Annotated in this window: 46 protein-coding genes; 11 read left to right on the forward strand and 35 right to left on the reverse strand. The window is 41.8% G+C overall.

Translation table 11 applies throughout. From position 1 onward, the window contains the following. Nucleotides 1-957, forward strand: a 957-nt coding sequence (locus I4V44_RS13440) for a transposase (RefSeq protein WP_196002842.1), incomplete at its 5' end; no start/stop codon positions are given. A gap of 146 nt (nt 958-1,103) precedes the next feature. Here I4V44_RS13440 and I4V44_RS13445 read toward each other — a convergent pair. From I4V44_RS13445 to I4V44_RS13460, 5 genes are read right to left on the reverse strand one after another with little or no spacing between them, the layout of a single operon-like run. Next, on the reverse strand, nt 1,104-1,277 hold the full coding sequence (locus I4V44_RS13445) for a hypothetical protein (protein ID WP_196002843.1): 174 nt from the start codon (nt 1,275-1,277) through the stop codon (nt 1,104-1,106). A 32-nt stretch (nt 1,278-1,309) separates the two neighbouring features. Next, nucleotides 1,310-1,438 carry a hypothetical protein gene (locus I4V44_RS17790; RefSeq protein WP_255601783.1) on the reverse strand — a complete coding sequence of 43 codons (129 nt, stop codon included), beginning with the start codon at nt 1,436-1,438 and terminating at the stop codon, nt 1,310-1,312. A gap of 16 nt (nt 1,439-1,454) precedes the next feature. Continuing rightward, nucleotides 1,455-2,936 (reverse strand): ATP-binding protein, encoded by a 1,482-nt coding sequence (locus I4V44_RS13450; protein WP_118136660.1) that lies wholly within the window; start codon nt 2,934-2,936, stop codon nt 1,455-1,457. A gap of 3 nt (nt 2,937-2,939) precedes the next feature. Continuing rightward, nucleotides 2,940-3,647, reverse strand: coding sequence for a LytR/AlgR family response regulator transcription factor (locus I4V44_RS13455; RefSeq protein WP_025579789.1), 708 nt, complete (start codon nt 3,645-3,647; stop codon nt 2,940-2,942). A 5-nt stretch (nt 3,648-3,652) separates the two neighbouring features. Further along, entirely contained in the window at nt 3,653-4,207 is a 555-nt protein-coding gene (locus I4V44_RS13460; RefSeq protein WP_118566231.1) for a hypothetical protein, read from the reverse strand. 118 nt (nt 4,208-4,325) lie between these two features. Between I4V44_RS13460 and I4V44_RS13465 the strand changes: the two genes are divergently transcribed. Next, nucleotides 4,326-4,661, forward strand: a complete 336-nt coding sequence (locus tag I4V44_RS13465) for a helix-turn-helix domain-containing protein (protein WP_196002844.1) — start codon at nt 4,326-4,328, stop codon at nt 4,659-4,661. Nucleotides 4,662-4,848: 187 nt separating this feature from the next. Further along, nucleotides 4,849-5,736, forward strand: a complete 888-nt coding sequence (locus I4V44_RS13470; protein WP_196002845.1) for a C40 family peptidase — start codon at nt 4,849-4,851, stop codon at nt 5,734-5,736. Nucleotides 5,737-5,878: 142 nt separating this feature from the next. Here I4V44_RS13470 and I4V44_RS13475 read toward each other — a convergent pair whose 3' ends face one another. Further along, on the reverse strand, nt 5,879-6,625 hold the full coding sequence (locus tag I4V44_RS13475) for a hypothetical protein (protein ID WP_117844019.1): 747 nt from the start codon (nt 6,623-6,625) through the stop codon (nt 5,879-5,881). A 296-nt stretch (nt 6,626-6,921) separates the two neighbouring features. Between I4V44_RS13475 and I4V44_RS13480 the strand changes: the two genes are divergently transcribed. Further along, complete coding sequence (locus tag I4V44_RS13480) at nt 6,922-7,446, forward strand: C-GCAxxG-C-C family protein (protein WP_196002846.1); 525 nt, start codon at nt 6,922-6,924, stop codon at nt 7,444-7,446. 93 nt (nt 7,447-7,539) lie between these two features. Next, nucleotides 7,540-8,463 carry a TDT family transporter gene (locus I4V44_RS13485; protein ID WP_196002847.1) on the forward strand — a complete coding sequence of 308 codons (924 nt, stop codon included), beginning with the start codon at nt 7,540-7,542 and terminating at the stop codon, nt 8,461-8,463. Between the two features lie 114 nt (nt 8,464-8,577). On the opposite strand, the gene I4V44_RS13490 is transcribed toward I4V44_RS13485, so the two are convergent. The 7 genes from I4V44_RS13490 to I4V44_RS13520 all read right to left on the reverse strand — a co-directional run bounded on the left by I4V44_RS13490 (nt 8,578) and on the right by I4V44_RS13520 (nt 13,423). Then, nucleotides 8,578-9,729 carry a double-cubane-cluster-containing anaerobic reductase gene (locus I4V44_RS13490; protein ID WP_118569090.1) on the reverse strand — a complete coding sequence of 384 codons (1,152 nt, stop codon included), beginning with the start codon at nt 9,727-9,729 and terminating at the stop codon, nt 8,578-8,580. A 99-nt stretch (nt 9,730-9,828) separates the two neighbouring features. Further along, entirely contained in the window at nt 9,829-10,590 is a 762-nt protein-coding gene (locus tag I4V44_RS13495) for an acyl-CoA dehydratase activase (protein WP_118409031.1), read from the reverse strand. Between the two features lie 140 nt (nt 10,591-10,730). Next, the gene (locus I4V44_RS13500; RefSeq protein WP_196002848.1) at nt 10,731-10,928 is read right to left on the reverse strand and encodes a small, acid-soluble spore protein, alpha/beta type; all 198 of its coding nucleotides are present in this window, start codon (nt 10,926-10,928) and stop codon (nt 10,731-10,733) included. Nucleotides 10,929-11,031: 103 nt separating this feature from the next. Beyond that, entirely contained in the window at nt 11,032-11,217 is a 186-nt protein-coding gene (locus I4V44_RS13505) for a PspC domain-containing protein (protein WP_019162538.1), read from the reverse strand. A 216-nt stretch (nt 11,218-11,433) separates the two neighbouring features. Further along, entirely contained in the window at nt 11,434-12,402 is a 969-nt protein-coding gene (locus tag I4V44_RS13510; RefSeq protein WP_243280279.1) for a DUF4097 family beta strand repeat-containing protein, read from the reverse strand. After that, on the reverse strand, nt 12,399-13,106 hold the full coding sequence (locus tag I4V44_RS13515; RefSeq protein ID WP_055199626.1) for a DUF1700 domain-containing protein: 708 nt from the start codon (nt 13,104-13,106) through the stop codon (nt 12,399-12,401). The genes I4V44_RS13510 and I4V44_RS13515 overlap by 4 nt, the downstream gene beginning before the upstream one ends. After that, nucleotides 13,103-13,423 carry a PadR family transcriptional regulator gene (locus I4V44_RS13520; protein ID WP_020993548.1) on the reverse strand — a complete coding sequence of 107 codons (321 nt, stop codon included), beginning with the start codon at nt 13,421-13,423 and terminating at the stop codon, nt 13,103-13,105. The genes I4V44_RS13515 and I4V44_RS13520 overlap by 4 nt, the downstream gene beginning before the upstream one ends. A 764-nt stretch (nt 13,424-14,187) precedes the next feature. On the opposite strand from I4V44_RS13520, the gene I4V44_RS13525 reads away from it, so the two are divergent. Then, entirely contained in the window at nt 14,188-15,591 is a 1,404-nt protein-coding gene (locus tag I4V44_RS13525) for an RsmF rRNA methyltransferase first C-terminal domain-containing protein (RefSeq protein WP_196002849.1), read from the forward strand. A 54-nt stretch (nt 15,592-15,645) separates the two neighbouring features. On the opposite strand, the gene addA is transcribed toward I4V44_RS13525, so the two are convergent. Further along, complete coding sequence (gene addA, locus I4V44_RS13530) at nt 15,646-19,455, reverse strand: helicase-exonuclease AddAB subunit AddA (protein ID WP_196002850.1); 3,810 nt, start codon at nt 19,453-19,455, stop codon at nt 15,646-15,648. Nucleotide 19,456: 1 nt separating this feature from the next. Further along, a complete protein-coding gene (gene addB / locus I4V44_RS13535) occupies nt 19,457-22,831 on the reverse strand; it encodes a helicase-exonuclease AddAB subunit AddB (RefSeq protein ID WP_196002851.1) in 3,375 nt (1,124 codons plus the stop codon). Between the two features lie 103 nt (nt 22,832-22,934). On the opposite strand from addB, the gene I4V44_RS13540 reads away from it, so the two are divergent. Then, nucleotides 22,935-23,372, forward strand: a complete 438-nt coding sequence (locus I4V44_RS13540) for an FMN-binding protein (protein WP_055057270.1) — start codon at nt 22,935-22,937, stop codon at nt 23,370-23,372. A 61-nt stretch (nt 23,373-23,433) separates the two neighbouring features. Here I4V44_RS13540 and I4V44_RS13545 read toward each other — a convergent pair whose 3' ends face one another. The 9 genes from I4V44_RS13545 to I4V44_RS13585 all read right to left on the reverse strand — a co-directional run bounded on the left by I4V44_RS13545 (nt 23,434) and on the right by I4V44_RS13585 (nt 37,175). Further along, nucleotides 23,434-25,350 (reverse strand): NAD(+) synthase, encoded by a 1,917-nt coding sequence (locus tag I4V44_RS13545; RefSeq protein ID WP_196002852.1) that lies wholly within the window; start codon nt 25,348-25,350, stop codon nt 23,434-23,436. Nucleotides 25,351-25,408: 58 nt separating this feature from the next. Continuing rightward, nucleotides 25,409-26,287 carry an Hsp33 family molecular chaperone HslO gene (gene hslO / locus I4V44_RS13550; protein ID WP_173697409.1) on the reverse strand — a complete coding sequence of 293 codons (879 nt, stop codon included), beginning with the start codon at nt 26,285-26,287 and terminating at the stop codon, nt 25,409-25,411. A gap of 117 nt (nt 26,288-26,404) precedes the next feature. Beyond that, entirely contained in the window at nt 26,405-27,217 is an 813-nt protein-coding gene (locus tag I4V44_RS13555) for a class I SAM-dependent DNA methyltransferase (RefSeq protein WP_062807956.1), read from the reverse strand. A 162-nt stretch (nt 27,218-27,379) separates the two neighbouring features. After that, nucleotides 27,380-28,528 carry a hypothetical protein gene (locus I4V44_RS13560; protein ID WP_196002853.1) on the reverse strand — a complete coding sequence of 383 codons (1,149 nt, stop codon included), beginning with the start codon at nt 28,526-28,528 and terminating at the stop codon, nt 27,380-27,382. 402 nt (nt 28,529-28,930) lie between these two features. Further along, nucleotides 28,931-30,988: a HelD family protein gene (locus I4V44_RS13565; protein WP_196002854.1), complete on the reverse strand. Its 2,058-nt coding sequence runs from the start codon at nt 30,986-30,988 to the stop codon at nt 28,931-28,933. Nucleotides 30,989-31,435: 447 nt separating this feature from the next. Then, on the reverse strand, nt 31,436-33,274 hold the full coding sequence (locus I4V44_RS13570) for an ABC transporter ATP-binding protein (protein WP_026648721.1): 1,839 nt from the start codon (nt 33,272-33,274) through the stop codon (nt 31,436-31,438). Beyond that, nucleotides 33,271-35,433: an ABC transporter ATP-binding protein gene (locus I4V44_RS13575; protein ID WP_118759558.1), complete on the reverse strand. Its 2,163-nt coding sequence runs from the start codon at nt 35,431-35,433 to the stop codon at nt 33,271-33,273. The genes I4V44_RS13570 and I4V44_RS13575 overlap by 4 nt, the downstream gene beginning before the upstream one ends. Before the next feature lie 141 nt (nt 35,434-35,574). Further along, nucleotides 35,575-36,039, reverse strand: coding sequence for a MarR family winged helix-turn-helix transcriptional regulator (locus I4V44_RS13580; protein ID WP_118588061.1), 465 nt, complete (start codon nt 36,037-36,039; stop codon nt 35,575-35,577). Nucleotides 36,040-36,272: 233 nt separating this feature from the next. Next, nucleotides 36,273-37,175, reverse strand: coding sequence for a LysR family transcriptional regulator (locus I4V44_RS13585; RefSeq protein WP_243280280.1), 903 nt, complete (start codon nt 37,173-37,175; stop codon nt 36,273-36,275). A 155-nt stretch (nt 37,176-37,330) separates the two neighbouring features. On the opposite strand from I4V44_RS13585, the gene I4V44_RS13590 reads away from it, so the two are divergent. Continuing rightward, entirely contained in the window at nt 37,331-38,665 is a 1,335-nt protein-coding gene (locus tag I4V44_RS13590; RefSeq protein ID WP_118588052.1) for a sodium-dependent transporter, read from the forward strand. Nucleotides 38,666-38,732: 67 nt separating this feature from the next. Here the strand turns inward: I4V44_RS13590 and I4V44_RS13595 are convergent, their stop codons facing one another. The 11 genes from I4V44_RS13595 to I4V44_RS13650 all read right to left on the reverse strand — a co-directional run bounded on the left by I4V44_RS13595 (nt 38,733) and on the right by I4V44_RS13650 (nt 47,550). Next, nucleotides 38,733-39,734, reverse strand: coding sequence for a cytidylate kinase-like family protein (locus tag I4V44_RS13595; protein WP_055199616.1), 1,002 nt, complete (start codon nt 39,732-39,734; stop codon nt 38,733-38,735). A gap of 15 nt (nt 39,735-39,749) precedes the next feature. After that, the gene (locus I4V44_RS13600; protein WP_196002855.1) at nt 39,750-41,189 is read right to left on the reverse strand and encodes a sodium:proton antiporter; all 1,440 of its coding nucleotides are present in this window, start codon (nt 41,187-41,189) and stop codon (nt 39,750-39,752) included. A gap of 426 nt (nt 41,190-41,615) precedes the next feature. Then, nucleotides 41,616-41,789, reverse strand: coding sequence for a DUF4250 domain-containing protein (locus I4V44_RS13605; protein ID WP_008706656.1), 174 nt, complete (start codon nt 41,787-41,789; stop codon nt 41,616-41,618). Further along, nucleotides 41,790-44,381 carry an ATP-dependent chaperone ClpB gene (clpB, locus tag I4V44_RS13610; protein WP_118572450.1) on the reverse strand — a complete coding sequence of 864 codons (2,592 nt, stop codon included), beginning with the start codon at nt 44,379-44,381 and terminating at the stop codon, nt 41,790-41,792. Nucleotides 44,382-44,479: 98 nt separating this feature from the next. Then, complete coding sequence (locus tag I4V44_RS17635; RefSeq protein ID WP_243100870.1) at nt 44,480-44,776, reverse strand: alpha/beta fold hydrolase; 297 nt, start codon at nt 44,774-44,776, stop codon at nt 44,480-44,482. Nucleotides 44,777-44,844: 68 nt separating this feature from the next. Further along, complete coding sequence (locus tag I4V44_RS13625) at nt 44,845-45,087, reverse strand: DUF3791 domain-containing protein (protein WP_008706659.1); 243 nt, start codon at nt 45,085-45,087, stop codon at nt 44,845-44,847. Continuing rightward, a complete protein-coding gene (locus I4V44_RS13630) occupies nt 45,084-45,317 on the reverse strand; it encodes a DUF3990 domain-containing protein (RefSeq protein ID WP_271724933.1) in 234 nt (77 codons plus the stop codon). Before I4V44_RS13630 ends, I4V44_RS13625 begins: the two co-directional genes overlap by 4 nt. Before the next feature lie 53 nt (nt 45,318-45,370). After that, entirely contained in the window at nt 45,371-45,610 is a 240-nt protein-coding gene (locus I4V44_RS13635; protein WP_044951932.1) for a DUF3791 domain-containing protein, read from the reverse strand. A gap of 368 nt (nt 45,611-45,978) precedes the next feature. Continuing rightward, on the reverse strand, nt 45,979-46,812 hold the full coding sequence (locus I4V44_RS13640) for an alpha/beta fold hydrolase (protein WP_118588048.1): 834 nt from the start codon (nt 46,810-46,812) through the stop codon (nt 45,979-45,981). Between the two features lie 77 nt (nt 46,813-46,889). Beyond that, nucleotides 46,890-47,348 (reverse strand): DUF6773 family protein, encoded by a 459-nt coding sequence (locus tag I4V44_RS13645; protein WP_330600964.1) that lies wholly within the window; start codon nt 47,346-47,348, stop codon nt 46,890-46,892. Continuing rightward, nucleotides 47,338-47,550 carry a helix-turn-helix transcriptional regulator gene (locus tag I4V44_RS13650; RefSeq protein ID WP_117992074.1) on the reverse strand — a complete coding sequence of 71 codons (213 nt, stop codon included), beginning with the start codon at nt 47,548-47,550 and terminating at the stop codon, nt 47,338-47,340. The genes I4V44_RS13645 and I4V44_RS13650 overlap by 11 nt, the downstream gene beginning before the upstream one ends. Nucleotides 47,551-47,955: 405 nt before the next feature. Here I4V44_RS13650 and I4V44_RS18335 point away from each other — a divergent pair, with 405 nt between their 5' ends. Genes I4V44_RS18335 through I4V44_RS17645 form a run of 3 tightly spaced genes read left to right on the forward strand, consistent with a single transcriptional unit; the run spans nt 47,956 to nt 48,718 of the window. After that, nucleotides 47,956-48,126 carry a substrate-binding domain-containing protein gene (locus I4V44_RS18335; RefSeq protein WP_243100868.1) on the forward strand — a complete coding sequence of 57 codons (171 nt, stop codon included), beginning with the start codon at nt 47,956-47,958 and terminating at the stop codon, nt 48,124-48,126. Further along, a complete protein-coding gene (locus I4V44_RS17640) occupies nt 48,126-48,296 on the forward strand; it encodes an MATE family efflux transporter (RefSeq protein WP_243100867.1) in 171 nt (56 codons plus the stop codon). The genes I4V44_RS18335 and I4V44_RS17640 overlap by 1 nt, the downstream gene beginning before the upstream one ends. Nucleotides 48,297-48,331: 35 nt before the next feature. Continuing rightward, complete coding sequence (locus I4V44_RS17645) at nt 48,332-48,718, forward strand: hypothetical protein (protein ID WP_243100866.1); 387 nt, start codon at nt 48,332-48,334, stop codon at nt 48,716-48,718. Nucleotides 48,719-49,105 lie beyond the last annotated feature (387 nt).

Below are 49,105 nucleotides of genomic sequence, written 5' to 3' on the forward strand. Positions count from 1 at the left end.
AAAGATTTTAATAACGATTCTCTTCGCAAAATCAAGTCCGACAAAGCTGATTCTGTCAAGATTGCCCGCTACGCTCTTGACAAATGGCAAAGTCTTGAACCGTATAGTATTACAGATGAATTACGCGCTCAGCTAAAGGTCATGAATCGTCAGTTCCATTTCTATGTGAAACAAAAAACGGCTATGAAAAATAATCTTATTGGCCTCATTGACCAGACCTATCCAAATGCAAATACTTATTTCAATAGTCCCACCCGCAGTGATGGTTCCCAGAAATGGGTTGATTTTGTCTCTACATACTGGCATGTAGATTGCATTCGTAAAATGTCTCTAAACGCTTTTGTTGAACATTATCAGAACTGGTGCAAGCGCAAAAAATATGCCTTCAATAAATCAAAAGCGGAAGAAATTTACACCAAAACAAAGGAACTTGTTCCAGTATTTCCTAAGAATGAAATAACCAAACATATCATCAGACAAGCTATCGATCAGCTCAACAGTACTTCCGTTACTGTCGAAACAATACGCACTCTCATGAACGAGACTGCCTCAAAGCTTCCTGAATACTCAATTGTCATGCAGTTTAAAGGGATTGGTCCATCTCTCGGTCCACAGCTTATGGCTGAGATCGGTGATGTAACCAGATTCACGCATAAAGGAGCCCTTACTGCATTCGCCGGAGTTGATCCTGGGGTAAACGAATCTGGTTCCTATGCACAAAAAAGCGTCCCAACATCCAAACGTGGATCTTCAAATTTAAGAAAGACTCTTTTTCAAGTAATGGATGTTCTTATCAAAACCATGCCTCAGGATGATCCTGTATATCAATTCATGGACAGAAAACGCACCCAGGGTAAGCCTTACTATGTTTATATGACTGCAGGTGCTAATAAATTTCTCAGAATATACTATGGACGAGTGAAAGAATATCTTTCTGTTCTTCCTGATCCAAGCTAATTCAAAACTTTTACTTTCAGACCAGCACTGGTTGTGGTGGCCTTATTTTAATGCCTAATTTTTAACCTGTAAAGTTTTTTAACCTTCTTCAATTTTAGTATTGACTTTTTATTTGCAGGCTAAAGTAACGAGAATGCGACGCGCAATTATTCAAGCAGACGTTTTAACTCGGGATATTCCTGCAGTAAAGATTTTATATATGTTGCATTGTTAAGATATTTTTTTTCATAATAATCATATTGTTCTTTTGGCGTACTTCCTTTTAGATTTCCAAAATTTTTCTGCCGATGTACATCTAAGATTAATATTTTAAGAAACATAGTTCGATTTTTCCTGCATAAATAATCCAATTTCAGCAACACACTATAGTTCCATATACAATAAAAGACAATTTCTCTTCTATACTTTCCGTATCTATTATCTCTATTTCATCTAATTCTTTTTCCACATTTCCTATTATTTTATCATTCATTTCGTTCATAACCGTCACTCTCCCATTATGTATTATCGCTAATTATTATTTCTACTTCAAAAAAATCTTTATCATATTTAAAATCTATTTCACCATTATACTTTCTTACAATTTGTTTGACACTTTCAATCCCCCATCCGTGCTCATCTTTCTCTTTTTTACTTGTATAAAATTTAGTGTTTTTTTCATAAGGTTTATATATGCTTGTATTCTTTACTTTAAAAATAAACATATCATTAATATTTCGAAAAATACACGTAATTTTACCTTTTCCCTCTTCACACTTTTCAGCAGCTTCTATTGCATTATCCAAAAGATTTCCTAGGAGTACAACGAAATCTATGTCTTTCATCGGAATTTTTTCTATTTTTGAATCTACTTTAAAAAAAATATTCTTTTCTTCCATTTTTCGCACTTTTATATTCAACATAAAATTTATTTCTGGAATTCCTGTCCACGCTACTCCACTATATCTAATGCTTTCTCTCTTGTAATGATTCAAAAAAGTGATACATGAATCCAGTTCTCCATTTTCCAGGCATTCTTTTATATATAAAAGCAAATGTTTTTCATCGTGCACCAAACACCGATACCGGTCATATGACATTCTCAATTCTTCATATTCTTCTTCCATTAATTTGCATCTCATATCTAAAATCTGATTTCTCATTTCTAGGGTCTTTTTTTGAAACTTAACATATACACCAATCAATGCTATATTACTAACTACTAATAAACATGCGGTCATTACAAAATTTTCCTTTTTAATCGTACCAAATTTGTATATGATGCTAACTATTAATAAAACATACTCTAACAATCCAATAATAAAAAGTTCCTTCAGACGTGTACGCAATATTCCTTTTATACTGTTTACTGACAAAATAAATTTAATTATCCAAAATATGAATAAACAGCCTAAAATCCAAAATATAACTTCCTGATATGTATGTCCTCTCGGATATGAATAAAAATCATCCCACTGTTTATGGTTAAACACCCCTGCATATACAACATAAGCCTCTTTTATCAATCCTATATTAACTGCATAGAAAAAATTCCAAACATATGCCTGTTTAAATGTGCAATCAAAGTAGCAAAAAACATATAATACAATTATTCCACTCCCAAGAATAATCATTAACAACGATTGATATCCAGCCCAATACTGAGCAGTTAACCAAAATATCATGCCGATATATAATATTCTTCTTAAGACCATCTCCTTTTTCTTTACAAAAAAAATATCATATATAATTCCTGCAATTAATCCAATTATGTATATACAAATAACTTTTATGACATATTTTTCTATTTTTTTATCAATCTGCCATAATGAAACAGAAAAATTATAAATTCCAAAAAAAATCAAAGAATACAACAGCCATTCTAGAACATAATATTTTTTTTCTAATATTCTTCGTTCAGAAAACGTCTGGCTAAATATCCAGACACCTATCCCTGTCTCCATAAACGTTGCCAGTCCATACAATAAAACTTTCAGCATTCTTCATACCCCCCAGTAATTCAGAATTGCTTCTCTGACACCTTTGAATCTTTCTCTGCCAACTGTAATAATATTACCGTCCCGCATATAAAGATCCCTTCCTTTCATCTTCATCACATGTTGGATGTTTGCAAGATATCCTCTGTCAGATATAATAAATTCTTTTGAATTCAGTTCCTTTTCTACTGTTGACAGACTTGCTCTGATCTTTACTTCCCCACGCCTGTGCACAAAAATCACATATTTTCCTTCTTTTTTCATATAGAAAATATCAGAATATGCCAGTTTTTCAACTTCATTTCTTTTATTTATGATATAGTACCGCTCTTCTTTCTCCATAATTCCAGGAAGAAGCGCATCATAAGCCTGCGGAAGTTTTTCCTTCAGACACTCTTTGGGGATATAACGATAGGTGTTTACCTCATATGCTTCTATTGCATAATCCACAAAATTTGTAATAAATATAATAACCGGATCCGGATAAAGTCTGCGAATTTCCCTCGCTGCCTCTATTCCGTTTTCTCCAGGCATCCGGATATCCAGAATATACATATCGAATTTTTCTTCATTCAATCCCAGCAGAAACCATTCCACATTCTGGTATATCGTTACCGTGCAATCTACGTTTTTCTCTGCAAAATACTGTTCTGTGATATCCTTTTCTTTTTTCAGATACATTTCGTCATCATCCAGAATCATTATTCTTATCATAGCAATTATTCCTCCATGAATGTATAAAATCTGAATTTCTTCACATCATAAAAATAACTTTCATCCTTATTGATGACCAGCTCATAAACCTCGATATCCCCTTTGGTTGTCACATCAGTTCTGTGATACTGATAAATGTATCTGCCTTCCTCATGGTTTTTTACCTTTCTGATGATATCATCCACCAGTTCTCCGATTGTCATCGGACTGTCTCTGGAAGGTCTCCATCTTCCAATCATACCACGAACCTGTGACCTGGTCAGTTTAATTCTCTTTCCAAGAAGATATCCTTTCGGGAAAAAGTCTTCTCTGGTCTTTCCTGTCTTTTTTAATATCTCACGTATTGTCTTATTTTCTTCATCTAAAGCAAATCCCATATTAGCATAAGCCTGCATATGAAGCAACGCTAATTCGAGATATTTACTGTTTTCAGATTCTTTATTCCATAACAGTAATTTGTCCAGACTTTTATATACAGTTTCTCTGATTGTAATTCCCTGATTTTGCAAAGTCTGCAAAGAAAACATCATGGTATACAAATCCTTTGTATATTCGTCCATATTCCTATATTCCTCCTGTCATAAAACATATCAAATTTGATTAGTCGCTTGTCATTTATATCCTTATACATATTTAATTCCGTCTGTTAAACTTTATCAAAGGAAAGGATTTTTATTTATGAAAAACAATACTATCGGAAAAAGAATTGCAGAAGCTCGGATCAACAGAAATATTACCCAGGAACACCTGGAAGAATTAAGTGGTTTATCTGTAAGTACGATCAGCCGGATTGAAACAGGTAAGTATATGCCTACTATCGAAAATCTCCTTAAGCGTTCTGAAATTCTTGATGTGGGACTTGACTATTTTCTTTATGATCTGCTTCCTCATAATAAAGATATTCAAAGCCCGGCCATTCAGGATGCGGTTTCAATTATGAATCAAATGGGTGAACGCCAGACTGAATACATTGTAAAAATACTGAAAATATATCAGGCCTCTCATCAGGATTAAATATAATTACAATTCGACATTTTTCGTGTTTTTGTCCTCAAAAGGCATTTTTCTGACCTCGAAACAGCGATCAGGAAATGCTTTTTATTTTTTTCTTTTTTATGTTTACAATTTTCCCTTTTCTCACTCTTTATAAGATGTATCACCGGTGAGCAAATAAATAATCAAATTTCAGGAGGATGAAAAAATGACAAAAACAGAAAAAGCAGTAACATGGGCAATTGAAATTGCAAATGATCCGGCACATGGATATGATCAGGATAACAGATGGGGACCGGACTACGATTGTTCTTCACTGGTAATCTCCGCATGGCAGCAGGCTGGTGTTCCTGTAAAAACAAAAGGAGCTTATAATACCAAAAGTATGAAGTCTGTTTTCCTGTCTTGCGGATTCAAAGACGTTACTTCCAGTGTTAATCTTGACAACGGAAGCGGTATGAAACGCGGTGATGTACTGTTAAACATTGCACGCCATACAGTTATGCATATCGGCAACGGCAAAGTAGTTTCTGCCAGTATAAATGAAAATGGTGGAGCCCACGGTGGTACTCCGGGTGACCAGAATGGCAACGAAATTAAAATCCAGAATTACTACAACTGCCCGTGGGATTGTGTTCTTCGTTATAATGAAGATTCTACATCTACGGATCCAGAACCACAGCCAACTACTGGAAATGCCAAAATCCGCAAAGGTCAGAGTTATGCCAATAAATTTGCCAATACTGGCATCTCCATTACCGGGAAAAGAGATGCTGCCACTAAGAAAGCAGCTATTAAAGTTCTTCAGACAGCTCTGAACAAAGATTATGGTGCCGGTCTGGATGTAGACGGTATCTGGGGAACCAACACAAGCAATGCCCTTGGTAAACATTACGTAAAAAGCGGTGAAACTCAGTATATGGTAACTGCCGCTGAGATTCTCCTTCTTTTACGTGCTTATGATCCAAATGGTGTGGAAATTCCTGGTACCTTTGGCTCTGGTCTTCTTTCAGCTGTAAAAGCATTCCAGAAAGCACAGGGCTTAACATTTTCCGGAACTTGTGACAGAAACACTTTCCTGAAACTGATCAGCTGATCTTTACCAGATAAACATCCGGCAGAATTCTTTTCACTGATTCTGCCGGATATGCCCCTTCACTATTTCTTGTATATAAAAAGAAACAGTTTTGAAACCCATCAAAATGATTTCAAAACTGTTTCTTTTGTTTTCTTATTTTTTACCACGGAACATATTCGCCGCTGTCTTCATCATAATAATACCAGCCGTTTCCTCTGCCTATAGGACTACAGTCAGATTCCGCAGCCTGAAACGGTATATAGGAATTGGTTCCCGGATCCCAGGAATACAGGTCATACGGATCTCTTACTTTTCCTGATGCATCATCAGGTGCAGTCCAGGTCCAGTAGTATTTATTGCCATCCTGATCCGTAACACCATCTTCATCCATAGCACGCCCAATATCCTCCCAGCTTCCATAACAATTTCCGTCACTGTCATACCAGTTTCCATCGTCAGCCTGAGAAATCAGTCTTCCATTTCCCTCACTGTCATATATCATCGCCTGATCTGCTGTCTGATCAATTTGATTGCCACCGTCGCCTGTTGAGCCATTATTTTCAGATGAATTATTGTCCACGTATGTATTCTGTGAATCATCTGTATTATCCGCATCATTCTCTGAATTCTGTACATCGCCCGCATTATTGGATGAGGCAAATACTTTCGTCTTCTTATCCGCAGTCTGATTTGAATTTTCTTTTCCACCGGATGTACTTTTATTTACCTGTTTTTTATCCGGCTGAGATTTTTCTGCTGTTTTTTGTTTTGTCTGTTCGGATTTCCCCTGTGAATTCTGCGTATAATCAACCTGTGTCGCTGTTTTATTCTGTTCCGCACAGCCAGTCATAGCAGCCGCTGCTGCTAAAATCCCTGCCATAATAATTACAATCTTTTTCTGCTTCATTTTGTTGTCCTTTCTACATTTGCTAAAAATGTCACTGCCTTTATCATAATGTGCTTTTCCTGTTCATTATGACATACTTCACAGACTTCGATGCCTCATATGTCCCTTATCTGTCATAAAAAGGACATTATTATTTATAGATAAAACAAATAAAACACTGGTATTTATTTGCACAATGAATTTCAAATCCAGACAAGTTTTGAGTATAATAAGTTTATTGGCAGTACCTTAAATATTTTTAGGAAAATACGGAATATCAGAAAAGTACTGTAAATAAAAAAGGGAGGAAGTTACTTATGAAAATCGGAGTAACAGAAGCAAGTCCAAGAGCAATTCAGCGGGCAGCAGAAAAAAAATTTAAAGGCGGCTATTATTGCTGCGAAGCATTGATCAGTGCGATCAGAGAGGAATTCAAACTTGACGTTCCCGAAGAAGTTATCGCAATGGCATCTGGTATGGCAGTAGGAGCAGGAAAATCAGGATGTATCTGCGGTGCATTTAACGGAGGAATTCTTGCATTGGGAATGTTTTTTGGCAGAACCGGACAAAATGGTCCAACAGATCCAAAGAGTATCAAATGTATGGAATTGACACATGAACTTCACGACTGGTTTAAAAAAGCAAATGGAAAAAATGCAATCTGCTGTCGTATTCTGACAAAAGAATTCAATATGGGACAGGGCGAACACAAAGAACAGTGTATCTATTTTACAGGGTTATGTGCATGGAAAGTAGCCCAGATTGTCTGTCGCGAGCTGGGAATCAAAAATCAGGATGAGATTGATGAACCGGCAGAGAGACGTACCATTGAAGAAATTTAGTCAAATCAGACTGCGGGCAGATATTTGACTATGATCAAGCAGCAAAACTAATCACAAATATCTGCTTATATAACAGGAAAGGATAAGACAATAATGAAAAACACAATTAAAAAAATTCCTATCCCGCTTTGCGGTGTAATGCTTGGTCTGGCGGCACTGGGAAATCTCTTACAGAGTTACTCAGAAGGAATCCGCTATATCTGCGGAATCCTGGCAGCATTTTTGCTCATACTTGTTTTACTGAAATTAATCATGTTTCCACAAATGGTCAGGGAAGACATGAAGAATCCCATCATGGCAAGCGTATCCGGAACATTTCCCATGGCTTTAATGCTTCTCAGTGTTTATGTAAAACCATTTATCGGCAAAGCAGCTTATTTTATCTGGCTTCTGGCAATCTGTCTCCATATAATTCTGATCATATATTTTACAGTAAAATTCTTACTGAAATTACAGATGCCAAAAGTTTTCGCAAGCTATTTTATTGTATATGTAGGAATTGTAGTAGCATCTGTTACAGCCCCTGCTTATGAAAAGGCAGCCTCTATCGGAACAGCAGCATTCTGGTTTGGTTTTGTCACACTGATCCTGCTTCTGATTCTGATAACCTACAGATACGTAAAATTCAAAGAAGTACCAGATCCCGCAAAACCGCTCATCTGCATTTACGCAGCACCGACAAGTCTTTGTATTGCCGGATATGTACAGTCAGTAATGCCGAAGTCATATGGCTTTCTTACAGGAATGCTGGCAGCAGCAACCGCAATTTATATTTTTTCACTGGTAAAGGCAATTACATATCTGAAAATGCCGTTTTACCCAAGCTATGCTGCATTTACATTCCCATTTGTAATCAGTGCAATTGCATCCAAACAGACTATGGCATGCGCTGCAAACATGGGAAAACCTCTTCCGTTTTTAAAATATGTAGTGCTGATTGAAACAGTAATTGCAGTACTTTTAGTAGTATATACGTTTGTGCGCTATATGGGATTCCTGTTTGGACAGAAAAAATAGCAAAGAAAAAACGTAAGTCATAGAAATGTAGTTCTTTTTTAACTTTGAGTATTACAGGAAAAAGCAGGTATGAAAAATACCTGCCTTTTCTATAATCTTATAATATCTTCACAGTTATAACATTTCTATCAGAGCTGCAATACGTGTATTTAGCTGTCCAACATCAGACTGAGAATAATCTGTCTCCACATGCAGATAAGGAATCTTTTTCTCTTCTCTTACAAATCTGCCAACTTTACCGGCTTCCACATTATAAGTATGACAGGCCTGAAGAGTCATTTCCACAACAGCTTCTACCTGGTACTCATCGATCAGTTCATTTAACAGTTCAAAACGGTTCGGATTCGGAGTCATAACAGAACAGCCGATATTCAGATAACGTCTTGCAATTGCTTCGTAAATATCCGGATCATTTTCATCAATCAGTCTGTCTACGCTCTTTGCACCGGAGCAGTTTTCAAAAGCAACTACCACACCGCCATTTTCTTCAATTGCTTTTACTACTTTCATGGTAGCTCCGCCCATTGGACATCCAGTGATCAGAATACGATGTTTCTTTCCTTCGTTTTTGCCTGCTGCATATTCTTCTTTCAGCTTCACTGTCAGTGCATCAATCTCTGCCGGGACTTTGGAACGGTCAAACTTAAAGGTAGTTCCATACAATACATTATAAAGATTCTCACCCTTCATTGGAGCCGGATCCTGTTTCATCAGTTCATAGAAATCTTTCAAAGCACGACGTCCCTCATTGCTGATGCGGACTGCCTCACGAAGCTTCTCCTCTGTGATCTCCACCTCAAATTTCTTCTCCAGATATTCTTTGAAACGGATAATCTCACTCTTCCAGTACTGAAGTGCAGCCTCTGTCTGTTTATGAGGAAGCTCCAGAATAAATACATCCTTAAATTCGGACATAAATTCATACATTTTTTTCTTTCCGTCACAGGTAGTCTCACCAACTACAACATCTGAAAAATAAAAGAATGGACATTTATCTGTCACTGCAAACCCATAACTGGCCTTGATCAGTGGACAGAGATTTTTCGGCAATGTCTGCTCGGCTACCGGGATTGTTTCATCAGACATGGAACATAAACCTACAGAAGCAGCTCCCATGGCCATTGCAATCTCCTGTGGAAAATATGTACAGTAAGAACCAATTACCGGGATATTCTGATCCTTAATCTTCTTGATAGCAAGAAATGAATTCTTCCTCTGCTCCGCAAACTCCTCAAATACTTCTGGTAAATCTTTAATTATTTCCATCTTTGTGCCTCATCTTTCTATCGTTTTTATATTATTTTTTACTTCTTTCATACCATTCGCCAACTGTTGCAGTCCTTATTATCCTCTACAGTTGATTATTTATTTCTTTTTTTCTCCGGCAAGCAATGATGCCCCAAACGCTCCTGCATATCTTCCGTCTTTCATAGCTTCAACAGCACATCCAAGTTTTTCCGAAAGAATTTCTGCAAAATACGGACATTCACTCAATCCTCCCGTAAGGAGCACTGTCCCCGGAAGCTGCTTTCTTCTGGCAAGCTGCGCAACTTTCTCCGCTACAGAATTTACCACTCCCGCAGCTATATCCTCTCTGCTTCGCCCTTCACCAATCATGCTGATTACCTCAGATTCCGCAAATACCGTACACAACGAACTGATCGGTACCACAGTTCCCTGTTCTGCCAGGTCAAACAGTTCCGCAATGGTAACTCCCAGTCGATTCGCCATAATCTCCAGAAACTTCCCGGTTCCGGCAGAACATTTATCATTCATAAGAAAATCCTGGATCATTCCCTGATCTATCAAGATTACTTTCGTATCCTGACCACCTACATCAATAATTGCACATTCATTTCCCGCCAGTTCTCTGCCACCTCTTCCATGACAGGTAATCTCCGTAATCACAAAATCCGCATAATCCACAGCTACACGCCCATATCCTGTAGCTGCTACACGAACCCCTTCACTCATTACATCAATCCCCTGATCCAGAAGCCTTGAAGCAATCTCCGAAGCCGTCTCCTTACTGCTCCATCCCGTAGGTAGCACAAATTTCATTTCCCTGTCACCAGTCACAACTGTTTTCGAAGCAGTCGAACCAATATCAATTCCAACATAATACAACTTTTCTCACCTGCTTTTTTGGGTATTTTTACTCATTCTGTTTACTGTAATTTCTATTATACCCTTTCCCATTAATAATCAAAAATTCAAAAATCCAATAAAAGCAGGAGATTTATTCAAAAAAGCTATAAATGTTGATTTTATTTTTTCAATTTTCCTTTTTTTCGTTTCGTCATCAATCCTCCGATCCGTCCGGTCTCTTTCGCAGACAGACTTTTCCATCCATCACGCAAGACTCTGTCCAACAGTCCCATTTCCTCTGCAATTTCATACTTCATTCTGGTGTCCGGTAACAATTCTCCATCAAGATAAGCTTTTATTTCCTTCTCTTTATCCAAAACAGCCCACACTCCTTTTCTTTGGAGTATGGGCTGTTTTCTTAATTTTTATACTGTATTTCATTGAACTTCTGTTTATTACAGACTGGATTTTGAAATTCTGTTATCTTTTGGGAATAATAATTGCCGCAATGATATATGCCCAGATTCCCGCACCGCCAAAGCAGGTCAGGATCACCCATGCCAGACGCACTAGCGTAGGGTCAATATCAAAATATTCTGCAATTCCTCCACATACACCGCAAAGCATGCTGTTTTCTGATGATTTGTATAAACGTTTGTCACTCATGATTCATTTCCTCCTTAAACCTAGCGGATAAAATCATCCGCTTCGCTACTTGCTCATAACCGAATAACTGCTCCGCAGTTTATCAGAAGGAGCTACACTCCTCCTGATACAAGCAAGTCCCCACCCACTGCTTATTGCTTTCCGCAATTGAAGCAGGGGACTTACTTGATTCGGTTAAATACTCCTTTTATTTCTTCCCGTCAGAATGTATACTCCTCAGGATGTCTGCAAATCTCTGTGTTCTTTCCCGGAGAAATCTACTGATATATTTCCCATACCGCACTCCAGATCCAGTTTCCTGTCTGCGCCTTTATTGGAAATGGTTTTCTCCCGTCCAAGTCCACTGTAGGAATCAGAACCTACATCCAGATTTCCCACTCCACATTCCAGATCATAATTATAATCCTCCTGCGTACCGGTCAGTGTCAGATCCAGTTCACCCAGACCACATTCTCCATCTGTCTTCCTGGCGCTCAGATCTGCAAATGTCATACTTCCGGTTCCGATTTCCAGATCTGCCTCCCTTGCAGTCACCGGATTCTTACTTTCAAATTCCCCGGCTCCCATCTCCACACTCAGCTTCTCTGTCTCAATATCTCTGTTCAGATAAACAGTACCTGCACCCATCTCAATCTCCAGCTCCTGAAGCTTAACATCTTCCGGATAGGAGATACACACCTTTCTGTTTTTAGACAGTTTTTTCGTGCTTCTGACCTTAAGAGTATCCGAACTCTCCTTCACTGTCACATTCTTCCCACTGTCATCATAAACTCTGACACAGAAACTGTCGCCCTCTTCCAGAATCAGCTCATCGTACTTCAGCTCTATATCCAGCTTTGTGGGCTGATACTTCAACTGATATACAGTGCCATCTTCCTCATTCTCATCAACAGCGCGGGCATAATCCTCACTGTCGTCACAGTCGTCGCTGTCGTCATAATCATCGCTGTCATAGTCATCGCTGTCATCATAATCATAATCGTCATAATCATCATCGTCATCATAATCATCGCTGTCATCATAATCATAATCCCCATCTGCCACCAGAAGCACCCTTTTCAGACTTTTCACCCCTGTCAGTTCCGACATACTGGCTCCCATAACACCACCGGCAGCTGTCAGCCCGATTCCCACAGCACCAAAAATCCCCGCTGCGATCAACATTCCTTTTGTAAACTTCTTCATTTAACCTCCTCCTTTCTCTTTCTGTAAAGCACCCTGTTAAAAAAGTCAGTAATCTTCCGAAACCATTTCGGCACAATGCGTACTGCAATGCTGATCAGTCCTAATATCATAAGGATTGCCAGAGCAATCATCAGACATCCAATTCCTATGGTCAGGATCCCGGTTCCGGTCATTACAGCCAAAAGCCCTGCTCCAGCCACAACAGCTGCGATTCCGCCAACCAGTAAAACCACAGCACCTATGCCCAATCCAACGATCAGCCAGAACGGAAGCAGTAAGATTCCAACTGCAAATGTCAGAATCCCACCAACAGCCCCCTTAACAAAAGGAGAAATAAAAACCAGCAGGATCACCGCAAGGATCAGCACCGCCTGATTCCCCTTTCTGAAAAAACGCTTCCCTGTTCCCGACTCTTCTTCATATCTCTCAGGCATCTGGCCTCTCTCTTTAGTCCGGGCATCCTCATAGCCATGCTCCGTATATTCTCCATACTCATAGCCTCCTGCCGAACCTTTCAGATCCGCCTTGATGATCGCTGCAACCTTCTCTGGACTTCCAAGTTCCCTGAGCACCGAAGCTTCATTCTCAGCTCCTGCATCATCGAAATAACTATTATAAAAATCAAGGGCATCCTGCCTCTCTGTCTCGGAAATATCAGCAAGCAGCTTCTCCAGCTCCTGCATAAACTGCGCCCTGTCCATCATCCTATTCCTCCCTCAAACATCCCGCTTATCTTGGATGCATAAATTTTCCATTCAGCTTTATAAAACTCCAGCTGCGCAGCACCTCTGTCCGTCAGCTTATAATAACGCCGGTTACGTCCTGCATACGCCATATCGTAAACCTCCAGACAATCATCCTTCTGCAGCCTCCTGAGCACCGGATACAAAGTAGACTCCGAAACATCCAGAACTCCACGCACATCCTGCGTGATCTTATACCCGTAAGTCCCTTCCTTCTCCTTAGAAACAACCGCCAGAACAACCGCATCCAGAAGCGCAGCACCCGTATTAAAAACCATATGCTCACTCCCTCGTTTCAATTATGTTCTGTACAGACAGCATCATCTCTGCAATCCAGCCTTAGAGCGTGTCTGAAAAATGCTCCAGACTATACCAAAGGTAAACGCCATTTCACATCTGATACATTTATTCCATCCTGTTCACATACTATACAGAACATCAATATTGTTTTGTTAACGATATTATATGATGTATAATATGATTTTGTCAATACTATTTAGCAAAAATCATTTATACTTTATAATCATATTGATACCTTTACCGAAAATACCTCCTTAACGTCTTCCGGTTTACTATAGCAATCTTCATAAATAATGCATTTGAAAGTATTGTTACATATCAATTTCTTATTTCATAAATTACTGCAAACAATCCAGTCCATCATAGCGTGAAGTCCTGCTGAACTGTCTTGATTGCATTATTTTATGGCATTGCTATAGTATTTCATAAACTTAATATTCCATAAACCTCACGTTATACTACAGTTATTTTCAGTAAACAGCGCAGGAAAATATATCTGTCTGAGTGCATTTGCAGGCATCTTAGATCTTCTTAGCCGGTAGAAATCTGCGTTATGGAGAAAAATCGCAACCTGTCTGAGCGAAGCCTGCAGCGAAGCGAGTTTTGCATTTTTCTCCATGCTTTTAGCAGATTTTTACCGACTTAGAAGATCTTAGATGCCGAAACCGCACTCAGACAGATATATTTTCCTGCGCGTCCCCCACCCACCAATCAAAACTACAGCAAAGGAACCCAACCCATTATGAACGAAAATACAACACACCTCCACCCCGCCTTCCTCACCCGAATGAAAGAAATGCTCGGCAACGAATACCCCTCCTTCCTCTCCAGCTTCAATGCCCCCCGAACCTACGGCCTGCGCATAAACACCTCCAAGATCACCTGCGAAGACTTCGAAAACCTGTCTCCATTTCCAACCCGTCAGATCCCATGGATCAAAAACGGCTACTTCTACGATGAAGACATTCGTCCTTCCAGATGCCCATACTACCAGGCCGGCCTCTACTACCTTCAGGAACCCAGCGCCATGACCCCCGCCTCCCGCATCCCCATCGAGCCGGGTGACAGAGTCCTGGACCTCTGCGCAGCCCCGGGCGGCAAGGCAACTGCAGCAGGCGCAGCACTTCAGGGACAGGGACTTCTGGTAGCAAACGATATCAGCACTTCCCGCGCCAGAGCCCTCCTTCGCAACCTGGAACTCTTCGGCATCCCAAATGTCTTCGTAGCAAACGAAACACCTGCAAAGTTAACCAAAGCATTCCCCGAATTCTTCGACAAGATCATCCTGGATGCTCCATGCTCCGGAGAAGGAATGTTCCGTAAGGAAGAAGCACTTGCCAAAGACTGGACTCCCGAAAAATCCATGGAGCTTTCCGAAATCCAGAAAGAGCTTATCCTCCAGGCAGCCGATATGCTCCGTCCCGGCGGACTGATGCTTTACTCTACCTGCACATTCGCGCCTGCAGAAGACGAACAAACTGTTTCCCATCTTCTGGAAAACCGTCCTGACATGGAACTGGCAGAAATGGAAGATTATGAAGGCTTCTCCCATGGAGTTCCTGAATGGGGAAACGGAAATCCTGAGCTTATCAAATGCATCCGGATTTTTCCACACAAAATGAATGGAGAGGGACACTTCCTTGCGCTCTTCCGTAAAAAAGGACAGGCCATCAAGGAAAGCTCCCGTCCTCACACAAAACCGGACAAAAACGCATTTCCACTGATTGAGGAATTTCTGAACGAAATCGGTCTGAAAACCCTCTGCGGCCAGCCATTTGACTGGGAACGTGTGGAAATCCGCGGTGATAAAGCCTACTATCTTCCCCCGGTTGCCCACAACTTCCGCGGCATCACCTTCTTAAGAAACGGTCTCTATCTCGGTGACCTGAAGAAAAACCGCTTCGAGCCGTCTCAGCCACTTGCACTGGCGATCCGCAAAAATGAAGCAGAAGCAGTCATCTCTCTCTCCGCTTCTGACGAAAGGATCACCAGATATTTAAAGGGCGAAACCTTAAATATCGAACCCGAAGAAGCAGCTCACAAAAAAGGCTGGCATCTCCTCTGTGCAGATGGATATCCCATTGGCTTCGGTAAACTGGTCAACCAGATCCTGAAAAACAAATATCCGGCAGGGTGGCGCGTATAACACGCGCTTATCCCTGCCGGATATTTGAATTCACAATAATAATATTTATTCCGCTTACAGCAATATCTCTTTCTGCAATGTAAACGAATAAATGATCTTTTCCTTCACTCTTTTCCCTGTCATCCGCTCCAATGCCCGGGCATAATCCTCAAGCTGCACATGATACAGATCGATCAGCTTCTGTTCCTGTCCTCTCTTCACTCTATCCGTTTTATAGTCCACAAGAACAATCTCTTCCTCTTCCATAAAATAGGCATCGATAATTCCCTGCACCAGCACTGTTTCGTTCTTCCAACCATCATCGAGCATAGAAGCATTTCTCTGGATCACAAAAGGCTGTTCTCTGTAAAGATGTTTTTTCATGGCAGCTTTCTTCATCCTCTGCCCCAGCCCGGACTCCACAAATCTCCTGATATCCCGGCTCCGGATACATTCCGCTTCCTGCTCTGTCATTTTCTGGCTCTCCAGAAGTCTCTTTAACTGAGCCCGAAGCTGTTCCTCTGTATCTGTTTCTGCATAATCCAGACATTCCATTACTCTGTGGTAAGCAGTACCTCTGGCAGCCCCCTTATACTCTTCCTGCTTCTCTGCCATAAATGCGGGAACCGGCGCTTCCTGTTCTTCCTCCTGCTCTTCGGCAGACACACTGATATTCTCTTCCAGTTCACTTTCATCATGCCAGCTTCTCTTTTTCAGATCCGAAACACTGACTTTAACCGGAATATCTTCCAGATATTTATACGGATATACAAAGGAAAATCTCTTCTCTATCTCTTCCTTCACAGCCTCATCATACACTTTATTTTCATCCCAGTTCTTCAGATATTCCTCCTGCATCTGGTTTCCTGCCTGGATGAGAACTGCTTTTTCTGTCATCTGACGGACAGTGATCTTTTTTATCACAAACTCAGAGATATCATCGTAAATCCCCGGCTGTTTCTTCATGAGGATTCCATATTCCCACAGAAGTTCACTCATGGCCCGATGCCGCACCAGTGCAGGCAGTACAAAAGCCCAGTAATTCTTTGCTTTCATTCTGGTTCCCAGTGGGAGCAGTTCTTCTTCCTCATCCAGAAAACGCGACAGCGACAGCATCTGCTTTTCCAGCTTTCCGACTGTTCCTGTAAGGATCAGTTTCTCTTTTGCTCTTGTCATGGCAACGTAAAGTACCCTCAGTTCCTCTCCCAGACTCTCTTTCAGAAGCTGTCTTCTGATCACCTGCTTATTCAGCGAAGATGCGATCACCCGTTTCTCCGGTATGATAGCATCAGCCCCTATTCCCAGTTCCGGATGAAGCAAAAGACCTGCATTCATATCCTGAAAATTAAACTGTTTTCCCATACCGGCCACAAATACTACCGGAAATTCAAGTCCCTTACTCTTGTGGATCGTCATGATCTCCACTGCGGTATTGCCCGCTCCTGTCAGATTGACTTCTCCATAGTCTACCTGATATGCCTGTAGCTGTTCGATATAACGAACAAAGTTAAACAGACCCCTGTAGCTTGTCTTCTCGTAGTCCATAGCTTTCTCCACAAGCATGGTAAGATTTGCAAAACGCTGCTCCCCTCCCGGAAGTGCCCTTGCATAATCTCCATACCCGGTTTCTTTCAGCACATAAAGGATCAATTCGTGGACCGGCGTATATGCAGCCATATTTCTTACCTTTTCAAGGAGACTCAGAAATCCTCTTAATTTAATATTCAGAGAGTTCTTTTCATCTGTTCGCAGATTACTGTTTAACAATTCAGATTTCACCTTATCCGGATCCAGTTCTTTTTCGAGGATTTCATTTTCTCCTGCATATGCCGAAACACTCTCATAGAGCAGACCATCAGGATACTGTATTCTAAGCTCTGCCAGTTCCTGTGAAGTGCATCCGACAATCGGTGAACGAAGCACTCCCATAAGCGGAATATCCTGCAGCGGATTGTCACACACCTTCAGATAATTCAATACAGTCACAATCTCGGTTGCAGAGAAATATCCGGTTCTTGATGTACAATATACGGGAATCCCCTGAGATGCCAGCACTTCCCTGAATGTTTCTGCCCATCCATAGGCAGTGCGCAGCAGGATTACAATATCCCCGTATTCCACAGACCGGTATTCCTTCTTCTCCTTATCTACGATCTGTTCTTTTCCCACAATTTCTTTAATTCTCTGTGCAATGGCCAGCGCCTCCAGTTCCTGCCCGGTCTGATTTTCCATTTCCCTGCGGTTTCCCGATGCACCTGCGTCTTCATAGTCATGTACATCAGACAGTTCTTCTCCGTCTCTCTCGACCAGAAGAACCTCTGTCTTTACAAATTCCTCTGACTCTCCTTCCGGAAAAGAAGCTCCGGGATAAAGGGCTGCATCTTTGTCATAGGTAATCCCTCCCAGGTCTTCCCCCATGATCTGTCGGAAAATAAAGTTTACACTCTCCAGAACCTGTTCCCTGCTCCGGAAATTTTTGTGCAGGTCAATTCTCTGCTCCTGTGCTTCTTCTGTGGAATAACTTTTATATTTTTCCATGAAAAGCTCCGGCCTTGCCAGACGGAAACGATAGATACTCTGCTTTACATCTCCTACCATGAAGATATTTTTCTTCTGGTTGATCCACCCGGATACTGCTGTTGTCAGAAGCTCCTGCACTAAGTTACTGTCCTGATATTCATCCACCAAGACTTCATCATACTTTGCGGAGAGCTCTCTCGCAGCCTGAGACATATGGATTTCTTCCCCTTCTTTCGTCATCAGTATCTGCAGGGCAAAATGTTCCATATCCGTAAAATCCAGAATATTCTTTTCTCTCTTCGCCTCTCCGAACTGTTTTTTAAATCGTGCCGTCAACTCAACTAACATCTCTATTGGGCCTCTGATATATCTGATCACTTCCAGAAGTTCTTTCTCTGCACTCTGGAAATATCGCTGCCCCAGTTCCTTCAGAATCCCCTTTTCCTCATCCCGAAGATCTTTCACTCTCTGCTTCTTCTGTTCATCTACATCCGCAGCCTTCTTTGTGCTCAGCCGGGCAAATGAGGGTTTCATAAGTATTTCTGCAGTTCCATTATAATCTCTTTTCTCTGCCAGTTCCTGCAGACTTCTTATAAGAAGCAGATCACTGCTCAGTGCCTCATCATACAGATACGGACCATCCGGCTCTGAGCAGATTCTTCGAGCCTCCTGCACCAGAAGCTTCGCTTCCTGCAGTTCATCCTTCACTGCATCCCAGAGCATCCTCATCCACTCAGTCTCTCTTAACTCTTCCAGGGAATCAATCCTGTAATCATCCATACACCCGGACAGCCATTCCTGCGGAAAAGGATTGCTCATAGCCATTTCATATAATTTCTGTATCAGGTTTCCCAGATTTTCATCTGACTTTCCTGTTGCAAAGCATTCCACGAATTTCTGAAACTTTTCATCTTTTTTGGCATAATATTCTTCAAGCAGTGCTTTCACAACATCTCCTCGCAGAAGCTTCAGTTCCCCCTCATCTGCCGTCCGATATCCCGGATCCAGTCCGATCAGATGAAAGTAATTCCGGATAATATAGGCACAGAAACCATCAATAGTTGTAATCTGTGCAGTATGAAGCAGGGTTGTCTGTCTCTGCAGATGCTCATTATCGGGATCCTCACAGAGTGCTTTTTCAATAGCTGCCGAGATCCTCTCTTTCATTTCACCTGCTGCCGCTCTTGTAAATGTCATGATCAGCAGTCTATCAATATCCACAGGGTGTTCTTTATCTGTTATCTTACTCAGGATACGTTCTACCAGTACTGCCGTTTTTCCGGACCCGGCTGCCGCACTGACCAGAATATTTCTGTCCCGCAGCCGTATAACCTCCTGCTGCTCCTTTGTCCACTGTACGCCCATCTTATTCTGCCTCCCTGTCAAATGCTTTCCATAATTCCTCATCAGAGAAGTTTTTCAGTCTGCGGAATTCATATCCTGACAGCCTGCGGTCAAATCCGCATACCGTCATATACGGACAATAAGTACACGCATTCTTTTTTCCGAGCTCATAGGGAGAAACCTCTGCATCTCCCTCCAGAATAGAACTTCTTATCTTCTCAATCTTCGTCCTTACATACCGTCCAAGCACTGCGAACTGTGTTCTGTCTGCCACAGAAGAATTTTTGCGAAAGCTTCCGTCCTTATTAAATGCGACAGGAATGGAGCCAAGACTGCTGTCCATCCTGTACACAAGCTCCGGATCTGCCTGAACCAGCCCATTCATCTTCAGTTCTTTCATAAGACCTGCACTGACTGCTTCCACATCCGCATCTATCTTCTCCTGGATCATAGGATCCTTGATATTGTAATAGAAAACTCCCGCAGGAATAATCTCCTTATCCGGATATTTCTTCTGCTCTACACGCAGAGCACCATCCAGATAGATCATCAGCTGTAACTGCAGGCCATGATACAGATAAACCAGGTCAAAGGATGTATTTCCGGTTTTATAATCAATCACCTTCACATACACCTTATTCTGATCTTCCATAATATCTACTCTGTCAATCCGTCCTCCCCCGAAGGTTACCTCAAAGCCTTCCGGCTGAAATTCTCCCTGTTCCAACTGTTTCTGAAGTGCCCATACCGTCCTTCTGAGAATTCTCCTTGTTCTCTCGATCATATATTCATTTCTGGCACTGCTTTTGAGCACCGTGTTTCCATAATCTGCCACAATATTATCCAGACACCGGTCCGCAATCTCATTCCGTTCCTGTTCTGTCAGCTCTGTCCATTTCATGCCTCTTTTTCGCACTTCTTCTGCAAAGCTTTCCAGTGCTTCATGCATAACATTTCCCATATCCATAGGTTTAAACTCATATTCCACACGCTCGGTAAGCTTCATTCCATACTGAAGGAAATGTGCAAATGCACAGGCTGCAAAACGTTCCAGTCTGGTAGCACTGTAAGGTGAAACCTCTCCGTATAATGCTTTCGCCACACTCTGGCTGATAATGTCCTCTGGTTTTCCGGCAAAAGCCGACTGTACCAGCTTCTGTACTCTGCTTCTGTATTCCGGATTCCGCAGATACCAGCTATAAAGCTCTCCAAACATTGCATCCGTCTCATCTGCCTGCTCCAGAATATCCTCATGTTCTTTCTCTGTCTCCTGTACCAGCTTCTCCAGAAACAGATCAATCCCAGCTTCCGGATTTTCCGGATAACAATAATTGTTTATAGAATTTTTATGGGGTCTGACCCCGGCTCCGCCCTCAATTTCCAGCTTCGGATACAGACTGCGTATACTCCCGATCAGATATGCCGGACTTATGCCTTCTCCTTTTGCATTTGTATCACTATAGGAGAGGATCAGCTTTTCTCCCGGTTTCGTCATATTCAGATACAGATAAAACCTCTGCATATTCATCAGTTCTTTAGGCCCCGGTGCCAGTTCCACTCCCTGCTCCTGGAAGAAATCCCTGTCAAGCTCTGATAAGATTCCGCCTGTCTGTGTGCTCTTTGGGATATTTCCCTCATTCACGCCAACAAAGAACAACGCCTTAATCTCCTTTAAGCGGGATCGTTCCATATCACCCACCATTACCTGATCTATGCTCGGCGGAATCAGCGCTACTTTTGCCTGAGAAAGTCCTGATTCCAGAAGCTGTCGGAACTCCTGTCTGTTTACCGTTTCTTCGCCAAGAATCTCAACCATCTTATCCAGCAGGTCCATCACAATTCCATAAATCTGGTTATATTCTTTTTCCATTGCTTTATCGCCTGACTCTTTAAACTTTCGCTCCTGTCGTTTCAGTTTCTGCCAGACATTGCTTTTTTGGATAAACTCATAGAGAATCCGGCAGTACTCTTCCACTGTCTTCTTCCCGGAACCAAACCCCTGCGCAAGTTCCCTTACTTCTTCCGCAAAGATTTCTCTGATCTCATTCAGTTCCTGTATCTTCTCCGCTTCCATTCCTCTGTATACACGAACCCATTTTTCAGACCATTTCTTATATCCCCGGATTCCCAGCGCCAGCACGTAATTCTCCAGCTTATCAGCCTGTTCTCTGGTAACTTCTGACATCCCGCATCTGAGATAACGGAAAACACTCTCATAAGGAAATCCCTGTACCGCCATCTCCATGGCAGCGCGCAGATACTCCACAAAAGGATTCATCATTACCGAATGCTTCTCATCAATAAAATATGGAATATCTGCCTCCTCAAATACCTGTGCTGCAAGTCTTGCATATTCTTCCAGATTTCCTGTGATCACTGCAATTTCACCATAGCGGTATCCGCAGGTACGCACAAGTTCTGACATCCTTCTGGCAGCCTCCCGCATTTCTTCCAGGGGGGATGGCGCAGTAAATATTTTTATCTCCTGCTGTTCTTCGGCATACACGCCCTTTCTGTAGCGGAAGATATTTTTCTCCAGAAACTGTAAGGCAGGTGCCTGTGCAAACCGGGACTGTCCGGATGGTTTCAGATACACTGGATCCTCCAGATCTCTGGTCAGCCCTGCAAGTGTCCGTATCATCTGCTTGCTCATAAAGAAAAGCTGATAAGGTTTTCCCGGAGAAAAAGCATCCTCCCGTTCGTCCATAGTCACAGTAACACTTATGCGGTCAGCAATGACCAGAAGTTCCCTGAGCACATTGACCTGAATTGGCGTGAATCCGGTAAATCCATCAAAGAGAAATTCCGCTCCCTTAAGTTTTTCGGAAAAAGGAAGCTGTTTAAGCAGGACATCCATCACCTCTTCCCCTGTCATATAATGCCCCTTCAGGAATTCCCTGAATGACTGATAAAGGATTCCCACATCCTTAAGCTTCATTTCAAGTAATGGCTGATCTTTGGCCTTCTCTTTCATTTCTGCCAGATTCTCTTCTCTGATATCATACTGCATAAATTCTGAAACCAGAGACTTCACCTCATCCAGATATCCCGGCTTATTCATCTGACTTCCCAGATAGGCAAGTTCCTTTCTGTGCTGCTGCACCATTTTCTGCAGCACCATGCTTTTTCCCGTATCTTCCAGAACCTTTCTGTTATCTCCGCCGGTTTCTTCAAATACACGGTACGCAAGACGTTCAAAGCTCAGGATGTCAATATTCAGGATTCCTTTTCCCGGATGCATTTCCACCAGCGTCTTCTGTGTCTGCATGGTAAACTGCTCCGGAACAATAATATAGTAATTTCTCTCCGGGTGTTCCATGGACTCCCGGATTACTCTCTCATATGCAAAATAAGACTTTCCGGCACCGGAACTGCCGATAATAAACTGTAATGACATTCTTCTCTCCTTACTGTCGGTTACTCACATTCGTTGTTTCAGTATATCATAATTTAAGCACTTCTGTAATAGAATATACAAAACCATCCAGGAGGCGTGTACCATGAGTGCAAAAACAAAAATCATAGTCCTACATATGAAGGAAGTTATATACACCGGCATTTTCCTTCTTCTTGCTGTCATCCTGGCTATTGTACTTTTTTTCATGTTTGGATCCGGTCAGAAAAAAAGTGCCTCAGCCGATGCCAAAAGCCTGTACAAACCGGGAATTTATACTTCCTCCATCGACCTGAATGAAAACACCTTTGACCTGGAAGTAACCGTTGACTCTGACAGGGTAACTTCCATCCGTCTGGTAAATTTAAGTGAAAGCACCGCAGCCATGTTTCCTCTCATGGAACCGGCTCTGGAATCACTGGCCAGCCAGATCTATACCTCCCAGTCGCTGGAAAACATCCAATATTCTGAAGATCAGAAGTATACTTCCATGATTCTTTTGAATGCAATTGAAACAGCACTGAAAAAAGCGGAGAACAACTGATCGTTCTCCGCTTCACCATGCAAAATCATGCGGATAAAATCCTCCACTCCGCTATGCGATTCTAAATATCCATATTTTCAAGCTGCTCCAGCCATACTCCTGCACTTGCATCACTTGGCATTCTCAGATCACCTCTCGGTGAAACCGCAACGCTTCCCACCTTCGGGCCATCCGGAAGGCAGGAACGTTTAAACTGCTGTGCAAAAAATCTCCAATAGAAGGTTTTCAGCCATTTGAAGATTGTCTCCTTATCATACATTCCTTCAAAAGTCTCACATGCCAGCCTGTAAATTTTCTCCGGTTCAAATCCTGCACGAAGCATATAGTACAGATAGAAATCGTGAAGTTCATAAGGTCCCACCAGATCTTCTGTCTTCTGTGCGATCTTGCCATCCTTAGGCGGCAGAAGCTCCGGACTTACCGGTGTATCCAGAATATCAAGAAGAACCTCTGTCAGCTTCTCATCTTTGCAGGTATCCGCATAATAACGTACAAGATGACGCACCAGAGTTTTCGGCACTGAAGCATTCACGCCGTACATGGACATATGGTCACCATTGTAGGTTGCCCATCCCAGAGCCAGCTCAGACAGATCTCCTGTTCCCACCAGAATCGAGCCATCCTGATTTGCACTGTCCATCAGGATCTGCGTTCTCTCTCTTGCCTGGCTGTTCTCATAAGTCACATCATGCACAGACGGATCATGAGCAATATCCCGGAAATGTACATTTACCGCTTCTTTGATATTGATCTCACTTAAAGTCGCACCCAGACACTGACTTAATTTGCAGGCATTCTGATAAGTTCTGTCTGTGGTTCCAAAGCATGGCATGGTAATACAGTGGATATCCTTTCTGTCCGCACCGGAAAGGTCAAAGGCTCTTGCGATCACAAGCAGTGCCAGTGTGGAATCCAGACCTCCGGAAAGTCCCACTGTTGCCTTATGGCAATGGATATGATCCATACGTTTCTTAAGTCCCATTGCCTGGATATTCAGGATTTCATCACAGCGCATATCCCTTTCTTCTTTTCGTGAAGGTACGAAAGGATACTGCGGATATTTTCTGGTCAGCTTTGTCTCTTCCACATTCAGATGGAAGCGTACTTTAATATGATCACTGTCGTCAGCCGGCTGATAAGTAGTCAGTCTTCTTCTCTCATCGTTCAGCCTCTGCACATCAATCTCACTACATACAATACCATTGTGGAAACGTTTTCCTTCCGCAAGGATCACTCCATTCTCTGCGATCATATTCTGACCGCCAAAGACCAGATCCTGTGTAGACTCACCTTCTCCTGCATTTGCATATACATATCCGCACACCAGACGTGCAGACTGTCCGGAAACAAGATCTCTGCGGTAGCTGTCCTTTCCGACCATCTCATTGCTGGCTGACAGATTCACGATCAGATTCGCTCCTGCCTGTGCATGGAGAACGCTTGGCGGCAGTGTCACCCATAAATCCTCACAGATCTCTGCTGCTGCCACAAGCTCCGGCTCCTCCTCACAGATAAAAAGAATATCTGTTCCAAAAGGAACTCTCTTTCCCTCAATATCCACATATTCCAGACAGCCAAGACCTGATGCAAAATGGCGCTGCTCATAAAATTCTCCATAGTTTGGAAGATAAGTTTTCGGAACCAGACCAATGATCTCGCCTCTGTTTAAAACTGCTGCCACATTATATAATTTTCCATGATTTCTGAAAGGCACACCTACAAAAACAAGGGCATCCACATCAGCAGTTTCCTTTGTGATCTTCAGCAAGGTTTCCCAGGCGCTGTCGAGAAGACGTCTCTGCAGGAAAAGATCCTGACAGGTATAGCCTGTGATACAAAGCTCCGGAAAAATCATAACCTTCACATGTTCTTTTTCCATCTCATGGATCAGTCTGATAATCTCATTTCCATTGGCATTGCAGTCTGCAACTGTGATATAAGGTGTTGCGGCTGCTGTTTTGATATAACCGTTTTTCATTTTCTACCTCTTCTTCCCTGTGCTCCGGCAGATCTATCTGTCAGTACATTGGCGTCTCTTATTTACATTTACGCAGGATTTCTTTCAGTTCTTCCACTGTAAATTCATAATTCTTATTACAGAAATGGCAGTTCATCTCAATGGACTTACCTTCCTGGATCATTTCATTGAGTTCTTTTCTTCCGATGCTGATCAGGGCTTTCTCCACTCTTTCTCTGGTACAGTTACAGTAAAATTCCGTAGGAACTTTCTCATTGATCTCCATGTCAAAGCCCTCAAGGACTTTCTCAAGCAGGCTCTCAGGAGTATGCCCCTCTTCCAGAAGATTTGTGACAGATGTGATTTTCTGCACATTTTCCTCAAGCTTCGCAATTGTGCTTTCTTCCGCAAACGGCATCAGCTGCACGATAAATCCGCCAGCCTGACGTACTGTATTGTCTTTATTCATAAGAACTCCAAGACCAACTGCTGACGGTACCTGTTCACTTGTAGCAAAATAATAGGTAAGATCTTCTGCGATCTCGCTGGTCTGAAGCGCAACCTGTCCAACATAAGGCTCTTTCAGTCCCATATCCTTGATCACGTTCATAAATCCTACACCGACAGCACCTGCAACATCCAGTTTTCCCTTGCTGTTCGCCGGGATACATACATCAGGATTTCCCACATATCCCTTTACACGACCTTTGGAATCTGCAGTCACAGTAATTCCTTCCAGAGGACCTCCTGCCTTAATCTGAAGTGTAAGGATATCCTTATCCCCCTTCATCATGGTACCCATCATGGCACCTGCTGTAAGAAGACGTCCCAGTGCCGCTGTTGCAACCGGGCTTGTATTGTGATCCTGTCTCGCTGTTTCTACTGTTTCTGTAGTAACTGCCGCAAATGCCCGAATCTGATCATTCGCTGCAATTGCTCTGATAATATAATCGTTCATTCGTTTATTACTCCTGTTATTTCTTTCATATTATTTTCATTTTGTCCATGGCTTAACGTCAAATCAATAGCAATCCCCGTAAATAATGCATTAATTAAGAGGCTTGCTATAATTGCATCAATCTGCGCGATGTGTCTCAGGTTTCTCCGGAATCCTTCCATGATATCCGTTCTGTGCACTTTTTCCATGCTCTCTTGCAACAAAAGTCAGACGTTCACAATTCTCATCACCCGGATTATGAGTATACGCATCATAGACTGCCACCAGTTCCATTCCTGCCTTCACAATCATAGCCTTGATTGCTTCTATGGAATACGCTTTCTGTACATGTTCCTCCTCACACTTCTCATACAATCCGTCTTCTCTTGGAAGAAAAAGTGCCAGTTCATATACATTCAGGGCATTTTCCCTGTCATAACTGTTCTCCCAGATAAAGCTTCCGTCCTCTCTGTCCTCAGCAATAGTCGTATCGCCGATCACATCCTGGTATTTATGGATCGTATTCATATCAAAAATGAACAGCCCGCCCGGATCCAGATAATTATTTACCAGCGCAAAAAGATACTCCAGATCTTCCTCGTCCGTCAGATAATTCATACTGTCACAGACACTGATTACAGCACGAACCGTACCATATAACTCAAAATCCTGCATATCCTGCAAAAGATATAGAATATCATGACCGGATTCCGCCCGCTTCTCCATAGCCTCTGCAAGCATCTCCTCAGAATTATCGATACCGATCATATCGTATCCGGCATCTGCAAGCATCTCTGTCACAGTACCTGTTCCACATCCCAGCTCCAGAACCAGACCATCCCTGATCCCGTCCTGAGCCAATGTTTCTATAATATAGTCTGCCCATTCACGATAGTTTACATTATCCATGAAAACATCATAAACACCGGCAAATCTTCCATATGATTCCATTCATCAGCCCTCATTATCTACCTGTTTTACTGTTCACAGCAACACATATTTTCTCTGCTATTCTACCACAACATCCGTTCTTATGTAAATAACAGGTTGGTCTCTGTCAGCGCAAAAAAGGACGACTGTTTTTTACAGCAGCCGTCCTTTTCAACTTTTCTGTTACTGATTCTTAGGCATATAGCGGACATACGCCGGTTCTCCATGATAGTAATAGTCAACGCCGTTCTCATCATAAACGTCCTCGCCATTAGCAAAATCATAGGTATTTCCGTCATCATCACACCATGTACCGTCACCATTCGGATAAATTACAAGCGGATATCCGTCGGAGTTTCTGTAAATAGTTCTTGTCTGATCTGTATCATAGTCCGGATCATCTGTTCCTACAGGTGTTCCGTCTGCATAATATCCATTGGAGGAACCATCGTCATAATCATAAGATCCGTCGCTGCTGCCATCAGAAGTATAGTCTGAAGAACTGTAATCTGATGAACCGTCCGATGAAGTATCACTGTAAGAGCCGTCTGTACCTGCTGAAGAGCTTCCATCTGATGAACTGCCGGATGCTGTTCCGTCTGTACCTGCAGCCGCTGTTCCTGTAGTTCCTGAAGTGCCGTCCGCAGTTGTACCTGCTGTAGTTCCTGAAGTTTTTCCTGTTGCTGCTGCTTTCAGTACAGAATCACCAGAAATAGTGAATGAATCAACAGAAGTCTTGATTCCTGCCAGTGCTTTCTCATCCTTTACAGAACCTGCAACACTGTAAAATTCTGTTGTATTATCTGTGAAATATTTATTTACAACATATTTATAGTCACTCTTGTCAGTGAGGTAATGAACTGTATAGCTGTAAACATTTACACCGCTGACTTCCTCTGATTTATAATCCTGGATCTCAAAATCTGTACCTTCTACAAGATTATCTGCCTTTACAAGTGCAGAGGCTGTATCCTGTGAGCTTGGAATGATCGCCACAGACATATCCTCCTCACCAGAACCATGCAGGATCAGGAGTTTGCCCTGTTTCGGTGACTCGAAGCTTAACATATCGTCAGAATCTGATTTATTCGCCCATGTCGCATCCGGAAGTTTAATGGATACTGCTTTGTTCTTAGATGTATAGGTAGTATTCTGGGCATTGGCCGGTGCAGGGGTAGGAGTTGCTTTCGCTGCTTTGGTTGGCTCCGGTGTAGGAGTTACCTGTACCACACTTGAATCCTCGTCACTGCCGCCTCCAAAGTTACATGCAGTCATGGAAACAGATAATACAGCTGTTAAGGCCAATAACATTAGTACTCTTTTATTTTTCATAATATCCTCCTTAGAATAGATATATAGTCTTCAGGTAATATTTGATATCAGGTCAGGAGAGGAAACCTCTCTCTGATATTATTATAACTGTTCCGTACTTTATAAAATATGATGTCAGGGTCAAAAGATATTTTGCCCCTAACATTATATATTTTACAATTTCATTACATAGATGTCAATGTCGATTTCTCAGCCTTCTGCGATTTGCATAGTCTGTCATAACGCCATTTTTCTGCTTCATCATACCATTTATCTTTTTTTCTCTGTAACTGAGAGATTACTTGTTACTGTTCACACACCACTATCCCGAAACATACAAGCCAAAATTCCATTGCCGCAGGCAATCTGGAATGAATTTTGGCTACGTTACTGTGAACGGAGTGAACAGTAACGATTACTTTTTTATTTTTCCACTTCATACATATGCAGTTCATGAAGGGCTCTTGTTGCAGCGATATATCTCGCCTGACGCACAAGCGGGCTCTGATCTTTCTGCGGAAATACTGCAAATACCTGATCAAATTCCAGACCTTTTGCCAGATAGAATGTCGTAACTGTAAGACCTTTCTTAAAGCTTGTGCTGTTTCTGTCCAGATAAGACAGACGTTCTTTTATATCAAATCCTTTTTCTCCCAGAATTTCCTTCAGAAGAAGCCACATATGTTCTGCTTCTTTCTCTGTACGCAGGACAACCGCTGCTGTTTCATATTCTTCTTCGCCGAGTTTCAGAGTTTCTGCAATCTCTTCCGCAGCATGGCTCATATCTGCAAATATTTTCTCCTCCACCGGAGCACCATGACGTTCAAAGAGTTCCATATCTTCAATACCCGCAAGCTGATTTGCATAAGACGCAATCTCTATGGTGTTACGGTAACTCTTATTCATAATGATCTTGTGGATATCCCTCCCGAAAATCTTCGGCAGAAATTTCAGCACATCCTGCTGTTTATCATCCATAGTCTGTGCCCGGTCACCCAGGATCGTCATTCTGCAGGAGAAAATCCTCTGCAGAATTTCATACTGAAGCCTTGCGTAATCCTGCATCTCATCTACCACCAGATGCTTGATATTGCTTCTTCCCTGCTGGCTCTGCAAACGATATTTCAGGTAAAGAACAGGATAAACATCCTCATATTTCAGCTTTCTTTTCTCATAAGAAACACGCGGAAGTCCTTTGTATCCATTTTCTTTCAGGAACTGACTGTAGATCACATAAAGATCTCCGGTCACATACAGCTTCATGAATTTCTCGCGGATCAGGTCTTTCTCATCATCTGCCAGATCACGGTCCCGCAGAGTTTCCACCTCGTCAATGAAATAATCTGCAACTGCATCCATCCTTGAGAGCAGTGGAAAATCCTGGAATTTGAAATAAAACAATTCAATAATCTCTGATTCTTTCTTTACAAATCCCTTATATTCCACATCTTTAAAATTCATCAGCCGGTCTTCCAGTTCCACCAGATAGCGTTCCATAAGATTTATAAATTCCATGGACTGCTTTTCCTCTGCCAAAGAAGCTTTCTGCGGAAAACGGATTCTGCGTTCAATTTCATCATAGCGGTCTTCGCAGTCAGAAACTGTATCCCTAAGCTGCTTATAGGCAAAAAGATCAAAGCTCATTTCCTTAATATTCTCTTCTCCCAGTTCAGGAAGGATATGGGAAATATAATCGGAAAACACTCCATTTGGTGACAGGATCAGAATATTGGAAGACTTCAGATTCTGTCTGTCATGGTAGAGAAGATAGGCGATCCTGTGAAGCGCCACGGAAGTTTTACCGCTTCCTGCTGCACCCTGGATCACCATGATCCTGTCTTTGGTATTTCGGATAATGGCATTCTGCTCCTTTTGAATGGTACGGATAATGTTCTTAAGCTGTACCTCACCGTTACTTCCCAGCTCTGCTTTCAGGATCTCATCATCGATCTTCACATCACTCTCAAATTCGTAGATCATTTTTCCGTTGCGGATCTTATACTGCCATTTCGAAGCAACCTCACCATGAATCTCGCCCATGGGAGCCTCATAAGAAGCCGGTCCTTTGTCATAGTCATAAAACAGACCGCTTACCGGAGCACGCCAGTCGTATACTAATGGAATATGCCCTGCTTTCTCTGCAAAATTTCCAATTCCAATATAAAAGATCTCCGGTTCGTCCTCTCCTTCGTAAATGAAATCCACTCTTCCGAAGAATGGAGAATCTGCCATTCTGCGAAATCTCTGCTTCAGGATCAGCTGCTCTTCATTTGCGGAAATCTGGCGGAACAATGCCTGCTGATTATCATAATTCTCATAGCCATACTGGTCCATCTCTGTATAATTTTCCCAGTAATACTCATGCATTCCCTCAATCTCTTTCTGGCCTTCCACCAGAGAAAGGCTGATTTCTGTGATACGTTCTTTTAATTTTTCCAGTACATAGCCCAGATATTCTCTGCCGTTTTTCTTATCTGTCATATTGTTGATATCCTCTGATATTTGCAACTGTTCAGTAACTTCACAGCTACAATACTCCTTATTATTGTTATCATTTTCTCTTGTTATTATGATGATAAAATATAGTTACTGTTCACTCCGTTCCCAGCAACACGCTTCGCGATGCACAGAGTTTATGCTAATCGCATAAATTCGCGCGGTATGTCTCGGGTTTTCTGTGACCTTCGCTCACAAAAAACACCTCGCGGGATATTACCAGTGAACAGTAACAAAATATATCAATTTTCGTAGATTGGTTTTTAATTATAACATATTCCCCTCTTACAGAAAAGACAAAAATCCGGCAAAAATCCCTCAGCCGGTATCTGTGTGATCCTATATCTTCCTGGCGAAGGAAATATCTGCATTAGCCTGGAGCCGGATATATTCTCTTTCACAAATACCCCTGAGGGATTGTAACTTTATATTTTAAGCAGTTGCCTTATTCTCAAACTGACTGTTATACAGGTCTGCATAGAAGCCTTTCTTAGACAGAAGCTCTTCATGATTTCCCTGCTCGATAATGTCACCGTCTTTCATAACCAGGATCAGGTCTGCATCCTTGATGGTAGAAAGTCTGTGTGCGATCACAAAGCTGGTTCTGCCCTTCATCAGATTGTCCATGGCTTTCTGGATACGCACTTCGGTTCTGGTATCTACAGAGGAGGTTGCCTCATCCAGAATCAGGATCTTATTATTGGCAAGAATTGCCCTGGCAATAGTAAGAAGCTGTTTCTGTCCCTGGGAAATATTACTGGTTTCTTCATCCAGAACCATGTCATAGCCGCCCGGCTGCTGCATGATAAAGTTGTGCACATGGGCTGCCTTTGCTGCTGCGATCACCTCTTCATCTGTAGCATCCAGACGTCCGTAACGGATATTTTCCATAATGGTTCCTGAGAACAGCCAGGTATCCTGAAGCACCATACCAAACATCTCTCTCAGACTGCTTCTGTTAAAGTCTTTGATGTCATAACCGTCTACCTTAATACTTCCGCCATTGAGATCATAGAATCTCATAAGCAGTTTCACCATAGTTGTCTTTCCTGCACCTGTGGGACCTACAATGGCAATCTTCTGGCCATCCTTCACATCTGCAGAGAAATCATTAATAATGATCTTATCCGGATTGTAACCGAATTTTACATGTTCAAACTGTACATCTCCTGTAAGTGTATTAACATCTACAGGGTTCTTCTCATTCTGACTCTCTTCCGGCTCCTCCAAGAATTCAAATACTCGTTCGGAAGCTGCTGCTGAGGACTGTAACAGGTTTGTAACCTGTGCAATCTGCTGGATTGGCTGTGTAAAGTTACGGATGTACTGGAAGAAGGACTGGATATCACCGACTTCAATACTTTTTTTGATTACAAACACGCCGCCTAAGAGAGCTACCATTACATATCCAAGGTTACCTACAAACTGCATGATCGGCATCATCATTCCTGAGAAAAACTGAGATTTCCATGCAGATTCATAAAGCTTCTGATTATCTTTCTCAAATTCTTCTACTACATCATTCTCTTTGTTGAAAACCCGGACCACATTATGACCACCGAAGTTTTCTTCGATCTGACCGTTTACTTTACCCAGATAGCTCTGCTGATCCTGGAAGTATTTCTGGGAATGCTTCATGACAGTCTGGATGATGAACATGGAAACCGGCAGGATCAGAAGTGCTGCCAGAGTCATCCACACATTGATGGAAAGCATCATAATAAATACACCGATCAGGGTTGTCACTGATGTGATCAGCTGTGTCAGACTCTGGTTCAGACTCATCTGCAGAGTATCCACATCATTGGTGATACGGGAGAGGATCTCACCGTTTGTTCTGCTCTCATAATAGTTCAGAGGCAGTCTGTTGATTTTCTTTGAAATATCTTTTCTCAGATTATAGGTAACATCATTGGAGATCCCTGACATTACGAATCCCTGTACAAAGGAAAAGCATGCACTTAACACATATAATCCAAGTGTCCATAACAGGATCATCCCGATCTTTCCGAAGTCAATTTCACCGGTTCCGTTTACCTTGGCAACCAGGCCGTTAAACAGCTCTGTGGTCGCCTTACCTAAAATCTTAGGCCCTACAATACTAAACACAGTTCCCGCTACTGCAAAGATAAACATCAGTATAAAGCGGAATTTATATCGTCCCATATAACGGAAAAGCTTAGCCATGGAACCCTTGAAGTCTTTCGCCTTTTCGCCGGACATCATACGTCCATGTCCTCCCATAGGACCTCTTCTTCTCTGTTCGCTCATGCCAGTTCCTCCTCTGATAACTGAGATCTTGCAATCTGCTGATATACCTCACAATTTGCCATCAGTTCCTTATGAGTTCCAATACCTGCCATATGTCCGTCGTCCAGTACAATGATCTGGTCTGCACCAAGGATGGTACTGATTCTCTGGGCAACGATCACAGTAGTTGCATCCTTGGTGTACTCCTTCAATGCCTTTCTTAACTGACTGTCAGTCTTAAAGTCAAGAGCAGAGAAGCTGTCATCAAAGATAAATATCTCCGGATCCTTTGCAATGGCTCTGGCAATGGACAGACGCTGTTTCTGTCCACCCGAAACATTGGTACCTCCCTGTGATACAGGGGATTCATATTTCTCCGGTTTTGTATCAATAAATTCTGTAGCCTGTGCAACCTCTGCTGCTTCTTTTACCTGTGCATCAGTGATCTCCGGCTTACCATAGCGGATATTGGAATCAATAGTACCTGAGAAAAGTACACCCTTCTGCGGCACATATCCCAGTTTGTCACGAAGTTCTTTCTGAGTCATGTCGCGGACATCCACACCATCCACTTTAACAGAACCCTTTGTCACATCATAGTATCTTGGGATCAGGTTGATCAGGGTACTCTTACCGCTTCCAGTACTTCCGATCACTGCGATCGTCTGACCTTTCTTTGCTTTAAAGGAAATGTCTGTCAGTACATTCTCACCTGCTTCTGGGTAAGCGAAGGATACATGGTCAAATTCGATCTCACCTTTCACATTTTCTGACGGATGTACCGGAGTTTCCGGATCCTGAATAGAAACCTCTGTTTTCAGAACCTCATCAATACGAAGCGCTGCAACATTTGCTCTCGGGAGCATAATAGACATTGCAGTGATCATCAGGAAGGACATAATGATCTGCATTGCATACTGGATAAATGCCATAACATTACCAACCTGCATGGTTCCGTTGTCTACTGCATGGGCACCACTGTAAATAATAAGTACAGATACACCATTCATGATCAACATCATAATGGGCATCATAAAAGTCATACATCTGTTGACAAACAGGTTTGTTTTTGTCAGATCCAGGTTTGCTTTCTCAAAACGATCTTCCTCATGCTTCTCACGGCTGAATGCACGGACAACAGGGATACCTGTCAGGATCTCACGGGATACCAGATTCAGTCTGTCGATCAGAGTCTGTAAGATAGTGAATTTAGGCATTGCCACCTGGAACAGCACAAAGATCACAATCAGGATCAGGCCAACTGCCACACCAAGGATCCATGTCATGGAAGAATCTGTGTTCAATACCTTGAGCACACCACCAATACCAAGGATCGGCGCGTACAGAACAATACGGAACATCATTGCCATAACCTGCTGTACCTGCTGCACATCATTGGTGCTTCGTGTGATCAGGGATGCTGTGGAGAATTTGTGATATTCTCTGCTGGAGAAGCTCATAACCTTACGGTAAATGCTGTTTCTCAGGTCATGACCAAGTCTGCCTGCCACTCTGGCCGAAATAAATGTGACGCTGATTGCTGCCAGCATGATCACCAGTGCCATGGCAAGCATTCTGATACCTGACATCAGGATGTAATGCATCTGAATGGCATCCACATCTTTCCCCAGTGCTTCATATTCTGAAGCAACAAAGGAAACACCAGCCTGTGTCACAATAGACTCCGGCATATCTTTCAGCTTCTCATCCATCTGACTCATAATCTGCTGTACTGCTTCTTCCGGCATCTGTGCCAGTGCTGTCAACGGGTCTGTTCCCTCCGGAAGGCCCATCTGTGCAACCATTGCCTGCCCCTGCTCACTGTCTTCGGAAAAGGCAGCTACCATCATCATTGCCTTTGAGAAATCCTCATTTAAATTCTCTCTGGTTTCTTTGGAAATATCATCGTTTAATAACCAGGTATCATCTTCCTGTGTATAATTCTGTGAAACTTCCTTTTTCTGATCCTCATCCATAAAAATCTGAAGATTCTGCAGGGTTGAATCCCGAAGCTTATCCGGCACACTGTCTTCAATACCTTTCTGCTGGATACCTACATTAATGATCTTGGAGGTATAATCCGGCAGGGAAAGATCACAGTACGCCTGCAGAAACAGAAGTGCTATGATCAGGACAATGTATCCCGCTGATTTCTTCAGATATTTCATCAGTTTAATCATTGCTTGATTCCCTCTTTTCCTATTTTTAATATGTATGTCTGTTTAAACTCACGTGTCAGTTCTTTCACAGACAATATTATTTTTTATCTGAACATGCTGATACAGTTTTCTCAATCTGCTCCATCATGTATTTTTCAGTTTCTACCTGTTGACAGGTATCTCCGAAATATTATCCAAAATCTGCCCAAAAAACCTTCGTAAAAGACATAGCTCCGCTTCGCTGAAATTGCTGAACATCACTTTCTCCACAGCTTTGCTTTCCTGCTGGAGCTCCTCCACGATTTTTCTTCCGTTTTCTGTCAGATATACACGCATGATGCGTTGGTCTTTATCATCACGTTTCCTGCAGACAATGTCTGCTTTCTCCAGACGCTGGATACTTACATTTACAGTGGGCGGTGTTACACCCATCCACTCTGCAATCTCCTTCTGGCTGCAGCCGTTATGTCTGTATACGATCATAATGATCGGCATCTGTCCCTGTTGGATACCGATTTCCCGTATACGCTGCATACATCTCATACCATATTGGCGGTTGATTTCCATAAAGAGAGCAGGCATGCTTTTCTCTTCCCGTTTCTCTTTCTCATCTTCCGGGCACCACATAACTTCACTCCTTTCCGGCCTCTGTCCTCTTTCAGGTCTGATATTATTCTTTAATTAGCCTGACTAATCATATATAATATACTTTTATACAAAAAATGCAAGCGTTTTTTGTGCAGTTTATAATTATTTTAGATTTAGCTTTGATATTTCCAATTTATAAATATTCAATTTTATTTTGCCCGGCTAATTTTTTTCATCTCAGGTCGAATAAAATTTCCAATATTCTTCAAGCTCTATCTCTGCATAACTTCTTTATAAAATTCTATAAACACATTAATTGCCGGAGACCGCCATTTGTTTTTGTGGAGCAGCAACTGTGTCCATACAGTTACCGGGCAGCCGGCAACATCCAGTCTTTTAATCTGTCCGTCTTTCACATATTTCTCCGAAATAAAATCCGGAAGAAAGGAAAGCAGGCTGCTGTTTTTTACCAGTTCACATATCTGAAGCGGATTTCCGATTTCAAGAACCGGACGGATTTCCAGTGATTGGGACGCAAGGGTTTCATTCAGTATTTTTCTGTAGCTCATGGCTTGTTCTGTTAACACAAACTCATTCTGAGAAATTTCACTTAATTTCCATGAACAGCCTGCAACAGGATTATCAGCCGCTGCAATAAAATGTACCTGTTCTTCCTGTTCCGCACAAATAATAAAATCCGAATCATAAATATGCCTGTCCAGAGTAAAAACCAGATCTGTTTCGTTCTTCCGCAATTTATCAAACATCTGCTCTGTACCGTTTTCTGTTATCTCCACTTTTATTTCCGGATACTGATGATGAAAACACAGAAAATCATTTTTAAAATATCTGCTGCAGACAGAACTGGACATAGACAACCGAATCTCGCCTTCAATGCTTTCAGCCGAATTCAGCGAATCAAGCATTTTCGCCTGTGCCTTCAGAATATTTCGAGCCTGCTGCAAAACTAAAACTCCCTTTTCCGTAAGATTGATTTTATGATAATAACGGTCAAACAGCCTGACATCAAGTTCCTTTTCCAGTTGTTTAATCTGTGAAGAAACTGTAGACTGGGTATATCCCAGTTCTTTTGCAGCAGCCGAAAATCCGGAATATTCACATACTGCAATAAAAGTTTTTAACACATTTGTATCCATTTCTCGTTCCTTTCCCATATTTTTTTCAATATTTTCCCATCAAAACGCAGAAGCATTATTTTTCTTATACAAACGATATTTTCAATAATATACAACAAAACAATCAATTTTACAAATATTGTTTTTTATCTTATAATATCCCTTATATGAACTTCTGAAGGGAGCGTTATCTTATGAAACGTGAACAGCTTGGAAGCCGGCTTGGCTTCATTATGCTTTCCGCCGGCTGCGCCATTGGCTGCGGAAATGTATGGAAATTCCCGTGGATGTGCGGGCAAAATGGCGGCGGCAGCTTTATGCTGATCTATCTTCTGTGTCTGGTCATCCTGGGAATCCCGGCTCTTGTGTTGGAATTTTCCATCGGAAGAGCGGCTCAGACAAGTCCCCTTTTCATGTACCGTAAGCTGGAAAAGCCAGGACAGAAATGGGGAATATTCGGTTGGTTCTGTCTGATCGGAAATATTGCCCTGATGGCATTTTACACTGTTGTATGCGGATGGATCATTTATTATTTTGTCCAGTTTCTCAGAGGTAGGAGTTCTTCACTGGGATTTTCAGCCATGATATCATCCCCCTCTGTGAATGTATTCTTCTTACTGGTCACTGTAGCAGTAGCGTTTTTTATCCTTTCCTTCAATCTTCAGGGAGGACTGGAGCGTGTCACAAAATATATGATGCTTGCACTGCTGGTACTGATGCTTTCCCTTGCTGTACATAGTCTTTTCCTCAATGGAGCAGGAGAGGGAATGACTTTCTACCTCAAACCGGACTTCTCAAAGATTAACGGTTCCGTGGTTGTAGGTGCCATGAACCAGGCATTCTTCACCTTGTCTACCGGTATGGGCGGCATGGCTATCTTTGGCAGCTACATTGGCAAAGAGCGTTCCTTAATGGGCGAAGCCATCCATGTGATCACACTGGACACACTGGTTGCTTTTCTTGCAGGCGTTATTATTTTCCCTGCATGCTTCACCTTTGATCTGGAAGTAAACGCAGGACCAAGTCTTCTGTTTGATACAATGGCGGCTGTTTTTAACAACATGTCCGGAGGACGTATCTGGGGATCCTTATTCTTCCTGTTCATGGTATTCGCAGCTATGTCAACTGTCCTGGGTGTGTGCGAGAATATCCTGGCAATGATCCGTGAGCTTACCGGCTGGTCCCGTCCAAAAGGCAGCGTGGTCTGCGGCGCAGGAATCTTCCTTCTGGCTCTTACTACTGCCCTTGGCTTCAGTGTATTCCACTTCCATCCATTTGCCGAAGGAACTACCTGGCTTGATTTCTGGGATTTCATTGTTTCCAACAATATTTTACCCCTTGGCTCTCTCGTCCTTGCGCTCTTCTGCTGTAATAAATTCGGATGGGGCTGGGATAACTTTATCAAAGAGGCCAATACAGGTAAGGGCTTAAAGGTACAGAGCTGGATGAAACCGCTCTTCCGGTTTGTGCTTCCGATTATGATTGCCTTTATCTATGTTTATGGAATGTTCACATTCAACTGGCGTTAAAAAAATAAGCTCCGTGGATTATATCTATCCACAGAGCTTATTTTTTATCCAACCATCATTTTTAATTTTAGTGAACTTTCTGATCCAGCATTCTTTGGATCAGCTCAATTGTATCCTTCAGTCCATAGTTGGCACTGTTGATACACAAATCATAATTCTCCGGTTTTCCCCATTTCTCACCGGTATAAAATTCATAATATTTCTTATGCTGCTTATCCATCTGCTTCAAAAAACGTACTGCCTGTTTCAGATTCATATTACGGATATCCATAACATGCTGTACACGAACCTGAAAAGGAGCACTGATAAACAGGCTGATATGCGGAATGTGATTATTCTTAAGAATCGTGTCTGCGCAGCGTCCCATGATCACACAGTCTTCACTCTTTGCCAGTTCACAGATCAGATCACTCATATTGAAAAATACGGCATCCTGCTTCGGAAGTCCGTGATAACGGTTAAATTCCCTGAACCAGGTTTTCAGATCTGTATGTTTTTTCTTTCTGTATTTATCAAATCTTTCAAAACTACCGGCGTCACCCACTGCATTTTTGTCTGCCTGCAGACGCTTCATAACCTGATCAAAAATTTCTGCATCATAATAGTTGATCTGAAGCTGATCCGCCAGTTCAAATCCGATATCATTACCGCCACTTCCCTGTGTACGGCTGATACAGATGATCAGATGATCATTTTCGGAAATCTCATTCTGGCGTCTTGCGATCAGATTATTCAGACTGATACGTTCTTTATCTACAATATCTGTCTGTCCAAATGTATCCGGAAGACTTTCAATCTCTTTCAGAATACTGTCATACTCTATCATAAGACGTCTTCTCTCGCTCTTATCCCTGATGGTACGGGCCATGTTACTGATCAGCGCCAGTTCACTTCTGAGCAGATGTCCGTCCGGCTTGGTATACATCAGTGCTGCCAGATGACGGAGAGTTGTTTCTTTTTGTCCTGTAAATGTACGTCCCAGAGAGGAACCCACACATTTATAAACTTCTTCGTCCAGGTTATAAATGCGTATTGCAAGTTCTTTACATTTTTCCTGATTATCCTGCATAATGATCCTCCCTCCTTATAAAAAGAATACAAACATATCGATAATAAACACCGGAACCAGAAATGCAACAGACCACAGCATATATCCGAAGAATGACGGCATCTTCACACCATTCTCATCAGAGATTGCCTTTACCATAAAGTTCGGGGCATTTCCGATATAAGTGTTGGCACCCATGAATACCGCACCACAGGAAATGGCAGACAGAATCTTGGTAGGTACTGTTCCCAGTGTAGTTGTGATTCCATTGGTAAATGCCAGCGTTCCTGCTGTTGTAAGGAATACCAGATAAGTAGGTGTGTTATCCAGGAAACTGGAAAGTGCACCGGTTGCCCAGAACATCTCTGCCGGTTCAGTAACTCCCAGATTCGGTCCTACCGCTTTCAGAAGCATCAATGCAGGCTGCATGGTGATAAAAATACCGATGAATAAAACCGCAACCTCCTGGATCGCGCCCCAGGTAAAATGGTTTCTGATACGGATCTGCTTATCTGTTGTCTTAAAGGAAAGAAAAGCAGCAAGCAATATGATTACAATCTCAATCAGTGCCGGGAATGTCAGGGTTACTTCTCCAAAAAGATGAATGCCTCTTACATTGCCTGCAGCATCCTGGAATGCGGACATTCCCGGAAGTACACCGCTTAAGATTACCGCGCCAACGATCATCACAAGGAAGATGATATTGTGCAGTCCATCCAGACGGAACTGAGTACCCGGTTTACGGATATCCGGTTTACGTCCATTTGCAATATCCTTTCTGTAGGAACGTTTATCAATCTGATAAAATACAAACAGCAAAATGACCATATTAAAGATCAGTACAGGGAACAGATGCAGGCTCCAGAAGAATGGAACACCTCGCATAAATCCCATTAACAGCGGCGGATCTCCGATCGGGGTAAGACATCCACCCATATTGGAAACCATGAAGATAAAGAAGATCATAATATGTCCTTTTCTCTTTCTCCATGAATTCATTTTAATTACCGGACGTACCATCAGCATACTGGCACCGGTGGTACCGATACAGCTTGCCAGAAGAGTTCCCAGTGCAAGCAGGCCCACATTAACACGGGGGGAACCTGCGAAATCACCCTCCATGGTAATATTACCTGATACGCAGAACAGGCCGAATAACAGAATGATGAATGTAAGATAATCATTCACAATACAGTCCAGAACTGTCTCTGCAGTCTTTCCGGCTCCATAAACGAAAGCAAATGGAACCACCATCAGAATGATCCATAAGGCAACAACCAGTGGCTGATGAGACTCCCACCACTCCGCTTTCACCAGAGGCATCACTGCAATACATAACAAAAGCCCTGCAAAGGGAATGCAAAGCCATACAGGTACTGTAAATGGTGCTTTACTGCCTTCTGCCGCAAATACACTCAACGGACAAGCCAGAAGAACTGCAAAAAAAGCACCCAGTACGGTCACCAACTTTTTCAAAACTGCCACCTCCATATTGTATTTTCGTACAGCGCGATTATCATTCAGGAGATTTTTTTCATATATGTGTTTCTTCCTATTTAATATGCGCTTGTTTTTTACAGATGCAATTATATCATACAGCATACAAAAATCAATTGTGTGGATAGTGAATATTTATACTTTATTTCCTGTTTTTTTATACATTTTTTACATATTCCCTGATTATTTTCGTTTATATTTTAACGATTTAATCTTTATTACTGACATTTTTTTGTACTGCCTTATCTATTTTTTAAGATTGTACTGATTTTGAAACACATGACCCAATAACTGCTCCGCAGTTTATCACTTTTTGGCAATTAAAGCAGGGATCTTTCTTATATGCAATACGAAAAATGCTCCCCAACAGCAATTCCCGCTGTCAGAGAGCATTTCGCATATTTCTTATATGAACTGATTGGTTGCTTCATCATACTCATAGTCGATGGAATGCATCTTCGCCACCAGTTCGTCTTTCTTCAGTCCTCTGCATGTACAGAGTGCTTCCAGGGAATCATAGTAATCCCTGAGCTGAGTATTTACATAACTCAGCAGAATCATTGGATCTTTGGGTATCATTTAGTTTCCGTCCTTTACCGTAACAATGAATTCCCCATTCTGAACATCCAGCACCAGAGTATCACCTGCGTGAACATCTCCGGACAAAATCTTTCTCGCCGCAAGAGTCTCTACATATTTCTGCAGATAGCGCTTCAACGGACGTGCACCATATACCGGGTCATAGCCATTCTCGATAACCTGATCCTTGGCTGCATCTGTCAGTTCCAGGGAAAGCTCCTGGTCTGCAAGACGTTTGTCAAGCTCGCCGACCATCAAGTCTACTATCTTACCAATATTGGATTTTGTCAAGGGCTTGAACATAATTATTTCATCCAGACGGTTCAGGAATTCCGGACGGAAATGGCCTCTCAGGTCATCCATAACCTGACTCTGAGCCTCAGGTTTGATCTCACCATTCTCATCAATACCATCCAGCAGATACGGAGAACCGATGTTGGAAGTCATGATAAGAATTGTATTCTTAAAGTCAACTGTACGTCCCTGAGAATCTGTGATACGGCCATCATCCAGTACCTGCAGCAGTACGTTAAACACATCCGGATGTGCTTTCTCAATCTCATCGAAAAGTACAACACTGTATGGTTTACGGCGGACTGCCTCAGTAAGCTGGCCGCCCTCCTCATATCCTACATATCCCGGAGGCGCTCCGATCAGTCTGGATACAGAATACTTCTCCATGTATTCACTCATATCAATTCTGACCATATTCTGTTCATCATCAAACAAATTCTCTGCCAGAGTTTTGGCAAGCTCTGTCTTACCTACACCTGTAGGACCAAGGAACAGGAAGGAACCGATAGGTTTGGTCGGATCCTTGATGCCGGCTTTGGAACGAAGGATTGCATCTGTAACCCTCTTCACACCTTCATCCTGGCCTACAACTCTCTTGTGAAGCTGATCTTCCAGAGTGAGGAGTTTGGCTCTCTCGCCTTCTGTCAGTCTTGTTACAGGAATACCGGTCCATCTGGAAATGATCCTTGCGATCTCATCATCAGTAACTGCCTCATGAACCAGACTTCTGTCACTTTCTTTGACACTCTTTTCTTCGATTTCCAGCTGCTGCTGTAACTTCGGGAGCTCACCGTACTGTAACTGTGCGGCCTTCTCCAGATCATAGTTCTGTTTTGCTTTCTGGATCTGCTTATTTACATCCTCGATCTGCTCACGAAGCTTCTGTAATTTCTCTACAGAATGCTTCTCATTATCCCACTGTGCTTTCTGGGTATTAAAGGTATCACGAAGCTCTGCCAGCTCCTTCTGAAGTGCTTCCAGACGTTCCTTACTCAGGTTATCTGTCTCTTTCTTCAGTGCAGATTCCTCAATCTCCAACTGCATGATCTTACGGCGCTGTTCATCCAGTTCTGAAGGCATGGAGTCCAACTCTGTCTTGATCAGGGCACAGGCCTCATCCACCAGGTCAATAGCCTTATCAGGAAGAAAACGGTCTGTGATATATCTATGTGAAAGTGTAGCTGCTGCAACCAGTGCACTGTCTGTGATCTTAACACCATGGAAGACCTCATATCTCTCCTTCAGACCACGAAGGATGGAAATGGTATCCTCCACTGTAGGTTCATCTACCATAACGGGCTGGAAACGACGTTCCAGAGCGGCATCTTTCTCAATATACTGACGATACTCATCCAGAGTTGTGGCACCGATACAGTGAAGCTCACCTCTGGCAAGCATAGGCTTCAGCATATTGCTGGCATCCATAGCTCCGTCTGTCTTACCTGCACCAACGATCAGATGTAACTCATCAATGAAAAGAATAATGTTTCCTTCACTCTTCTTTACTTCTTCAAGGACTGCTTTCAGACGTTCCTCAAACTCACCTCTGTATTTGGCACCTGCTACCAGAGCACCCATGTCCAGGGCAAAAATCTTCTTATCCTTCAGACCTTCCGGCACATCCTCTGCCACGATTCGCTGTGCAAGACCCTCGATTGCTGCTGTTTTACCTACACCAGGCTCACCGATAAGCACCGGATTGTTCTTGGTCTTACGAGAAAGGATTCTAATGATATTACGGATTTCTTCATCACGTCCGATCACAGGATCCAGCTTCTGGTTACGTGCCTTTTCAACTAAATCCTCGCCATATTTATTCAAAGTATCATAAGTAGCTTCCGGATTGTCGCTGACTACACGCTGATTGCCTCGTACTGTAGAAAGTGCCTGCAGGAAACGCTCCTTAGTAATGCCAAATTCCTGAAACAGTTTCTTCATGCTTGGACTTGGATATCTCAACAAAGCAAGGAATAAATGCTCTACAGAGACATATTCATCACCCATTGCCTTGGCTTCATCCTCTGCACTGACCAGAGCCTTGTTCAGATACTGTCCGAAACGAAGCTCACCGCCAGATACCTTAACCTTAGCATCCAGTGCCTGATTCAGAGAATTTCTAAAATAATCCTTATCTATCTCCATCTTCTCGATCAGTTTAAGAATCAGGCTGTCTTCCTGTTCCAGCAGAGCATATAAAAGATGCTCCTCTTCAATCTCCTGGTTGCCAAACTGATAAGCAACCTTCTCCAGATCCTGGACAGCCTGTACGGATTTCTGTGTAAATTTACTGATATTCATAGGCTAACCCTCCTCTTATATGAGAAATATCTCTCCCGAAGGAGAAATATGTTGTTTTCTTTGTTCTGCATGTAATATAACACATGTTGTTAGCACTGTCAAGATGTGAGTGCTAATTTTTTTTCAACTCCTCTCCTATCTACCTCGCTGATAAATTTTTCTATCAGTCTGTTTACTTCATTCGGCTGGTCCGTATTGGAATTATGACCAGCATTCTTTATCCATATTTCTGATTTCTGCAATAAATCCTCAACACCGCCACAATAGAGAATCAACTCTTTATAAGCCTGCTGAACTTCTGGCGATAAATTCATATAAGCAAAGTACAGCTTGTTTAATCGTCTGACAGAAGTTGTCCTTACAATGTCGCCAGCAAAAGGAAGTTTCTCTTCCATCGTAATTCAGTCCTTTCTTTTTAATTTTGAATATGAAAAAAGCAGTCGATCCTAAATGAAAGACTGCTTTAAATCATATCCTTTACTACCACATTTACAGGCACTTTCCCGGCATATTCTTGTTCCAGTTCCTCTGCCAAATATGCATCGCTCATGCAGTGCATATCAGAAACACCGTCACGAATCAGCTGATAAACCTGGGAATGATAAAAGAAATCCAATGCCGCATCCAGCGAGAGCCCCTGCTGTTTAGCAAAGCATTCAATAACACGGCTATATTTTTTCTGAAGCAAAATCGGATTCGCTGTCATAATGTTTCACTCCCTTCAAAATGCAATAAAGACAATGCTTTTTCTGTGCGGAAACTTATTTGCAGATTCGGCTTTTCATAACGCAGGCGGTTGATAGCTTCCGTCTTATCAATCAGCCCGTCAAAGAACAGCTCCACAGTATTGAACACCTTATCATTGGCAACACCACCCACAACCAGGTCGTAATCGGTCGAATCTTTCCCGCTGCGGCAGTTCAAAATAAAATCCAGCCATTCTTCGGATTAAGAATCGAATTTCAGCGAGAAAGAACCATGATAGAGAATCATACTTCTACACCCCTTTCTTTCATCACGTCAAGGAGGTCATCAACAATATATTCCCTGCTCTGGGTATGCAACATTTCATATTCCGGCACAATATAGCCGTTCAAAATATTACTCTGTTCGGTAAATGCCTGATAAACACGCTCTGCATTCACACCCAGCTTTGCCGCTACATTTTCAATGCAAAAAACAGCAAACTCCAGCTCACTGGAATTTTTGATTTTTTCATCTGTCATAATCTACAAGCCCTCCTTCGGAATCACTGTTCTCCATTTGAACGCTTTTATCTTTATTATATGCAAATGTCCGCACAATAACAATACTAAATTTACGCTCCAATAATCTTATTGAATAACTGTAACAATACGTCTTTTACGCCGGACGTATTGAATACAAGACCAACGGCTACTAAGGCAACTACCAAGAATCCGATAAGTTTGGAAAACTCACGCTTGAATCCCAAGTAGATACCGATATAACTGCAATAATGCCAGAAGTAAAATATCCGATACCTTTTCCAGCCACAATAAAATGCAGGGCAGCCAATATTATACTAATAACTATCAATGCAATTCCATATAATACTTTTTCCACTGTATATTTAATTTCATCCGGGCACTCCTTTCCTATCTATCTCGCTGATAAATTTTTCTATAAGTCTGTTTACTTCATCCGGCTGGTCAGTATTGGAATTATGACCGGCATTCTTTATCCATTTAAGCGATAAACCTTCCCTCTGATGCCATTTCTTATTATAACTTTTTGCAGATCCCGCTTTATCCTTTTCTCCACAGATAAGTAATGCCGGACAACTGATATGATATGGCAAATCTGCTTTAATTGCCTCAGCAAGCATTCTGTACCCGAAGCCAGCGAGCCTTGCATATTCTTTATGCTCTGAGTCATAGGCCATCATCATCTTTCGCATAAGATTCTGACCATAGTCCGTCTCAGAGCACCCTCTTGAACCAGCCCTAAGAAGAGCTTTCCATGGATATATTCTGTATAATGGCTCTACTCTTTCAAGAAGCCATATTTCCATTGCAGTCATATAAGACTTTTGAAGCGGTGCAGAATCAATGGAGATAAACCCCGTTATCTTATCCGGATATAATTCCATATACATTTGGGCCAGATATCCACCCATAGACTGACCGATAATGATTGGATTATAAATTTCTTCTTTTGCTAAAATTTCATAAAGCCATTCTGCCATATCAGACAGGCCGTAATTATTCGTAAATGGTCTGGATAATGCATGTGATGGTGCATCCCATACAAACACATTCTGTTTATTCTCAAAATATTCTGTCTGCTTCTCAAAAAGCCTATGGTCTGCCGTAAGTCCCGGTAAGAACACTAACGTAATTCTCTGTTTATCTATTATATTTACAAAATAATGGATGCAGCCACAGGGCGTCTTGTAACTGTTTTCTGTCATTTTTCGCCCCCTTTCCATAAACCATTTCCCAATGATTTATCATTTCCAGATATCATTAATATCTTCTACTTCATATATCACTCATCTTCCTCAAGTTTCTGTACTCTTCTTTTATATATTTTAGAAGATATCATTAATGCTAATAAACATAAGATTTCCACCTGCACAAACATAATAATTCCGGTTGCAATTGAACCAATAAGTTTATGGTAATTCCGATAGGAAACACTAAACCATATAATTCCTGTCAACACTGCCGCAATACTACTGACTATGACATTCGTCTTGAAATTCGGTTTCAATCTCCTGTCCCAGATTCCATTTCGGATACATGCAACCAAAAGATAAAAGGCAAGACTCATAAGTACAGCCCCTTCTCCGGCAAGATTCTTGATACTGTCATTCCCCACTATCATTTGTATTGCCATTACAATCAGCAATCCCCAAAAAGCAATCCAACATCCATTATGTTCGATTTTAAGAAGTTTTAGTTCCTGACGTTCATCTAAATTACTTTTCATTTTCCTAATTTTCATCCTCTTCATCCTCCCAGAATAAATCATCTAAACGTTTATCTAATACGCGACAAATTTTACGACACAGTTTTATTGTGGGATTATATTCTCCCTTTTCAATAGCATTTATAGTTTGCCTTGAAACACCAACAGCTTCTGCTAAGACCTTTTGCGTCATATCTTTTTCAGCCCTTGCCACTTTTATCGCAATATTTTTTGCCACTTTATGTTCACCTCCATTTATAAAGTAACATTTCTTTTCCATAATGTCAATTATATTTTACTTTTTTTGTCTTGTATATTAAGATAAGAATGCCCTTAATGATTAACCCATAATTGAATTTTTACTTCACGATAAGAAAATTCCCTGTCATTTTTATGTCCATAAGTACTCTTTCAGGTGTATCCAAATTGCTGAAAATGCGTTATGTAATAGTAAAATACCACAAAAATCGAGTACAAATTTTGTAATGGGTTATGCGCTTAACCATTGTAAATTCCATATTTACAATGTACCATATAATCATAATATCGCAGAAGAAGGAATGGAAATGACACAGAACAGAGTTAGAAAGGAAAGAACATTCGGATTCCAGAGGATATCCAGATCATCGGCTTTGATGATAACATGGCAAGCAGGGAAAGCAATCCTTCCCTCACAACGATTCATCAGGAAGCTAGCTTAAGGGCGAAAGCGGCAATTGAATGTCTGGAGGCAATGCGCGATGGAGCAGAATATAAGACAGAAATCGTGTTACCGATTGATTTAATAAAAAGGGAAAGTACGAGGAAATTATAATGTCAAAATTTATGAAATCGTTGTGTAAAATAGCAATTCCTGTCACATTGCAAAGTATGCTGCAGGCATCATTTTCAATTGTTGACCAGATCATGATTGGACAGTTAGGCGAGACAAATATATCGGCAGTTGGATTATGTGGTAATTTTTCACTGATTTTTCAGTGGTGATTGGTGCGGTAACGGTATCGGCTTTACTCATTCTTTTGGCTGGAGTATATACCGGATTATATCGTGTTGATGACTGCGTAAAAGCTCTTGGAAAGACACTGCTTATCGTATTTGCCTTGTATGCTCCGGTCAAGGTGGAAAATATGATACTTGGCGGAGGCATTATAAGAAGTGGCGGTAACACCAAAATCATTATGATCATTGATATTGTTGGCACATGGTGTATCGGAATTCCACTGTGTCTGCTTGCAGCATATGTATTCAAGTGGGGAATTGTTGGTGTATATACATTGCTTACCACGGAGGAATTATTCAGGCTTGCTGTATCGTTAATTGTCTTTAACAACCGTAGCAAGAATTCCCTCACCTCTATAGGGACGCCACTGAAAAACTGTTTTTGCATACTATATATAGTGCCTTAATATTGACTGATGTACTTTATTTTGTGTTGATTTATACGAAAAAAGGACTTTTTCAGTGGCCTTCTATAGGTGATGGGATGAATTGCACATTCGAGCATGTCTGCTCAAATTCATAAAAAATCGCAAAAACACTTGTTCTGATACAATAAATATATTATAATAGAAAAAGAACAATATGCTCTTGGGATTTGGACGGTCGAAATAAGCAATAAGTGAGTGTACATAATGAGTTTAGATAATAATTCTCATTCAGTGTTTTTATTTGATTCTGGTTATGAAATATAGCAGAAAGATGCTGGACGATAAGATGTCAGAGAGAACAAAAGAAATCTTTGAAATATAGCACCTGTTGAAACAATCCATCAGTATATAGAGAGTCAGGGTGAG

Origin of the sequence: Blautia sp. 1001283B150304_161114_C9 (assembly GCF_015668165.1) — a bacterium.
In the GTDB taxonomy this organism is placed as follows: Bacteria; Bacillota; Clostridia; order Lachnospirales; family Lachnospiraceae; genus Blautia_A; species Blautia_A wexlerae.

Bases quoted from the DNA above. Each gene is read 5' to 3' on its own strand.
- addA (WP_196002850.1), bottom strand. From the start codon at position 19,455: ATGGGCGTACAGTGGACAAAGGAGCAGCAGGAGGTTATACGGCTGCGG.
- I4V44_RS13475 (WP_117844019.1), bottom strand. From the start codon at position 6,625: ATGAAGCAGAAAAAGATTGTAATTATTATGGCAGGGATTTTAGCAGCA.
- I4V44_RS13510 (WP_243280279.1), bottom strand. From the start codon at position 12,402: ATGAAGAAGTTTACAAAAGGAATGTTGATCGCAGCGGGGATTTTTGGT.
- I4V44_RS13595 (WP_055199616.1), bottom strand. From the start codon at position 39,734: ATGCAGGATAATCAGGAAAAATGTAAAGAACTTGCAATACGCATTTAT.
- I4V44_RS13485 (WP_196002847.1), top strand. From the start codon at position 7,540: ATGAAAAACACAATTAAAAAAATTCCTATCCCGCTTTGCGGTGTAATG.
- I4V44_RS13540 (WP_055057270.1), top strand. From the start codon at position 22,935: ATGAGTGCAAAAACAAAAATCATAGTCCTACATATGAAGGAAGTTATA.
- addB (WP_196002851.1), bottom strand. From the start codon at position 22,831: ATGTCATTACAGTTTATTATCGGCAGTTCCGGTGCCGGAAAGTCTTAT.
- I4V44_RS13580 (WP_118588061.1), bottom strand. From the start codon at position 36,039: ATGTGGTGCCCGGAAGATGAGAAAGAGAAACGGGAAGAGAAAAGCATG.
- I4V44_RS13445 (WP_196002843.1), bottom strand. From the start codon at position 1,277: ATGTTTCTTAAAATATTAATCTTAGATGTACATCGGCAGAAAAATTTT.
- clpB (WP_118572450.1), bottom strand. From the start codon at position 44,381: ATGAATATCAGTAAATTTACACAGAAATCCGTACAGGCTGTCCAGGAT.
- I4V44_RS13605 (WP_008706656.1), bottom strand. From the start codon at position 41,789: ATGATACCCAAAGATCCAATGATTCTGCTGAGTTATGTAAATACTCAG.
- I4V44_RS13460 (WP_118566231.1), bottom strand. From the start codon at position 4,207: ATGGACGAATATACAAAGGATTTGTATACCATGATGTTTTCTTTGCAG.
- I4V44_RS13470 (WP_196002845.1), top strand. From the start codon at position 4,849: ATGACAAAAACAGAAAAAGCAGTAACATGGGCAATTGAAATTGCAAAT.
- I4V44_RS13560 (WP_196002853.1), bottom strand. From the start codon at position 28,528: ATGAAAAATAAAAGAGTACTAATGTTATTGGCCTTAACAGCTGTATTA.
- hslO (WP_173697409.1), bottom strand. From the start codon at position 26,287: ATGAACGATTATATTATCAGAGCAATTGCAGCGAATGATCAGATTCGG.
- I4V44_RS13640 (WP_118588048.1), bottom strand. From the start codon at position 46,812: ATGACAGAAAACAGTTACAAGACGCCCTGTGGCTGCATCCATTATTTT.
- I4V44_RS13565 (WP_196002854.1), bottom strand. From the start codon at position 30,988: ATGACAGATAAGAAAAACGGCAGAGAATATCTGGGCTATGTACTGGAA.
- I4V44_RS13480 (WP_196002846.1), top strand. From the start codon at position 6,922: ATGAAAATCGGAGTAACAGAAGCAAGTCCAAGAGCAATTCAGCGGGCA.
- I4V44_RS13465 (WP_196002844.1), top strand. From the start codon at position 4,326: ATGAAAAACAATACTATCGGAAAAAGAATTGCAGAAGCTCGGATCAAC.
- I4V44_RS13555 (WP_062807956.1), bottom strand. From the start codon at position 27,217: ATGGAATCATATGGAAGATTTGCCGGTGTTTATGATGTTTTCATGGAT.
- I4V44_RS13575 (WP_118759558.1), bottom strand. From the start codon at position 35,433: ATGATTAAACTGATGAAATATCTGAAGAAATCAGCGGGATACATTGTC.
- I4V44_RS13570 (WP_026648721.1), bottom strand. From the start codon at position 33,274: ATGAGCGAACAGAGAAGAAGAGGTCCTATGGGAGGACATGGACGTATG.
- I4V44_RS13450 (WP_118136660.1), bottom strand. From the start codon at position 2,936: ATGCTGAAAGTTTTATTGTATGGACTGGCAACGTTTATGGAGACAGGG.
- I4V44_RS13520 (WP_020993548.1), bottom strand. From the start codon at position 13,423: ATGGTTTTTAATACGGGTGCTGCGCTTCTGGATGCGGTTGTTCTGGCG.
- I4V44_RS13505 (WP_019162538.1), bottom strand. From the start codon at position 11,217: ATGAGTGACAAACGTTTATACAAATCATCAGAAAACAGCATGCTTTGC.
- I4V44_RS13455 (WP_025579789.1), bottom strand. From the start codon at position 3,647: ATGATAAGAATAATGATTCTGGATGATGACGAAATGTATCTGAAAAAA.
- I4V44_RS17635 (WP_243100870.1), bottom strand. From the start codon at position 44,776: ATGGAAGAGAAACTTCCTTTTGCTGGCGACATTGTAAGGACAACTTCT.
- I4V44_RS13625 (WP_008706659.1), bottom strand. From the start codon at position 45,087: ATGACAGCGAATCCGATTTTGCTTCAGAAAAAATATAGCCGTGTTATT.
- I4V44_RS18335 (WP_243100868.1), top strand. From the start codon at position 47,956: ATGGCAAGCAGGGAAAGCAATCCTTCCCTCACAACGATTCATCAGGAA.
- I4V44_RS17790 (WP_255601783.1), bottom strand. From the start codon at position 1,438: ATGAACGAAATGAATGATAAAATAATAGGAAATGTGGAAAAAGAATTA.
- I4V44_RS17640 (WP_243100867.1), top strand. From the start codon at position 48,126: ATGTCAAAATTTATGAAATCGTTGTGTAAAATAGCAATTCCTGTCACA.
- I4V44_RS13585 (WP_243280280.1), bottom strand. From the start codon at position 37,175: ATGGGAAAGGAACGAGAAATGGATACAAATGTGTTAAAAACTTTTATT.
- I4V44_RS13490 (WP_118569090.1), bottom strand. From the start codon at position 9,729: ATGGAAATAATTAAAGATTTACCAGAAGTATTTGAGGAGTTTGCGGAG.
- I4V44_RS13525 (WP_196002849.1), top strand. From the start codon at position 14,188: ATGAACGAAAATACAACACACCTCCACCCCGCCTTCCTCACCCGAATG.
- I4V44_RS13590 (WP_118588052.1), top strand. From the start codon at position 37,331: ATGAAACGTGAACAGCTTGGAAGCCGGCTTGGCTTCATTATGCTTTCC.
- I4V44_RS13545 (WP_196002852.1), bottom strand. From the start codon at position 25,350: ATGAAAAACGGTTATATCAAAACAGCAGCCGCAACACCTTATATCACA.
- I4V44_RS13645 (WP_330600964.1), bottom strand. From the start codon at position 47,348: ATGAAAATTAGGAAAATGAAAAGTAATTTAGATGAACGTCAGGAACTA.
- I4V44_RS13515 (WP_055199626.1), bottom strand. From the start codon at position 13,106: ATGATGGACAGGGCGCAGTTTATGCAGGAGCTGGAGAAGCTGCTTGCT.